The sequence below is a fragment of the Oceanobacillus sojae genome (genome assembly GCF_007991515.1).
GTDB classification, from domain to species: Bacteria; Bacillota; Bacilli; order Bacillales; family Amphibacillaceae; genus Oceanobacillus; species Oceanobacillus sojae.
In genome coordinates this window covers 1-57,671 of record NZ_BJYM01000024.1, presented here as the reverse complement: position 1 = coordinate 57,671, position 57,671 = coordinate 1, and the positions used below count along the sequence as shown (strand labels likewise).

The 57,671-nt window shown below is 38.9% G+C and carries 55 protein-coding genes, 1 pseudogene and 1 riboswitch; of the genes and pseudogenes, 6 read left to right on the top strand and 50 right to left on the bottom strand.

From position 1 onward, the window contains the following. Positions 1-9: 9 nt before the first annotated feature. From dppA to OSO01_RS21065, 19 genes are all read right to left on the bottom strand, one after another. Positions 10-834, bottom strand: a complete 825-nt coding sequence (dppA, locus tag OSO01_RS21155; RefSeq protein WP_147212447.1) for a D-aminopeptidase DppA — start codon at positions 832-834, stop codon at positions 10-12. A gap of 662 nt (positions 835-1,496) precedes the next feature. Then, on the bottom strand, positions 1,497-2,828 hold the full coding sequence (gene murA / locus OSO01_RS21150; RefSeq protein ID WP_147212446.1) for a UDP-N-acetylglucosamine 1-carboxyvinyltransferase: 1,332 nt from the start codon (positions 2,826-2,828) through the stop codon (positions 1,497-1,499). A gap of 36 nt (positions 2,829-2,864) precedes the next feature. After that, positions 2,865-3,662: a YwmB family TATA-box binding protein gene (locus OSO01_RS21145; protein ID WP_147212445.1), complete on the bottom strand. Its 798-nt coding sequence runs from the start codon at positions 3,660-3,662 to the stop codon at positions 2,865-2,867. A 53-nt stretch (positions 3,663-3,715) separates the two neighbouring features. Then, positions 3,716-3,964: a DUF1146 family protein gene (locus tag OSO01_RS21140; protein ID WP_147212444.1), complete on the bottom strand. Its 249-nt coding sequence runs from the start codon at positions 3,962-3,964 to the stop codon at positions 3,716-3,718. Between the two features lie 378 nt (positions 3,965-4,342). Then, positions 4,343-4,741: a F0F1 ATP synthase subunit epsilon gene (locus OSO01_RS21135; RefSeq protein WP_147212443.1), complete on the bottom strand. Its 399-nt coding sequence runs from the start codon at positions 4,739-4,741 to the stop codon at positions 4,343-4,345. 75 nt (positions 4,742-4,816) lie between these two features. Then, positions 4,817-6,214 carry a F0F1 ATP synthase subunit beta gene (gene atpD, locus OSO01_RS21130; RefSeq protein ID WP_147212442.1) on the bottom strand — a complete coding sequence of 466 codons (1,398 nt, stop codon included), beginning with the start codon at positions 6,212-6,214 and terminating at the stop codon, positions 4,817-4,819. Positions 6,215-6,247: 33 nt separating this feature from the next. Then, positions 6,248-7,108 (bottom strand): ATP synthase F1 subunit gamma, encoded by an 861-nt coding sequence (atpG, locus tag OSO01_RS21125; protein WP_147212441.1) that lies wholly within the window; start codon positions 7,106-7,108, stop codon positions 6,248-6,250. Between the two features lie 81 nt (positions 7,109-7,189). Next, complete coding sequence (gene atpA, locus OSO01_RS21120) at positions 7,190-8,701, bottom strand: F0F1 ATP synthase subunit alpha (RefSeq protein WP_147212440.1); 1,512 nt, start codon at positions 8,699-8,701, stop codon at positions 7,190-7,192. 18 nt (positions 8,702-8,719) lie between these two features. Beyond that, a complete protein-coding gene (locus OSO01_RS21115) occupies positions 8,720-9,265 on the bottom strand; it encodes a F0F1 ATP synthase subunit delta (RefSeq protein WP_147212439.1) in 546 nt (181 codons plus the stop codon). Further along, positions 9,262-9,789, bottom strand: coding sequence for a F0F1 ATP synthase subunit B (atpF, locus tag OSO01_RS21110; RefSeq protein ID WP_147212438.1), 528 nt, complete (start codon positions 9,787-9,789; stop codon positions 9,262-9,264). The genes OSO01_RS21115 and atpF overlap by 4 nt, the downstream gene beginning before the upstream one ends. A 173-nt stretch (positions 9,790-9,962) precedes the next feature. Further along, positions 9,963-10,175, bottom strand: coding sequence for a F0F1 ATP synthase subunit C (gene atpE / locus OSO01_RS21105; RefSeq protein WP_147212437.1), 213 nt, complete (start codon positions 10,173-10,175; stop codon positions 9,963-9,965). 47 nt (positions 10,176-10,222) lie between these two features. Continuing rightward, positions 10,223-10,945 (bottom strand): F0F1 ATP synthase subunit A, encoded by a 723-nt coding sequence (gene atpB / locus OSO01_RS21100; RefSeq protein ID WP_147212436.1) that lies wholly within the window; start codon positions 10,943-10,945, stop codon positions 10,223-10,225. A 54-nt stretch (positions 10,946-10,999) separates the two neighbouring features. Continuing rightward, entirely contained in the window at positions 11,000-11,392 is a 393-nt protein-coding gene (locus OSO01_RS21095; protein ID WP_307725864.1) for an ATP synthase subunit I, read from the bottom strand. 471 nt (positions 11,393-11,863) lie between these two features. After that, the gene (locus OSO01_RS21090; protein ID WP_246145269.1) at positions 11,864-14,062 is read right to left on the bottom strand and encodes a S8 family serine peptidase; all 2,199 of its coding nucleotides are present in this window, start codon (positions 14,060-14,062) and stop codon (positions 11,864-11,866) included. 190 nt (positions 14,063-14,252) lie between these two features. After that, positions 14,253-14,882 (bottom strand): uracil phosphoribosyltransferase, encoded by a 630-nt coding sequence (gene upp, locus OSO01_RS21085; RefSeq protein ID WP_147212435.1) that lies wholly within the window; start codon positions 14,880-14,882, stop codon positions 14,253-14,255. A gap of 429 nt (positions 14,883-15,311) precedes the next feature. Next, complete coding sequence (gene glyA / locus OSO01_RS21080) at positions 15,312-16,547, bottom strand: serine hydroxymethyltransferase (RefSeq protein ID WP_147212460.1); 1,236 nt, start codon at positions 16,545-16,547, stop codon at positions 15,312-15,314. A gap of 287 nt (positions 16,548-16,834) precedes the next feature. Continuing rightward, on the bottom strand, positions 16,835-17,380 hold the full coding sequence (locus tag OSO01_RS21075) for a TIGR01440 family protein (protein ID WP_147212434.1): 546 nt from the start codon (positions 17,378-17,380) through the stop codon (positions 16,835-16,837). 94 nt (positions 17,381-17,474) lie between these two features. Further along, entirely contained in the window at positions 17,475-18,857 is a 1,383-nt protein-coding gene (locus tag OSO01_RS21070) for a methyl-accepting chemotaxis protein (RefSeq protein ID WP_147212433.1), read from the bottom strand. Positions 18,858-19,125: 268 nt separating this feature from the next. Beyond that, positions 19,126-19,731 (bottom strand): low molecular weight protein arginine phosphatase, encoded by a 606-nt coding sequence (locus tag OSO01_RS21065; protein ID WP_147212432.1) that lies wholly within the window; start codon positions 19,729-19,731, stop codon positions 19,126-19,128. Positions 19,732-19,977: 246 nt separating this feature from the next. On the opposite strand from OSO01_RS21065, the gene OSO01_RS21060 reads away from it, so the two are divergent. From OSO01_RS21060 to OSO01_RS21050, 3 genes are all read left to right on the top strand, one after another. Then, a complete protein-coding gene (locus OSO01_RS21060; protein ID WP_147212431.1) occupies positions 19,978-20,484 on the top strand; it encodes an RNA polymerase sigma factor in 507 nt (168 codons plus the stop codon). After that, on the top strand, positions 20,471-21,307 hold the full coding sequence (locus tag OSO01_RS21055; protein WP_147212430.1) for a hypothetical protein: 837 nt from the start codon (positions 20,471-20,473) through the stop codon (positions 21,305-21,307). The genes OSO01_RS21060 and OSO01_RS21055 overlap by 14 nt, the downstream gene beginning before the upstream one ends. 365 nt (positions 21,308-21,672) lie before the next feature. Then, positions 21,673-23,142, top strand: a complete 1,470-nt coding sequence (locus OSO01_RS21050; RefSeq protein WP_147212429.1) for an alpha-amylase — start codon at positions 21,673-21,675, stop codon at positions 23,140-23,142. Positions 23,143-23,200: 58 nt separating this feature from the next. On the opposite strand, the gene OSO01_RS21045 is transcribed toward OSO01_RS21050, so the two are convergent. The 7 genes from OSO01_RS21045 to OSO01_RS21015 form a co-directional block, all read right to left on the bottom strand. After that, the gene (locus tag OSO01_RS21045) at positions 23,201-23,749 is read right to left on the bottom strand and encodes a manganese efflux pump MntP (RefSeq protein WP_147212428.1); all 549 of its coding nucleotides are present in this window, start codon (positions 23,747-23,749) and stop codon (positions 23,201-23,203) included. 124 nt (positions 23,750-23,873) lie between these two features. Next, entirely contained in the window at positions 23,874-24,902 is a 1,029-nt protein-coding gene (locus OSO01_RS21040) for an L-threonylcarbamoyladenylate synthase (protein ID WP_147212427.1), read from the bottom strand. Positions 24,903-25,138: 236 nt separating this feature from the next. Further along, a complete protein-coding gene (locus OSO01_RS21035) occupies positions 25,139-25,540 on the bottom strand; it encodes a GNAT family N-acetyltransferase (protein WP_147212426.1) in 402 nt (133 codons plus the stop codon). 80 nt (positions 25,541-25,620) lie between these two features. After that, the gene (gene spoIIR, locus OSO01_RS21030) at positions 25,621-26,214 is read right to left on the bottom strand and encodes a stage II sporulation protein R (RefSeq protein WP_147212425.1); all 594 of its coding nucleotides are present in this window, start codon (positions 26,212-26,214) and stop codon (positions 25,621-25,623) included. Positions 26,215-26,341: 127 nt separating this feature from the next. Then, entirely contained in the window at positions 26,342-27,208 is an 867-nt protein-coding gene (gene prmC, locus OSO01_RS21025) for a peptide chain release factor N(5)-glutamine methyltransferase (protein ID WP_147212424.1), read from the bottom strand. A 3-nt stretch (positions 27,209-27,211) separates the two neighbouring features. Then, positions 27,212-28,282, bottom strand: coding sequence for a peptide chain release factor 1 (prfA, locus tag OSO01_RS21020; protein WP_147212423.1), 1,071 nt, complete (start codon positions 28,280-28,282; stop codon positions 27,212-27,214). A gap of 180 nt (positions 28,283-28,462) precedes the next feature. Continuing rightward, positions 28,463-28,741, bottom strand: coding sequence for a GNAT family N-acetyltransferase (locus OSO01_RS21015; RefSeq protein ID WP_246145273.1), 279 nt, complete (start codon positions 28,739-28,741; stop codon positions 28,463-28,465). A gap of 1,018 nt (positions 28,742-29,759) precedes the next feature. On the opposite strand from OSO01_RS21015, the gene OSO01_RS21005 reads away from it, so the two are divergent. The 3 genes and pseudogenes from OSO01_RS21005 to OSO01_RS24110 all read left to right on the top strand — a co-directional run. Then, the gene (locus OSO01_RS21005; RefSeq protein ID WP_147212421.1) at positions 29,760-30,209 is read left to right on the top strand and encodes a transposase; all 450 of its coding nucleotides are present in this window, start codon (positions 29,760-29,762) and stop codon (positions 30,207-30,209) included. Next, the gene (locus tag OSO01_RS24115) at positions 30,139-30,357 is read left to right on the top strand and encodes a helix-turn-helix domain-containing protein (RefSeq protein WP_147212420.1); all 219 of its coding nucleotides are present in this window, start codon (positions 30,139-30,141) and stop codon (positions 30,355-30,357) included. The genes OSO01_RS21005 and OSO01_RS24115 overlap by 71 nt, the downstream gene beginning before the upstream one ends. Positions 30,358-30,577: 220 nt before the next feature. Next, positions 30,578-30,853: pseudogene (locus OSO01_RS24110) on the top strand (transposase); the annotation flags it as partial. Positions 30,854-31,384: 531 nt separating this feature from the next. Here OSO01_RS24110 and OSO01_RS20990 read toward each other — a convergent pair. The 24 genes from OSO01_RS20990 to rpoE form a co-directional block, all read right to left on the bottom strand. After that, positions 31,385-32,107 carry a hypothetical protein gene (locus OSO01_RS20990; RefSeq protein WP_147212418.1) on the bottom strand — a complete coding sequence of 241 codons (723 nt, stop codon included), beginning with the start codon at positions 32,105-32,107 and terminating at the stop codon, positions 31,385-31,387. Positions 32,108-32,569: 462 nt separating this feature from the next. Continuing rightward, on the bottom strand, positions 32,570-33,193 hold the full coding sequence (locus OSO01_RS20985; RefSeq protein WP_147212417.1) for a thymidine kinase: 624 nt from the start codon (positions 33,191-33,193) through the stop codon (positions 32,570-32,572). Between the two features lie 268 nt (positions 33,194-33,461). Continuing rightward, on the bottom strand, positions 33,462-33,707 hold the full coding sequence (locus OSO01_RS20980) for a type B 50S ribosomal protein L31 (protein WP_077602262.1): 246 nt from the start codon (positions 33,705-33,707) through the stop codon (positions 33,462-33,464). 189 nt (positions 33,708-33,896) lie between these two features. After that, positions 33,897-35,180 (bottom strand): transcription termination factor Rho, encoded by a 1,284-nt coding sequence (gene rho / locus OSO01_RS20975; RefSeq protein WP_147212416.1) that lies wholly within the window; start codon positions 35,178-35,180, stop codon positions 33,897-33,899. Positions 35,181-36,191: 1,011 nt separating this feature from the next. Next, complete coding sequence (gene murA, locus OSO01_RS20970) at positions 36,192-37,478, bottom strand: UDP-N-acetylglucosamine 1-carboxyvinyltransferase (RefSeq protein WP_147212415.1); 1,287 nt, start codon at positions 37,476-37,478, stop codon at positions 36,192-36,194. Between the two features lie 109 nt (positions 37,479-37,587). Then, entirely contained in the window at positions 37,588-38,229 is a 642-nt protein-coding gene (gene fsa, locus OSO01_RS20965) for a fructose-6-phosphate aldolase (protein WP_147212414.1), read from the bottom strand. A gap of 134 nt (positions 38,230-38,363) precedes the next feature. Then, positions 38,364-39,218 (bottom strand): class II fructose-1,6-bisphosphate aldolase, encoded by an 855-nt coding sequence (fba, locus tag OSO01_RS20960; protein WP_147212413.1) that lies wholly within the window; start codon positions 39,216-39,218, stop codon positions 38,364-38,366. A gap of 106 nt (positions 39,219-39,324) precedes the next feature. Continuing rightward, a complete protein-coding gene (locus tag OSO01_RS20955; RefSeq protein ID WP_147212412.1) occupies positions 39,325-39,690 on the bottom strand; it encodes a response regulator in 366 nt (121 codons plus the stop codon). 783 nt (positions 39,691-40,473) lie between these two features. Beyond that, positions 40,474-43,068, bottom strand: coding sequence for an AAA family ATPase (locus OSO01_RS20950; protein WP_147212411.1), 2,595 nt, complete (start codon positions 43,066-43,068; stop codon positions 40,474-40,476). A 9-nt stretch (positions 43,069-43,077) separates the two neighbouring features. Further along, the gene (locus OSO01_RS20945; protein ID WP_147212410.1) at positions 43,078-43,668 is read right to left on the bottom strand and encodes a hypothetical protein; all 591 of its coding nucleotides are present in this window, start codon (positions 43,666-43,668) and stop codon (positions 43,078-43,080) included. A 530-nt stretch (positions 43,669-44,198) separates the two neighbouring features. Further along, complete coding sequence (gene pyrG / locus OSO01_RS20940) at positions 44,199-45,803, bottom strand: CTP synthase (RefSeq protein ID WP_147212409.1); 1,605 nt, start codon at positions 45,801-45,803, stop codon at positions 44,199-44,201. 273 nt (positions 45,804-46,076) lie between these two features. Then, a complete protein-coding gene (locus OSO01_RS20935; protein WP_147212408.1) occupies positions 46,077-46,781 on the bottom strand; it encodes a hypothetical protein in 705 nt (234 codons plus the stop codon). 5 nt (positions 46,782-46,786) lie between these two features. Next, a complete protein-coding gene (locus tag OSO01_RS20930; RefSeq protein ID WP_147212407.1) occupies positions 46,787-47,371 on the bottom strand; it encodes a cob(I)yrinic acid a,c-diamide adenosyltransferase in 585 nt (194 codons plus the stop codon). Continuing rightward, the gene (locus OSO01_RS20925; protein ID WP_147212406.1) at positions 47,372-47,815 is read right to left on the bottom strand and encodes a bifunctional adenosylcobinamide kinase/adenosylcobinamide-phosphate guanylyltransferase; all 444 of its coding nucleotides are present in this window, start codon (positions 47,813-47,815) and stop codon (positions 47,372-47,374) included. Beyond that, entirely contained in the window at positions 47,767-48,393 is a 627-nt protein-coding gene (locus OSO01_RS20920; protein ID WP_147212405.1) for a histidine phosphatase family protein, read from the bottom strand. The genes OSO01_RS20925 and OSO01_RS20920 overlap by 49 nt, the downstream gene beginning before the upstream one ends. Next, a complete protein-coding gene (gene cobS / locus OSO01_RS20915) occupies positions 48,351-49,157 on the bottom strand; it encodes an adenosylcobinamide-GDP ribazoletransferase (RefSeq protein WP_147212404.1) in 807 nt (268 codons plus the stop codon). Before cobS ends, OSO01_RS20920 begins: the two co-directional genes overlap by 43 nt. Further along, on the bottom strand, positions 49,157-49,996 hold the full coding sequence (locus tag OSO01_RS20910) for a cobyric acid synthase (RefSeq protein ID WP_147212403.1): 840 nt from the start codon (positions 49,994-49,996) through the stop codon (positions 49,157-49,159). The genes cobS and OSO01_RS20910 overlap by 1 nt, the downstream gene beginning before the upstream one ends. Next, a complete protein-coding gene (locus tag OSO01_RS20905) occupies positions 49,993-50,553 on the bottom strand; it encodes a bifunctional adenosylcobinamide kinase/adenosylcobinamide-phosphate guanylyltransferase (protein ID WP_147212402.1) in 561 nt (186 codons plus the stop codon). Before OSO01_RS20905 ends, OSO01_RS20910 begins: the two co-directional genes overlap by 4 nt. Beyond that, positions 50,535-51,620, bottom strand: coding sequence for a threonine-phosphate decarboxylase CobD (gene cobD, locus OSO01_RS20900; protein WP_246145272.1), 1,086 nt, complete (start codon positions 51,618-51,620; stop codon positions 50,535-50,537). Before cobD ends, OSO01_RS20905 begins: the two co-directional genes overlap by 19 nt. Then, positions 51,586-52,551 (bottom strand): adenosylcobinamide-phosphate synthase CbiB, encoded by a 966-nt coding sequence (cbiB, locus tag OSO01_RS20895; RefSeq protein WP_147212401.1) that lies wholly within the window; start codon positions 52,549-52,551, stop codon positions 51,586-51,588. Before cbiB ends, cobD begins: the two co-directional genes overlap by 35 nt. Next, the gene (locus OSO01_RS20890) at positions 52,529-54,025 is read right to left on the bottom strand and encodes an adenosylcobinamide amidohydrolase (protein ID WP_147212400.1); all 1,497 of its coding nucleotides are present in this window, start codon (positions 54,023-54,025) and stop codon (positions 52,529-52,531) included. The genes cbiB and OSO01_RS20890 overlap by 23 nt, the downstream gene beginning before the upstream one ends. A gap of 6 nt (positions 54,026-54,031) precedes the next feature. Beyond that, positions 54,032-55,063: a FecCD family ABC transporter permease gene (locus OSO01_RS20885; RefSeq protein WP_246145267.1), complete on the bottom strand. Its 1,032-nt coding sequence runs from the start codon at positions 55,061-55,063 to the stop codon at positions 54,032-54,034. Continuing rightward, positions 55,053-56,051, bottom strand: a complete 999-nt coding sequence (locus tag OSO01_RS20880; RefSeq protein ID WP_147212399.1) for an ABC transporter substrate-binding protein — start codon at positions 56,049-56,051, stop codon at positions 55,053-55,055. Before OSO01_RS20880 ends, OSO01_RS20885 begins: the two co-directional genes overlap by 11 nt. Before the next feature lie 259 nt (positions 56,052-56,310). After that, positions 56,311-56,489: riboswitch (cobalamin riboswitch) on the bottom strand. A gap of 207 nt (positions 56,490-56,696) precedes the next feature. Next, positions 56,697-57,212, bottom strand: coding sequence for a DNA-directed RNA polymerase subunit delta (gene rpoE / locus OSO01_RS20875; protein WP_307725863.1), 516 nt, complete (start codon positions 57,210-57,212; stop codon positions 56,697-56,699). Positions 57,213-57,671: the final 459 nt, after the last annotated feature.

The window sequence follows — 57,671 nt, the reverse complement described above, 5'->3', positions numbered from 1 at the left end:
TCAAGAACTCTAAGAAAAAGTTGTCTGCATTGCTAATTCTGTCATTACCAGCATAGCTTGATAGGCTTCCTTTATATCTTTTGCCTGAAAACGGACTTTTGTTGTGCCTGGAATCCATATTGTTCCTGGCATTAAATTCGCCCATTCTGCCTGACCGCTATTATTAAACTCCATTGTCAGCTCCGGCTTTTCTGGAGGTATCAGCGGCTTTACAAGACCGCGTTGATCGAGGGCAAGCTTGACTTTTTCCTTAAGCAGCAGCCCGGCTTTTTTTGGTGTTAAACTTTTTACGGATGATCTGGAAATGGTCTCTTTCACAGCAGCAGTAGTCACATTAGGTATTAATTTCTCTGCTTCTGCTGCTGCCTGATCATCTCCTGCTACAAATAAAACAGGGACACCATAATATCCGGCAAGATAGGCATTCATCCCCATTTCACCAATACAATGATCATTAATATAGAAATTCCTGACAGCATGTATCATGGAATGTGACATCACTCCATACTGTCCAGCTCTTGCATGATAGCCTACAAAAAAAGCACCGCTATACGTATCATTTAAACCTTGCATCATTGAAAACGGTTTCACTTCTCCGGTTATTAAAAGTGCATCCGGATGAATTCGATCAATAAGCAAATTATTCATCTTAGAATGACTGTCATTAACTAAAACTTCTTCGGCTCCATAATCAAACGTAGCCTGAATGACATAATTCGCTTCCTCCGTCATGATTTTTCGGGCTCTTTCATAATTATGCTTTCTCCAGTCTACAAAGGTAGCATCTGGAAGACCAGTTATTCCTTCCATATCAACGGACATATAAATTTTCATTCTCATCATCCAATCGAAATATTAGTAATTTTCTCTAAATATAGCATGTTTTTGCCAAAGTGAGAAGAGATATATTGGAAAAAAGTGAATTGATATTCATTTTATTTTCTAACCATTTTTCAGAAAAACGAATAGACTGCTATTTAAGCATAACATATTACTAATCATATCTATTTAATACGAATTCAAAAATAATTCTTAATACCTATATACGCTGTATAGAAATATATACTGCTACCATTTAGGAGCATTCTAACAATCATTTGATCTTTAAAGTTTTGGTGTTCTTGCCAAGAAGATGTCCGCTCCGGGGAGCCGCTCCCATCTATGAATAAATATGCTTCATTTTGCTTTCTTACAAGAAATGAAACTAATGCAAGCGGACATTTTTTGGTGGAACGAATAATTGTAGTCCTAGTTCCGTTGAAAAGAGTAGCGCGGGAATAAATGCCCTTCTTTTTTACTAGGGGTATAAGCGACACTTTAGCTCTGGCTGCACCTATAGTTTAGGAGCCACAGAAAACGTAGTGTATTTCTGGGCCTAATAAGATTACTTGCCCAATCAAACCCGTTGGAGCTGCTATCTTTTATATAGATTGTAATAAATCAAAAAAAGATGTACCCGCATAAGGTACATCTTTTTTTGATTTATTCATAGTTAATTATTCAGTGATAAATTCATTTAATTCGACATTTTCTTCTACGCCCAACGGCTGAATCACGACACCATTTTCATCGATGCGTCTAATGTCTGCGCCAAGATTCGCTAATTTACCTACGATATCGACATATCCGCGATCTAAGTGTTTTAATTCTGTAACCCTTGTATAGCCTTCACTTACAAGTCCTGCAAGGATAAGTGCTGCCGCTGCACGTAAATCTGTAGCTGCTACTTCTGCACCTTGAAGTTCAGAAAGACCTTCGATAATCACACTGCGACCTTCAATTTTAATATTCGCATTCATACGGCGGAATTCTTCCACATGCATGAAACGATTCTCAAATACAGTTTCTGTTATTACGCTTGTTCCTTTAGCACACAACATCAATGCCATCATTTGTGATTGCATATCTGTTGGGAAACCGGGATGAGGTAAGGTTTTGATGTCTGTAGAGCGAATAGCATCGGAGCCAATAACCCGTAAGCCGCCATCTTCGTCTAAAACTTGAACGTTCATTTCCTCTAATTTTGAAACAACAGAACTTAAATGTTCACGTACAGCATTTTCTATTAATATGTTTCCATTTGTAATTGCTGCTGCAACCATAAATGTTCCTGCTTCAATACGATCTGGAATCATTGTATGTTCTGTACCATGAAGTTTCTCCACACCAATAATACGAATTGTTTCTGTACCAGCTCCAACAATTCTTGCTCCCATTTTATTCAGGTAGTTAGCTAAGTCAACAATTTCAGGTTCTTTCGCTGCATTTTCGATAACAGTTTTTCCATCTGCTAATGCAGCTGCCATCATAATGTTTTCTGTAGCTCCTACACTTGGCATATCTAAATAAATTTTCGCACCTTGAAGACGGCCGTTTGATTTTGCTTCTACAAAACCATTACCGACATGAATGTCAGCGCCCATTGCTTCAAAGCCTTTTAAGTGTAAATCAATTGGACGTGATCCAATTGCACATCCTCCCGGCATAGCTACCTTTGCGTGTCCATAGCGGGCTAATAACGGTCCCAGCACAAGCACGGATGCACGCATTTTTCTTACATATTCAAATGGGGCTTCTGTTTCCAACTTGTTAGAAGCGTCAATCATTACTGTATTTTCTGTTGAATCAAATTCCACATTGGCATTTAAGTTTCGAAGTACTTCATTAATTGTGTATACATCTGCTAATACTGGCACTTCTTTTATAATACTTTTTCCTTCACTAGCAATTAAGCTAGCAGCAAGTACAGGCAGGACTGCGTTTTTAGCACCTTCTACACGTACAGTGCCTTCTAACTTTCGTCCGCCACCAACGATGATTTTTTCCATGTCATAAATCCCCTTCAGAATCTAATTTCCCTATTATTAATATTCATTGATTAGGATAGGTGTTCCTACCATAAAACTTATTTCCCCTTGACGATCAGCAACAGCAGCAATTTGCACATTTTTTGGGTTATTTTCCATGTAATAAAACTGCTCCCATGTTTTTGTATACCCATATGTACTTTTTTCAATCCTTGAATTTTCTATATTGTCATATTTAGTCGATATATGCTTTATATTAAAATATATTTTTGCTTTATTTACAAATACATCGTGATTCATTATACCACTATCTTGTACAGATAGACAAGTATATAATTGTGACTCTTTTGTTAAATAATCCTTTAGTATAGCTGTTTTTTCTTTCTGATACTTTTGGCTTATTTGATTATCCCAATCAGTCCCGTGCAATACAATAATTACTTCTGCTGATTCATTCTTATCCAAAGGAAGAATCACATTATATATTACGTAGAAAGGATCATTTTTGTGACGACTTTCAAATGTATATTTTAAACGGTTTTCATCCTTATCCTCATATGATGTATACTTTGCTTCCAAGCTTTGAATAAGACCCTCTGCACGCTCTGTTTCCAGCTGTTCTTTCATTGTAACCTCCCAAAAGTTAATTGACAGATCATACTCTTCTGCAAAAGCCGCTAAGTCTTCCATTTCATCTGTCTGATGAGGCTGACTGAAGGCTTGATTCACAACAAAGCAAATAACAAGCAGTAAGCAAAAAGCCTGCTTTTTAAGCTGAACCGGATTTTGAAATGCATGAAAGAATCTTACGTTTGTAAAGGGGAAATTAGAACTGAAAAGAATTCTATGAAACATAAAAAACCCTCCTATCAAATCTATTAATCTTAGTTTTGACAGAAGTGTTTAGTTCAATACATATTTATGAAAGAAAACAGATAAATTAAATCACCTGACCATTTTAATATATCGAGGAAAAAATTGCTTACTCCTGTTCCGATAACAATCGTTATAAACAAAAGAAAAACTCTCGCTTCGGCAGATCTTCCTTTTTTAAATATTGTTTCAATCCGAATCGCTGTAATAACTTTCCAGGTCAGATAAATAAACATGAGATGTGAAAAGATACTGATTAAAGCCAATTGGCCTGCTGAAAACATGGAAATCTCCTTTCTTTCAATGGTGGATTAAAAATTACCTCATAGGAATATATGATGACAATTTCATTAGAGATTATATGGTGAGTACTCACACCCCGCAAAATGGATGGCAATTTTAAAATTTTTACTCTAATTCATCCGCATTGAAAAAGTAAGTAAATAAATATCTAATCCAACTTTTATATTTTGTCTTATAATGCAAAATCATATTTGCATCAAATCATTTCCCGGGAAATTATAACATATTTCGCTTTTTTTTCGGTAATCACTACTTTAAGAATGAATTACAGTGTCAATTTATGATGATTTTTTCTACTGCTTATAAAATAAACTCCCTGCCTAAATAAATGGACAAGGAGTTTATTTCAAAATATTCTCTTATGAATTTGCGATTTCCAGACGATTAATTGCCCGTTTTAATGCAAGTTCAGCACGATATCTATCTATTGTATCGCTTTTATCCTGAAGACGTTTCTCCGCACGTTCTTTTGCCTCTTTTGCACGCAGAATATCAATATGATCAGCGGTTTCAGCAGACTGTGCCAGGATAGTAACCTTATCAGGCTGTACTTCCATAAAACCTCCACTGATTGCAACCTGCCGCGTATCGCCTGCTTTTTTCAAGCGGGCAATACTAATCTGTAATGGAGCGACAAGCGGAATATGTTTTGGCAGGATACCAATTTCACCGGTTTCCGCTTTACAGACGACCATATCAAAGCTATCTTCCAGAATCGGACCTTCAGGAGTGACGACACTTACTGTTAATGTACTCACTGTTTACCCCTCCTAACAGCTGGCTGGAAGGCCTTAAAGGATGATACACTTTTATGAATTATCCTCAGCTGTCTATTATTCCGAAGCTTTTGCTTTTTCAACAACTTCTTCAATTCTTCCAACAAGACGGAAGGCATCCTCAGGAAGATCGTCGTACTTTCCTGCGAGAATTTCTTTAAAGCCTTGAACCGTTTCTTTTACCGGAACATACGAACCAGGCTGGCCAGTAAACTGCTCAGCAACGTGGAAGTTTTGCGATAAGAAGAACTGAATACGACGTGCACGGGAAACAACTAACTTGTCCTCTTCACTTAACTCATCCATACCAAGGATTGCAATAATATCCTGCAATTCACGATATTTTTGAAGTGTACGTTGTACTTCTACTGCTACTTCATAATGCTCCTGACCAACTACTTCCGGGTCAAGCGCACGGGAAGTTGATGCTAATGGATCCACGGCAGGATAAATACCTTGCTCAGAAAGCTTACGATCTAAGTTAGTCGTTGCGTCTAAGTGTGCAAAAGTAGTTGCCGGTGCCGGATCAGTATAGTCATCGGCAGGAACATAGATTGCTTGAATAGAGGTTACAGAACCTTTATCCGTTGAAGTGATACGTTCCTGTAATTGTCCCATTTCGGTAGCAAGTGTCGGCTGGTAACCAACGGCTGACGGCATACGCCCAAGAAGTGCGGATACCTCAGAACCTGCTTGTGTGAAACGGAAAATGTTATCAATGAACAATAATACGTCCTGACCTTGTTCATCACGGAAATATTCTGCCATTGTAAGACCAGTTAATGCTACACGCATACGTGCACCAGGCGGCTCGTTCATCTGACCGAATACCATTGCTGTTTTTGCAATAACACCAGAGTCACTCATTTCATAGTAAAGGTCATTTCCTTCACGAGTACGTTCACCTACACCCGCAAATACGGAAATACCACCATGCTCCTGAGCGATATTGTTGATTAACTCCTGAATTAATACGGTTTTACCTACGCCGGCTCCACCAAACAGACCAATCTTACCACCTTTGATATATGGTGCAAGTAAGTCTACAACCTTAATACCAGTTTCCAAAATTTCAGTTTCTGTAGACAGATTTTCAAATTTTGGAGCTTCACGGTGAATTGGCTCTAAGCGTACATCATTCGGCAGCGGCTCATCTAAGTCAATTTTTTCACCTAAAACGTTAAATACTCGTCCTAATGTAACATCTCCAACCGGTACAGAAATTGGTCGACCTAAATCTTCTACTTCTGCTCCACGCTGGAAACCATCTGTTGAGGACATAGCAATTGTACGAACACTATTATCCCCAAGATGAAGTGCTACTTCCAGCGTTAAATCTTCACCTGGTCTTTCACTGCGTACTATCAGTGCATTGTTTACAGCCGGGAGCTGTCCATCTTCAAATCGTACATCAACGACCGGCCCCATCAGCTGTGTTACGCGTCCTTTCGTCATCTGTTTCCCTCCTGACTTAACTTACCTGAGTGACTATTCAAGTGCTGCTACACCGCCGACAATCTCGGTAATTTCTTGTGTAATAGCTGCTTGACGTGCACGGTTATATGAAAGTTCTAAATCACCAATCAGTTCATTTGCATTATCAGTAGCACTTCGCATTGCTGTCATACTTGCAGCATGCTCACTTGCTTTTCCATCAAGTAATGCACCAAAAATCAAGCTTTCAGCATATTGAGGTAAAAGTACTTCCAGAATTTCTTCCTGATTCGGATCAAATTCATAATCAGACGCAGGAGCTTCCTGTTCACCTAAATCAGCAATTGGTAAAAGCTGTTTGTTTGTAACTACTTGAGAGATTGCACTTACATAATGATTATAAATAATGTGAAGCTCATCAACTTCCTGATCAGCATACATTTGCACTGCTTCTGAAGCAAGGTTTTTCACATCCGCAAATGTTGGATGGTCCGGCATTCCCAATATACTTTGAGAAACTGGAAGTCCGCGCTTACGGCAGAAATCATAACCTTTTCTTCCAATAACAATAATTGTATATTCATCCTTGCTGGAATGTTTTTTCTCAATGTTATTTACAAGACTTTTTAAAATATGACTGTTGTAAGCTCCAACCAAACCACGGTCAGAAGTAATAATTAAATAACCAGTTTTCTTCACTTCCCGTTTAATAAGCATTGGATGCTGTGCATCCGTACTGGAATTCGCAATACTGCTCACGACTTCCTGCAATTTATCCGCATAAGGAACAAATCCACGTGCATTCTGTTCTGCCTTGGACATTTTCGATGCTGATACAAGCTCCATTGCTCCGGTGATTTGTTTTGTTTTTTTCGTAGAGTCAATTCTTCCTTTTAAATCTCTAAGTGATGCCAAGCTTTTCACCACACTTTCCTATAAGGAATGCGGACCGAAGATTTTCGTTTCGGTCCTTTTTACTTCTCTATTATAGACATCTTATTGATTAGATGGTAAGAATGTTTTCTTGAAGCTTTCGATTGCTCCGCTGAATTCTTTTTCATCCGGCAGGTTGCCTGTTTCACGAATTGTTGTGAAAATATCATTTTGATTATGCTCAATCCAGATATTCATTTCTTCTTCAAAGCGTAAAATATCTTCAACAGGAATATCATCTAAGAATCCTCTTGTTAATGCATAAATAATTGCAACCTGTTTTTCAACGCTCATTGGTTTATGAAGACCCTGCTTCAATACTTCAACAGTACGTTGACCACGATTAAGCTTTGCCTGAGTAGCTTTATCCAAATCAGAACCGAATTGCGAGAATGCCTCCAATTCACGGAAGGAAGCTAAGTCAAGACGTAATGTCCCGGCAACTTTTTTCATGGCTTTAATTTGTGCGGATCCACCTACACGAGATACGGATAAACCTGCGTTAATCGCCGGACGTACCCCTGAGAAGAATAAGTCGGATTGTAAGAAAATCTGACCATCTGTAATAGAGATAACGTTTGTAGGGATATACGCTGCGATATCGCCAGCCTGTGTTTCAACAAAAGGTAATGCAGTTAAAGAACCGCCGCCTCTTGCATCACTCAGCTTAGCTGCACGCTCTAATAAGCGTGAATGCAGATAGAATACGTCTCCCGGGAATGCTTCACGGCCTGGCGGGCGGCGTAATAGCAAGGAAAGTTCACGATAAGCTACTGCCTGCTTAGATAAATCATCATATACAACAAGAACATGCTTCCCGTTATACATGAACTCCTCACCCATCGCTACACCTGCATAAGGTGATAAGTATAGTAATGGAGCCGGATCAGATGCACCTGCAGTTACAACAATCGTGTAATCTAACGCACCATGTTTACGGAATGTTTCTACTGTAGCACGGACGGTAGATTCTTTTTGGCCAATTGCCACATAAATACAAATCATATCCTGGTCAGCCTGATTCAAAATGGTGTCAACGGCAACAGTTGTTTTACCTGTTTGACGGTCACCAATAATCAACTCACGCTGTCCACGTCCAATTGGCACGAGTGCATCAATTGCTTTAATACCTGTCTGTAATGGCTCATCAACGGATTTACGATCCATTACACCTGGCGCCTGCGCTTCGATTGGGCGGGTTTTGGATGTTTCAATTGCTCCTCTTCCGTCAATTGGCTGACCAAGAGGGTTGACTACACGTCCTAAAAGCTCCTCCCCAACCGGTACTTGCATAATACGACCTGTGCGACGAACTTCGTCACCTTCTTTAATATCCTGGTAAGGCCCAAGAATAACGATACCAACATTGCTTTCCTCTAAGTTCTGAGCTAAGCCCATTACTCCATTAGAAAACTCCAGCAGCTCTCCGGCCATTGCATTATCAAGTCCGTGTGCACGTGCAATACCGTCTCCAACTTCAATAACTGTTCCAACATCAGTAACTTCTATGTCTGAATCAAAATTTTCAATTTGCTTTTTTATCAGCGTACTAATTTCTTCAGCATTAATGCTCATACCATTTCACCCCTATCATCAATTATTAGCAGACACAATACTACGGGAGATTCGATTTAGCTTACCCTTAACTGTACCATCATAAATCGTATTTCCAACTCTGATTTTTACTCCGCCAAGAATGGACGGGTCGACGATATTGTTAAGTTGAACTGCGCTTTTTCCCAAACGGACAGCAAAAGAGCGTTCTAATTGACTCTTTTCTTCATCCGATAAACTTCTTGTCGAATAAACTGTAGCATCTGCCATTCCTTTTGCATCATTTACTAAAGAAATGTATTCGTCGATAATGGTTGGAATGATCGATGTTCTATGGCGATCCACCAGTAATTGAAGTGTATTCAAAACGGTCTTGTCCAACCCTTGGAATGCTTCAACTACAAGCTGTTTCTTTTTTGCATTATCAATCTTTGGATGCGTCAGGAATTTAGCTAATTTCTTATCATTTTGAAAAACAGGCTTTACAACTTTTAAATCTGCTGCAAACTGTTCTAATTTTTGCTGTTCTACTCCAAGTCTGAAAAGAGCATCTGCGTATCGTTTTGCAACTACTGCACTACTCATCGCTCTTCTCCTACCTCTTTAATGTATTCGTTGATTAACTTCTCCTGATCCTGCTCGCTTAGTTCTTTCTCAATAACTTTGCTTGCAATTAATACAGATAGAGAGGCCACTTTATCTTGTAATGCTTGAATAGCTCTTTCTTTCTCATTTTGAATATCTGCCTGAGCTGCTTCTTTAATACGCTCTGCTTCTTTTCTTGCAGATTCAATAATTTGTTCTTCCTGCTTGATACCGGCTGATTTTGCATCTTCAATCATTTTTTGAGCTTCTGCTCTTACCTGATTTAATTGCTCAGCTGCATCTTTAGAAGCTTTTTCTGCATCTGCTCTGCTTTTTTCAGCTTCTTCGATTTCATTCGCCACGTATTGCTCACGTTCTTCCATTTTATTCATTAATGGACCCCAGGCGAATTTCTTCACCAATGCAAGGAGTACAATAAAGAAAAATAGCTGAACCAGCATATCCGGCCAACGTAATCCGCCGACACTTGCACCAACTGTTAATAAATCAATATATGAATGCACGAACTCCACTCCTTCCGCTAAGACATCATCATAGAATAGAACTGGTTCTATTCTGTATGTTACACACGAAAACTTGTACTAGTTGTTTTTTGTAAAATGTTTATCCTGCATAAAGGAATGGCGAAGATTCTCCCCTAAGATGAACTTCGCCATTATATTTTAGAAAATGCGGTTTATTGGAAAATTGCCATAAACGCGATAACCGCTGCGATAATTGGAATCGCCTCAACTAGTGCTACCCCGATAAACATAGTACCTTGTAGCGGACCTCTTAATTCTGGCTGACGTGCAATTCCCTCTACTGTTTTACTTACGATCATACCGTTACCAAGACCAGCACCTAATGCTGCTAATCCTATTGCGATTGCTGCTGCTAAAGCTCCCATGAATAATTTCCTCCTTTTTATGTGTAAAAAATAAATTATTGCTTTATTTAATGGTCTGAGCTCACTTTATGAGACATGTACACCATTGTTAACATGACGAATACATATGACTGAATACCGCCGATAAACACACTGAATCCTTGCCATGCCAGCATTGGAATGGCAGCTCCAAAAAATCCGAATATACTTGATGTTGCTAAACCTACCAGGAGTCCTAATAAAATTTCTCCAGCGTAAATGTTACCGAATAGACGAAGACCCAACGTTAATGTATTTGTGAATTCTTCGACAATTTTAAATGGCAACATAAGCGGTACTGGACTTACATATGTTTTAAAGTAAGCTTTTGTACCCTGAACTTTTATACCGTAGTAATGTGTCAACACGATGATCATTGCTGACAGCGTTAATGTCATAACAGCATCTGCTGTCGGTGACTTCCACCACAGGGTATGCCCGACTGTTCCAACAGTGGCTACCCCAATAAGGTTACTTACTAAGATATAAAAGATAAGTGTTAATCCAAGTGGAAGAAATACTCTTCCTGTTTTCCAATCCATATTGTCTTTTATAATGCCTCGTACAAACTCTACTGCCCACTCCATAAAGTTTTGCATCCCTTTAGGCTTCATTTGTAATTTTCTGCTTCCCCATACACAAAAAACAAATACAATAAGTGACACAATAAAAGTCATTAATAGATTTGAAAGATTTAAATCCGCACCTGGTATCCCAAAAATATCATGAACTATTGGATTATCGTGATCCAAAATTATCACCCCTTTACCAAGAACTATTTGTAAGTAAAATGGAATACTGGAGGATTAGTCTTCTTTCTGGTTACGCATAGTAATCTGATAGACAATAAAATCTATCATCATAATCAAGTAAGAAGAAACAATCCCAATAATTACAGCATATAGATGAAAATACTCCTCAAAACGCATGGCGATGACAACTGCCAAAACTGCCGCAGCCATTCTGGAGAATGTACCTAGCCCACTCCTCGATTTCCTGCCTGCCGAAATCGTTTCGCCGAGTTTTTCCGACTTGTATTGCAGTAACCACAAGTTATAAAGACTAATACTACTACCTAAGATTAATCCGAGAAAAATTCGGGTATAGGGTAGAAATCCAGCGCAAAGTACCAAGATTGCTAACCAGTAAAGCATCCATTTTCGTTGACGTGTAACCATACTATCAAAATTAGACATCATTGCTGTTTCACTCCTAATGCTGCCCGTCAACTAGATACACTACTGCGATAGAACATAGGTTTGCATCCGTTTTCAATCAAGTTGGGGAATTTCTTGCTAGGCAATACTACTTGTAGTCTTAGATGCGGAGGTGTTACATACTATTTGCATCTATGTATAGAAGGCAGAGAAATGCTGTTTAGCATCCTTTAGAAAGCGTCTTAATTTCACATGGGCTCTACCTGCTCTCCCTTTTTCTCCACACTAAATAAGTTTACAATACGCCTGTAACAGTTGTCAATGTGTATAACGCAATATACGAGGTATTTCTTAAACCGTAATAAATTGCTTCAAATCAACCTTTATACTTATTAAAATAAGCACTTGTGAACCCCATTTCCGGCAAATGGATTCACAAATGCTTTTTGTTCAATTTGACAGTTTTGTGAACATGTCTTTTCAACTATAAAAAATGTCGAATTCTGGTTTATTTTATTGTATAAAAATGAGGGTCTCTACCTGTTCAAATTCTCCGTTCTCAAGCTCAGCAGTAATTAATGCGAGGTAATATCCGGGTGCTCCGGCCTCTTCTTTACTGAGAACTCCTTCATGCATCCCTTTTTCAAGCTCTGCTTCCTTCAGCAGCTTCCGTTCAAATACGAAAGTCTCCGGCTGGTACAGGTTGATTTCCAGGCTCTTCACCGGTTCAGTTAAATAATATTGATATTTATAGTTTTCTTGTTCGAAGGGTTCCAGGTAAAATTCAAAGCCTGCTGTCTTTGGCTGATCGGCCTCCTGGTTTACAATAATGTATGGCAGATCATAGTTTTTCTCAGCCTCTCTGAGTGTCAGCCATCCTTCATGAACACCTTCTTCTAAACGGTCCCGATTCATTGACAGCTTCAATGTTATTTCTTTTTGCTCCTTAGGCTGGACGGTGAAGCTCTGTGGAAGACTCCACACTAAACCGTCTTTTCGTTCCGGCGTCTCAAAATAATATGTTTGTTCTTTCTCCGTTTTGTTTTCTATTGTTATTGTTTCCGTAAACTCTTCCTGATAGCGGCTCAACTTGCCAAACTCCAATTGCGGGTCATAGATAATTGCAGAAGTATCTATCGCAGCTTCAAGCTGCAGCAACCCCATTCCCTGAGTTGTTGCATTTAATCGGTGTTCTTTTTCTTCAAAAGGCTGTGCTGTTGTTTTTAGAGCACCAATCAGCTGCTTGTCGGTCCAGTTTGGATGTGCTTCTTTCAAAACAGCAAAGGCTCCTGCCACGTGAGGAGCGGCCATGCTGGTTCCATCCATTGCCTGGTATCCTCCTGGAACGGTACTCCAAACAGCAGCCCCGGGCGCTGAGATATCCGGTTTAATAGCCCATTGGACGGCAACCGGCCCCCTGGAGCTAAAAGGAGCAATCGTTAGTAAATTGTCTTTTTGAGCAGCATCGATAAAATAAGTACTTTGATTGATTTGCGACTGCAGCCATTCCCCTTCTTCCTTTTGAATAGATCCAACCGGAATGTTTACAGGCTGCCGGTTATTCTGAACAGATGCCTGGAGCGGTCCAGGCTCCGAATTATAAATAATTAAAGCCTCTGCTCCCATACTTTCGGCTTGAAGAGCCAATTCAAAGAAGGGTATTTCCTTACGTCTGGTAAGAGCAATTTTTCCGTGCATGGATTGTCCCTGTTCCATATTATCCATATCTTCCAGCTGGTAAGAACGATTCAGCTCCCACGCAGGGGCTCCTACCGCTTCTACTAAGGAAATTTCCTTTTTTTCAAATGTATCAATAAGTACAGGATTTTTCTGTGGTGTGGTGGATGCTCCTACAGATACAGACCGGTCTGCTGTTGCCGGTGATCCGACTGTCCATGCATCTGGACCGCTGTTTCCATTGGCAATCACAACAATAATCCCAAGCTCACTGGCACGATTAACAGCAATACTTGTCGGGTAATCAGGAACATTTACGTCATTTCCTAATGAAAGGTTTATAATATCAACCTCATCTTCTATCGCTTTTTCCATAGCAGCTAATACTTGAACCGTAGAGCCTGTTCCCCCTGGTCCCAATGCACGATATGCGTAGATTTCTGCATCTGGAGCTACACCTTTCATATCCCCATCACCCGCAATAATCCCTGCAACATGCGTTCCGTGTGAGGTGGCAGGGCCTTCCTCCGGTGTCGTTTCCATCGGCTCATCATCAAAATCAACAAGATCATAGCCGCCCTGATAATTTTTCTCTAAATCCGGATGATTATAATCAATTCCTGTATCAATAATGCCAACCTTAACTCCCTTACCAGTGTAAGATGTTTCATTCAAATCATAGGCTTTAGATTTGGAAGGATCCATCTTTTCAATCACATCAGCATTATCAGCTTGGAAAGGCAGGGCTTGATAAGTTTGATTCTGATGAAATGCCTTAATCTGTTCTATCGAACCCAGTCCGGCTAATTGTTCTGCTTTCCCTTCCACGGCCAGCCCCTTAAAAACAATATCGTAAACAGCTACCACTTCCACAAATGGATGATAAGCTTCTATTTCTTCTTTTACTTTATTAGGGTCGCCTTCCACTTCTATAATGAGTGTTTGCTTGAGCTCTTCGGCATGCGTATCATTATCAATCTGCATCTGCGTTAAAATCAAGCAGACAGCAAAAAAGCATATCATCTTATTCCACATAACATCTCCACCTCTGTAGAGTAGTTTTCGTGAATAGATGTTATTTTATGCAAATTTTTAAACCTTTAAAGTTATACACAACGTGCTTAGAGGATATTTTCTAATGTTTATCCACAGGAACTGAAGCTGTGATTTTCTGCTGGATATAAAAACAGACTGAATACTATTATCCAGTCTGTTTTTCGTTCTGTTATTTAGTTCCAAATAAACGGTCTCCCGCATCTCCAAGACCAGGAATAATATAACCATGGTCATCAAGCCGTTCATCTAATGCTGCTAAGTAAATATCCACGTCCGGATGTTCTTCCTGTACTGCTTTCACGCCTTCTGGAGCGGCAATCAGGCACATCAAACGAATATTTTTGGCACCGCGTTTTTTCAAAGCACCAATTGCATCATTTGCTGATCCGCCTGTTGCGAGCATTGGATCAATTACGATAAGCTCACGTTCTTCAATATCATTCGGTAATTTGACGTAGTATTCTACCGGTTTCAACGTTTCTGGATCACGGTATAAGCCTACATGTCCAACTTTTGCTGCCGGGATCAATTTCCGCACACCATCTACCATTCCTAAGCCTGCACGAAGAATAGGTACCAGTCCAAGCTTTTTACCAGCCAATACTTTTGATTTTGATGTAGTTACAGGTGTTTCCACTTCTACATCAGATGTTGGTAAGTCTCTTGTAATTTCAAATGCCATTAGCATTGCAACTTCATCCACAAGCTCGCGAAATTCTTTTGTTCCTGTATTTTTATCACGAATATACGTTAATTTATGTTGAATTAACGGATGATCAAATACAAATACATTACTCATGCCGATCACTCCCTAAAATTATATATCGTTCAAATTGTACTGAAAATCATGTATGCTTTCAAGTAATCTTTATGGTTATATTAATAATAGTTTATTTCAAAAATTTTAATTTCCTTTTTATTATCGCTTTGATTTGTTGAGAAATCAAGTTGGTTTTATATTTATTCTTTTATATGTAATGGGTACTAATGGAAGTCTAGCAGCGGCCGCTCCAGAAAAACACTACGCTTTCCGTGTTTTTCTGGAGCTAGTTAGAATTTCTTATGAAAAATTAAAAATATAATTTAACCACTCAATTTATATAGTCAGACTCAAAAAGAGCAAAAATTTAAATATAGAAATAAAAAATCCGCGGAGTAGTTGTGGACTACTCTGCAGATTTTTGAGTTTTATTTAAAATAGTAATCTATTATCCACATTGGGGATAATTTATTTATAGAGTGGGAATTTTTCTGTTAGTGCTTGTACGCGTTGTTTGACTTCTTTTAGTTTTGCTTCGTCTTCGTAATTTTTTAATGTAAGTGAGATGATTTCTGCTATTTCTTTCATTTCTTCAATGCCGAATCCGCGTGTTGTTACTGCTGCGGTTCCGATGCGGACCCCGCTTGTTACAAATGGGCTTTCGGTATCAAATGGAATTGTATTTTTGTTTGTTGTTACGCCAACATCATCTAGAGCTTTTTCTGCTACTTTTCCTGTAAGGTTCAATGGTGTAACGTCTAATAATAACAAATGGTTGTCTGTTCCGCCTGAAACAATGCGGATGCCTTCTTTTTGCAATGCTTCGCCAAGTGCTTTTGCATTGTCGATAATGTTTCCGGAATATGCTTTAAAATCATCAGATAAGACTTCCTTAAAGGAAACAGCTTTTGCTGCAATGATATGCATTAAAGGCCCGCCCTGAATTCCCGGGAAGATCGCTTTATCAATTTTTTTCGCATATTCTTCTTTACAAAGAATCATACCTCCACGTGGTCCACGCAATGTTTTATGCGTTGTTGTTGTGACAAAATCAGCATGCGGAACCGGATTTTCATGATGACCTGTAGCAACCAACCCGGCAATGTGTGCCATGTCAACCATCAGATAAGCACCGACAGCATCTGCAATTTCCCTAAACTTTTTAAAATCGATGCTTCGTGAATAGGCACTTGCACCGGCAACAATCAATTTCGGTTTTACTTCTTTTGCTTTTTCCAAAACAGCGTCATAATCCAGCTGTTCTGTCTCTTTATCCACACCATAGTCAACAAAATTGTACAAACCGCCACTGAAGTTAACCGGGCTTCCATGTGTTAAATGTCCGCCGTGGTTCAAATTCATTCCCAATACCGTATCTCCCGGCTCAAGAAAAGTAAAATAAACTGCCATATTCGCCTGAGAACCGGAATGAGGCTGTACATTGGCATGATCTGCGCCGAATATTTCCTTGGCACGTTCTCTTGCAAGGTCCTCTACAATATCAACATACTCACAACCGCCATAATAGCGCTTATCCGGGTAACCTTCAGCATATTTATTTGTAAGTATGGAGCCCATTGCATCCATAACTGCTCTGGATACAAAGTTTTCTGAAGCAATCAGCTCAATTTTATCCTGCTGACGCTCTTTCTCCTGTAACATTGCCTGAAAAACTTCATTATCTGCTTGTTTTACATATTCCATCATTAGTGTACAGCCTCCTATGTAAGGTAAAGTGTGAAAGAATTATTATTTGTTGTCCAAACTGAGGGGAAAGGAATAAAGAATCCAATCTGTTAATACACGTTCAAAAAGTCCGATAAATAGGACCAAGAAGTTTAAGGCGACAAGCTTTTTCTGAACGGAGCGTATGCTTTTAAATACGTGAGTAACGCTTTTGGTGGGACGAGTAATCGCAGTCCCATCAGAAAAAGCTTGTCAACGCAGAAATTCGCCGTGTCATTTTTATTGGACTTTTTGAACACCCTCTATTATCTCGATGGATTCTCTCCGTAAAATGCCCGGTGCCCGCCAATCAGCTTCGGACGAGTCCTTGCAGCGCGGACTCTGGCATGGCCAATCGTACGCTGCTTTAGCTTGAGCGGAACGGCTACCGGTTTCAAGTGCATTCCAATCATTGTTTCACCAATGTCTATTCCGGCATGTGCGCTTATATTTTCAACAACAGCAGGATTTTCCATTTGCTGATAAGCATAGCTCGCCATCGAACCTCCTGCTTTTGGAACAGGCACGACGGCTACCTCCTCTAAACCATACTGTACTGCTGTCCGTCTCTCTACGACAAGAGACCGATTTAAGTGCTCACAGCATTGAAAAGCAAGATGGACACCTGTTTGTTTTTGAAGCTTTGTCATCTGCTCATAAATTGTTTTTGCAATTTCTGAACTTCCGCTTGTTCCAATGGGCTCGCCGGCCACTTCACTTGTCGAACAGCCGATAACAACAATTTCATCTTCCCGCAGGCAGTCCAGCGCCAGCCACTCCTCAATAACCAGCTTCAGGTCTTTGATTATCATAAATGACACACACCTTTACAGTCATTCATTCCATTCCTCCGTTTGACACAGCAAATAATAGAATCATTTATAGCATACCATGATTTTTTAAAAATTACGATACATCTTGATGACTGGTTTCTTCTAAAGATTCCTTATTGGTATTTAAAGGCTGTATAGGGGTAACACTGGCAGATTCAGCCACCTGCTTCACTTTAAATTGTTTAATCTGTTCTCTCAAAGCTCCTGCATGCTCCTCCATTTCACGAGCCAATTGATCTACTTGTTCCATTGTTACAACCTGCTCCTGAATTGCGGCATTAACCTCTTGTGTTCCAGCAGATGTCTCTTCGGCAATCGCCGCTACTTCCTGAGACTGGTTTGCTGTATTTTGAATCGACTGCAGCTGCTGTTCCACTAATCTATAAATTGTATCAATCTGTGTAGCTGTTTCCGTTACAGTACTGCCCATTTTAGCAATGGTACGGTTTGTATTTTCTCCACGGTCCACTTCCTCGCGAGCAGACTTCACATTCGTATTAATTTTTGTTGCCACCTGCTTTACATCATCCTGGATAGAAAGCAAGAGTGTTGAGATATCGTTAACTGCTTTCCCGCTTTGATCAGCCAGTTTTCTTACTTCTTCAGCAACAACAGCAAAGCCTTTTCCGTGTTCACCTGCCCGGGCAGCTTCAATAGAGGCATTTAAAGCTAATAAGTTGGTCTGTTCTGCAATTTCGCCAACTAAGTTAATAATTCCTTCAATCTCCATCGTACTCTTGCGTAAGTGATTCACATCTTCTAATGATACTTCCTGTTCCACTGCGATACGCTGAATTCCGTCAACCAGCTGTTTTACGACATTCTGCCCCTCTTCCAGCATATTGATCATGGAGTTAGACTGCTGTTTGGAAACCTCTGCTTTATTCTGTACCTCTTTGGCTAATCCCGTTGCTATTTCAATAGAACCCACCGTTTCCTGCGTGGCACGTGATGAATTCTCTGCTCCATCTGAAATTTCGGTGATAGATTCACCAATCGCTGCGGAATGCTGTGTAGCCCTGTTTGAAGCCTCTTTCAACTGAGTCACTGTCTCATTTGTTTCCTCAAAATGCTGGTCAATATTTGTCACCATTTTATTTAAGCTTTGCAGCATACTGTTTACAGCAACAGACAAGGATTTAATCTCATCATCAGATTTTGGTATTTCTACCTGCAGTTCCAGGTTTCCTTTTGCTGCCTCTCCCGTAATCTGCTCTAATTTCTGCAAAGGCTTCGTAATCCATCTAGCTGCAAAAAACGCAAGGATTCCTGACCAGATTACACCTAACAGTAATGTTACAATAACAAAAAACTGCTGTGATACATTAATCCATGACTGTATATAGTCAAATAAAATATAAATAAAAACTGCACTTGTTGAATACGTGATAAGCGCTAAAAAGGTTGTAAACACAACAAGCTTTAACCTTAAACTAAACCGATATTTATTCCCCATTAAACCTTCCACTCCCCCGATTAAACTTTCTTTCGCTGCCGGTATTTATCATTGATAGTTGTCCGTAAAACTCCACGAAATGAAGTTTCATTTCATAAGCTTAAGCTTCCAGCTCTAAACAGAAAGGAAATATGAATAAAAAGCATCAGCAGAGCATTCAAAACTCCCAGTATAAGGTTTTTCCTGAAAATACGCCAGTGCCATTATCCTCTTTGAATTACAAAGATTTCACGGATTACCATACTTCGAATGTGTCACTCAAAGGTATTTACTCTTCAGGAGACAGCCATTGATTCAGACACGTTTCAATCTCCTGCTTCGTTTCCAGGTAATACGCTGCCGGACCGCCAAATGGGTCAGCAATATCCGAATGAACCAGCTGGCTTTTTAAGCAGTGAATCGTTTCAAGCTCTTCATGGCACGCTTCATACAGGAGCTGATTCTGTTTTATCGGATCTACTTCTGCATCCAATTGTTCTAAACAGCGCTTTCTTTTTTCTTCCAATTCTGTATAGACTTTTTCTAATTCATTCCATATTTGTATATCGGCATGTAGTGCAAATTCTTTAAGTGTATATATCTTTTTTCTTTCTTCCGGGTATTTAGCCCAGACCATTTCCTTATGTGAAGCAGTCATTGTCAGGATAAGATCTGCCCACTGAACCAATTCCTGGCTGATCGGGGAAGCTTGATGATTTATTTCAATGCCCTGTCTCCTTAAAACTTCTGTTGTCTGTCTGCTTGCAGGGGCACCGGGCATGGCTGTAATCCCACAGGATTTCACATGCATTTCTGCCGGTGCACGCTGCTTTAATAATGCTTCTGCCATAGGACTGCGACATGTATTCCCTGTACATACGAAGAGTACATTCATAGGTAAATCCTCCTATCTATTATCATAATTGTTATATAAATAGTAGTTTTCTTTATCATACCATGATTAATTGAAAAAAGCAGAGCACCCTTTTTTACATCCATTGGGCAGAACAGCGTGTTTAAAATAAATTCATTAAGATAACCAACTAAACAAGATTACAAATTTTTTGTAACATTTCTCCTTTCATATCGTCTAATATAAAAATAAGACAAACGATGTCAGAATCCCCGGGGAGGTTTTAGTATGGATAAGGAATTGATTTCGGACTGGTTTGATTATTATGCGGATGACGTTTACCGTTTTTTAATTTATTATATGTCCACGCCAGATGTAGAAGACCTCGTCCAGGAAGTGTTTATGCGGGCGATTGACCGGTATCCATCCTTTAAGGGTGAGTCCAGTCCGAAAACCTGGCTTATCTCTATCGCACGTCATCTGGCAATAGATGAAACGCGCAGGCAAAATCGAAAAGACTGGCGTAAGCTGATTAAGACGCATTCATTTCATACAGAAATATCTCCAGAAGATCAACAAATATCAGAAGAAAGAAAAATTGTTCTGCATCAGGCAATCGAAAAATTAAAAGATGATTACCGATCTGTTGTTATTTTAAGAGGAATTGAGGAATTATCCGTCACAGAAACGGCTCAGGTATTAAAATGGACGGAGTCAAAAGTACGAGTAACGTTTCACAGAGCTTTAAAGGTGCTGAAGTCGGAAGTCAAGGAGGTTCGTTATGAATCATCATGATAAAGATTTTACAAAGGAGTTAACTAAATTGAAAATAAACCGTTCTTTAGATACGGAGAAAAAGGAGAGCATGAAAATGGCTTTAAACAAACACGCTGAGAAAAAGCGGGCACAGCAGCAGCGCAAGTCCAAGGTAAAGCACGCATTCATCTGGTTATCCACAGCAGCCGTTATCGTCCTTTGCGGCGTATTTATTTTCCAGATTATTAATAATGATTCTGTTACCGCTCCTGATAAAGAACAGGAGGATATGTATTCAGATCCCGATATACAACATGATATCGCCCCCGTAGAGCCGAAAGATACGGGAATCGTGGAATCAGAAAAAAGATCGGATAAGGAAGATAGTACTTCCGTTTTTTCTATTAAAGAGAACGGAACGGAAACAGATACTATTCTGCTTGAAGGTATGGAGGAAGAGGTAACTGTTTATAACTTCACTATTGAACCATACAATATTCAGTTTCAAATGGAGGAATTTCTTTCTAACTATGAAACAACAGAAGAGGAAGTTCGCTTTTACAGCGGCGCAGAAAATGCAGAAGTTCGTATCCAAGTAGCAGAATCCACTACGATAGAGGATACAATTGCCGATGTACAGGAATCTTACGATCATAAATTTAACAATGCGGAGGACCCCCATGCATTACCAGCAGACGATAATGTTTATGAAGGAGTTACCCAGCATGTTTCTGATCCGCCTGAGGGATACTACTTGTATCAAATAGACGATAATGTACTGATCATTCAATACGAGTATGATATAGAAGCAGCAGATGGCGTACCGCCGCGCTTGGAATTGCTGCGGAAGTCCATACAATAATAAAGAGCAGCTGACTAAGCCTGTTTCCATTAAAAGGGAACAGGCTCTTTATATTAGAACTCCAAAATACATATAAATACGGAGTATAAGCCTACTTGTACTATTAACCAGTTATCGCTCCGTCCCTCTTTTTATTTATTTCAAAAATAATAGGTTTGGTTTTCATAAATAAAGTGAATCTACATCTTAGTGGCAAAAATAAATCCGAGAAGAATTACCTCCGCTATAAATAGACACTTTTCAATATGCACACTATTCGATGAGGCAGAATCAGGATTTACTTCTCATCAAAGGAAGCAATACATTAAAAATATTGCAGAATGCGATTAAATACGGCATCTGCTCATTAAACAAGGAGACATAATATGAAACGAAATCATACGATGATTCAATTTTTTGAGTGGCATGTAGAGGCTGATGGACTCCACTGGAATCGCCTGAAGGAAGCAGCTCCTGAATTAAAAAACAGAGGGATTGATGCGGTTTGGATCCCGCCTGCTACAAAAGGGATGTCTGCTGAAGATACAGGATACGCCCCTTATGATTTATACGACTTGGGAGAATTTGAACAAAAAGGCAGTGCCGCTACAAAATATGGCACTAAAAAGGAATTACTGGATGCAATAAAGGTATGTCATGATCACGACATTCACGTTTATGCCGATGCCGTTATGAATCATAAAGCTGGAGCAGATGATACGGAAATTTTTCAAGTAATTGAAGTCGATCCAAATGACAGAACAAAAGAAGTTTCCGAGTCTTTTGATATTGAGGGGTGGACAAAATTTACATTCCCGAATCGGAATGATAAGTATTCTTCTTTTAAATGGGGATTCGAATATTTTAACGGGACGGATTTTGATGCAATGGAGGATAGAACCGGTGTCTTTCGAATTATCGGTGATAATAAAACCTGGAGTGATGAGGTAGACGATGAATTTAGTAATTATGATTATTTAATGTTTGCTAATATCGATTACAACCATCCGAAAGTGCGGGAAGAAATGATTCACTGGGGCAAATGGCTTGCAGATACGTTACATTGCAATGGTTTCCGTTTGGATGCAATCAAACACATTAATCATGATTTTATTAAAATATTCACAGAACAGATTGCCCAGCATTGTGGAGATGATTTTTATTTCGTTGGTGAGTTCTGGAAGCACGACTTAGAAGCATGTCAGCAATTTTTGGAACAGGTTGATTACAAGATCGATTTATTTGATGTAGCTCTGCATGATAAGCTGCATGCAGCTTCTAAATCTGGTAATGATTTTGATCTTACTACGATTTTTGATGATACATTGGTTCAATCATATCCGCTTCAAGCTGTAACCTTTGTCGATAATCATGATACACAGCCTGGTGAGGCGCTTGAATCCTGGGTGGAGGATTGGTTTAAACAAAGTGCGTATGCCCTTATTTTACTGCGTAAAGACGGCTATCCCTGCCTTTTTTACGGCGATTATTTTGGCATCGGCGGAGAAAATCCAATTGATCCGAAACAAGAAGCCATCAATCCTATTCTCTATGCCCGTTACCATAAAGCATATGGTGAACAAGAGGACTATTTTGATCATCCTAATACGATTGGCTGGGTCCGTCTCGGCATACTGGAAATAGAGCGCTCGGGCTGCGCCATCGTCATTTCCAATGGAGATGATGGTGAAAAAAGAATGCGTGTAGGAGATAATCGCACAGGGGAAATTTGGGTTGACTTGACCGGCACAAGAGACGAGCATATTTATATTGAGGAAGATGGATTTGCTACTTTTCCTGTCAATGGAGGCAGTGTGTCAGTATGGGCACTTCCACAGGAGGACGTTGAATCATAAGTAACGCAGACCAATATGTAAGTCAGGTAAAAGCTTACACCTGAATAAATGCTGTTTCTCAGCTGAACAGCATATAAATCCCAAAGCTGCAAAGTATGATACCTCCAAAAATTTCGCTATATGTTCCCAGAAAGCCTTGCAGCCGTCTGCCTAGGAACAGACCAAGCCATGTTAGAATACAGCTTACTATTCCAAAAATCACAAGGGTGATAATGATAGTTACCCCGGAGATACCCAAGCTGAACCCTACTGTAAAGCTGTCGAGGCTGACACTGAATGCGAGCATCCATAATCCCAGGCCAACTGGCTGCCATCTATATTCATCTGATGTATGGAAAGCGGAGAAAAACATATGTGCACCGATAAAGAATAATAGTATTCCCGATGCCACTGCTGTCCATTGTCCAACCTGTTCTGATAAAGCATGTCCAAGCAGCATCCCTACCATCGGAAAAATCATATGAAAGCTGCCAATTACCAGTCCAATAACAGCAATCCGCTTTAACCGCATTTTATTCATCCCTAAGCCTAAGCTGATGGAGAATGCATCCATGCTTAAACCAATTGCAAGTAAAGCTAGTGAAAGTAATTCGGTAGAAAAAAACATCCATACATCCCCCTTTGAAGCATGCTTGTACAATTTATGCTTCACTTGTAGAGAATATGAATGTTTTAGATATATAAGTTGAATTGCAGCTTAGATAATTCACTTTTTATATTACACTGGCTTTTTATTCCTTTATTACACTATCTGCTGCTTTTCGCAAGCGGTTCATTACTGCCTCACCAATTCCTATTTCCGTAAAAGTTTCACAAATAATTTTATCCACATTCGCCTGCTTAAAGAATCTTAATCCATCATATAAAGAAGAAGCAATTTCCTCTATTGTTCCTCCAAGTCTGTGAATATGCGTATCCTTTGTGAATATTTCAGCTGTTTGATCAGATAAGAGAACGCCGACTCTGCTGCCTGCCTGCTTTTCTTTATCTACGAAATCTTTGAGTTCCCGGCCTGAGCCTGGAAATAGATAGAGCGGGACCTCTGGTGCATAATGCTTGTATTTCATTCCTGGAGCTTTCGGGCGGTCCACAGATGATGATGCAAGACCTGGATCTATCATGACAGCACCGGCCTCCAGCTCTAATTGTTCTTTAGTAACTCCTCCGGGGCGTAAAATAATCGGTATCTCCCCTGTACAGTCAATAACAGTCGATTCTAGGCCGACACCAGTTTGTCCGCCATCAATCAGGCCGCCAATCCGTCCATTTAAATCATCATACACATGACTTGCAGCTGTTGGGCTCGGTTTTCCAGATACATTTGCACTTGGGGCCGCAACCGGTTTTCCTGCTGCCTGGAGTAATGCAAGTGCAACAGGGTGACTGGGAATCCGGACACCGATTGTTGATAAACCCGCTTTTACATTTTGTGCACAGTACTCGTTCGCCGGTAAAATATATGTTAAAGGACCAGGTGAAAAAGCATCAATTAATTTATACACGTAGTCCGGAATAAATGTGACAAGCTCTTTTAATTGCTCTACAGAGGCAACATGAGCGATCAGTGGATTATCCTGCGGCCGCCCTTTCGCTTCAAATATTTTACGGACAGCTGATTCACTGGTAGCATCTGCTCCAAGTCCATATACCGTCTCTGTAGGAAAGGCAACAACATCTCCTGCTCTCAGCATCTCAGCCGCCTCATGGATATCCTTGTCTAATATATTTGTTGAATTTATTTTCCATACTTTCGTGTGCATAACGCTCCCTCTTTTCTACGTATCTATTTTAGTCGATTCATGACTGAAACGCAAAGGAGGGAATATTTTATCATACTTATGCACATTATTCACAGTTTTTTTCCACAGAATAATCTTTGTTCACATATTGCTACTATTTATACACAACCACCTGTGAATAGTGTGTATAATTTTCTCTTGACAAATAGAAAAGTAGTTCATTGTAGTTATATCAATCATTTTTTATTTTTACCATACTAGGAAACTTGATATGCCCACCAATTCCCTGTTTTTTCTGAATTTATATTCTTAATTCTGACATCGCTTTCTCTTTTGAACTGTAAAGACTCTAAAAGGATATCCACAACTGGGCTTTGATTATGCACATATACACATTTTATGCCGTTTTTTCGGGAAATTACGAGAACGGACTCGAAAACAATGAATAATTTCTGTACATGCTCCTTATTTAAATATAATTGCTTCAGCCAATAAGTTGATTCATCTACCATCTCCAGATTAAAACAGCCTTCAATACTCCCATCTACTTCTACAACATAGCTTTCTTCCGTTAATTTTTTGCCAAAAAGCCTTTCATTCTTATGAATAAATTCCTCAATCAACTCTATTTTTGCTTCTTTGACTTGGTAGATTTGCATTTTTCCCATCCTCCATTCTTTTAATGTTGAAGAATTAATAGCGATTTACTTACTATATGAATATGCCTCTATCAAATAAACTATGACAACCCCAGCCATTTAAATAAAAAGAATTCTACTTTTACTTCTTCGTCCTCTTCTACCTCTGCTGCATCTTCACTTGCTACAGATGTGCCGTTAAAGAAATCCAGAAAGCATAACGGGGGGAATAATACACACCACCAGTTAGCACCGGAGCCTTCCCCAAGAGTTACTAAAATTGCTTCATATTCGCCTGCCGGATAAAGATAGTTTCCATATAATTTCGCCGGAAAAGATACATTCTCCCCATATTCCAATTCAAAATCCTGATCACTATTTTCTTGTTCCAGTGTATCTCTGACTACTTCTTCCAGTTCCGGAAGCCGATTGTTGATTAATTCTCTGGCTTCTTCAATATCTTCAATATTCTCCACCCATTCCGTAATAACTTTATTCACCTCATCACGGACTTTATGTTTTATATCCTGATCTTTCTCGCTGTCACTATTTGCAAGAATACGTAATCTGATTGCTTCATCCGGGATGACCTGATAGTCGAGCTCTTTACTCTGCAGCTCTTTTGCTGCACTAATTACAGGAATAATCGATAATAATATAAATAAAAGTCCTACTGCCGCCCATAATTTCTTCATTTAAAAAATCTCCCTTCCGCCTATCTATGAGATAGTGTGGACAAGGAGATTTATGCTTATACAAGTTTTATAGAAATATATATTTAAAATCAGGGTATATTTTTATGTCATTTTGGATATGAAAAGATCAGTTTAAATGGGTTGCCAATACAATCCTGTCTTTTCCGTTAATGTCCTGTCTGATTTTCACATGACTGTCAGGGAATACCTGCTGAATGTATTCTTTAACAAGCTCGCCTTGTGTATAACCAATTTCAAATGCCAGTAATGTATCTTCTTTTAAAGGCATCTGCTTCACTTGTTCAATTATTCTGTAGTATGCTTCCATTCCATCCTCTTCAGCAAAAAGAGCTAGTTCCGGGTCAAAATTCCGGACTGTATCACTAAGCTCAGAGGCTTCTGATTTTGCAATATAAGGAGGGTTGGAAACAATCACATCAAATGATGTTGTTTCCTTCATAAGCGGAGATAAGAAATTCCCCTGCCAGAAAGAAATTTTAGCATGCAATTGAGCAGCATTCTGCTCAGCAACCTTTAATGCTCTCTCTGAAATATCCATGGCAAACACCTCTGCATTATCTAATTCCAATGCCAGTGTAACAGCAATAATTCCGCTGCCGGTTCCTATATCAACAATCCGCACAGGCTCTCCCCGCTTAGAAGCAAGATATTCCTTTACTGCCAGGACCAGTTCCTCTGTTTCCGGTCTTGGAATTAATACATCCCTGTTCACTTGAAAGGAGCGGCCGTAAAATTCTTCATATCCAGTCAGATGCTGTACAGGAATTCCTGTTTCCGCATGTTTTTTTATATCTGTTTTAATCTGTATAAGTTTATCTTCCGGAATCGGCTCACGTAAAGAAAGCAGCCATTCCTGTCTGGATAATCCTAAATGGTGCCTGATTAAAATCTCGGCAACCTTTGATTCTCTATTCGCTTCTTCTAAAAAAAGAGAAGCCCAGTTAAGGACTTCATAAATTTTCATTTGGGTCATAGGTTATTCACCAATCTGTTCCAGTTTTTTCGCCTGCTCTTCCATAACAAGCGCATCGATAAATTCATCCAGCTTGCCCTGCATAATCTGGTCCAGCTTTTGAATAGTTAAGCCGATACGATGATCAGTAACACGGTTTTGCGGGTAGTTGTACGTACGGATACGCTCCGAACGGTCTCCTGTCCCAACCGCTGATTTACGGTTTTCATCATATTCTGCCTGCGCCTCCTGCTGGAATTTATCATAAATACGGGCGCGTAAGACCTTCATCGCTTTTTCTTTATTTTTAATCTGTGATTTTTCATCTTGAATCGATACGACAATCCCGGTAGGTTCATGCGTTAAACGCACCGCTGACATGGTTGTATTTACACTTTGACCGCCTGGTCCGCTGGAAGCAAATGTATCCACACGGATATCCTTATCATGAACGTCTATCTCCACTTCTTCCGCTTCAGGCAGCACAGCAACCGTTGCAGTCGAGGTATGAATACGTCCGCCAGATTCTGTTTCGGGAACACGCTGGACACGATGTGCACCATTCTCATATTTAAGCTTAGAGAAAACGTCTGAACCATTAATCATAAAGATAACCTCTTTATAACCGCCCACACCGGTTGAGCTTGCTTCCATCACGTCAATTTTCCAGCCTTGATTCTCTGCATAACGGGAATACATCCGGTATAAATCACCGGCAAATAAAGCAGCTTCATCTCCACCTGCAGCGCCGCGAATCTCCATAATAACGTTCTTATCATCGTTTGGATCCTTGGGAAGCAGAAGAATCTTCATTTTATCTTCTAATTCTTCTTTTCTGGATGATAATTCAGATACTTCCATTTTTGCCATTTCCAGCATTTCATCATCTGAATCGTCTTCCAGCATTTCTTTCGCGTCTATCAGCTGTGATGTTACTTCTTTATACTCACGGTAAGCCTGGACAACGTCTTCCAGTCCAGACTGCTCTTTCGAATATTCACGTAATTTTTTTGTATCACTGATTACTTCCGGGTCACTTAACATTTCATTTAATTTATTATACCGATCTTCCAGTGTCTGTAAACGATCTAACACAAGAATACACCTCTTTCTCTATAACAGTCTTATTATATTATAAGGGAGCACCCGGGTCAATTGCACGTCTGATTGAATGAGATTATATTACTGCCGGTGAAAGCAAAAATACCTATAGACTCAGGGACCCGTATTATAGGTGGCATGTCTATAGGTATTCTCTCTTCATTTCTTCTCTATTTAGTATGTAGCGATAGTGCAATTGACCTTCCAATTCAACCTCCTCGCAAAAAGCAAAACCGCATTGATATGCTCAATACTCGTATTTTCAAACAAATATCTTACCAGCCCTTGAACTGCTTGTGTTGTATATCCCCTATTTCTATAGTGTTTTGAAACAGCATAAGCAATTTCGCGATTCGGTTCATTAAGCCCCTCTTTTGTTCCAGTATTACAAAATTCTATGAATTCATTTGTTTCTTTTAAAATCATTCCAAGCTTTAAAAATTCATTCGTTATATTGGGAATCGCTTCGATAAACTTTTTATTATCAGGAATCTCATATAATTCTTTGAATGCTCTTTGCTGACAAATAGTATCTTTTAGCTAAATCAAAAGTATCCATTCCTGATAGGTAATCATTATAAATATCAGTATTTCTTAACTTCAATTCTTTCCTCGTAGAAGTACTTGCACCCCAGCATTTTTTATTATCTTGTTTTATAGGGAATATAAGTATATTCACCATCAATATACTCCTGTATCAGTTCTATCAACTCAGACGGTAATATATCTTTTATTTTTTTATAGCTCATTTTTGCACTCCTAATTTATTTTTTCTAATAGGAAACACTAAGGCTATATGTCATTAAGAAGCAAAAGTAAATACTATTCAGACTTTTCTTATATGGTGTATATATTTTACTTCAATAAAAAAGTAACTATTTTATAAGTGAAATTTTATATTAACTACTTAATTTTATTATACAAATCAGTAACTAGTTAACAAGTGTAACTGCTAAACTAAAGTGGTTCTTACGCATTTTTGGTGATTAGAAAAGTTACATTTTGAGGTATAGTTTAGTAAAATAATAAGGAGCTGATAAAAGTGAGTACTTCTATCCTTATTCCAGTTTTGTGTTTGGATGAAAATGCACAGATTATTTATGAAAAACAAACTGAAAACGAACTTTTTTTATCATCCAGATTGATTCAACTTCAGCTAAATGCCCCTCGCTCAACTCGCTCTCACAGTCGATACTGCAGGAATGTTGATGACTTACCGATATCGGGTCACCATGTTCATTTTCAAATTCTTACTCATAAGTGGTTTTGTGATGTTTCTGATTGTCCGAAATCTATCTTTACGGAACGCTTGTCATGGTTTCAGCCCTATAAACAGACAGATTGGAAAAGGTAATTGAGAAAATAGCCTTTTCAACGAATTGCCTTCCTGCAGAGAAAGTCTGTAAAGCACTTCAAATCCCTGTTAGTCACGATACATTACTTCGTAAAATTAAGACGATTTCATTCAAAAATGAAACCTCTCCCTTTTGTCGGTATAGATGATTTTGCTTTCAAAAAAAGAATGACTTATGGAACAATCTTTATTGATTTAATAAGGAAAAAGCCGATTGATCTTTTAGAAACACGCAAGCAAGAAGAGGTGACAGAGTGGTTGAAGTCACATTCGAATATCGCACTCATTACCCGAGATGGATCTAAGTCTTATGCGAAAGCCATTACGGAAGCATCTTCATCTATTGTTCGAGTAGGTGATTGTTGGCATATTCTGCATCAGCTTTTTGAAGCAGTAAAAAACTCCATTAGTAATATGGTACCTTTGAAATGGAAGGCTCCTAATTCGGAACAGCAGGTTTCTGAGAAAGTCGTCCGAACATTTCCCGCTCGAAAGAATGAAGCTCGTCGAATCCGAAAACGAGAAAAAGAGATGGGAAAGGATTCAACTTGTTCATCGTTTGCATAAACAAGGATATTCTGTAAGAGCCATTCAGAAAAAGTGCCAGATTTCACGCGGAACGGTCTATAAAGATTTGAGACAAAAAGGTAAGTCGGACCATAAGCGTTCATCTCCATACCAAATTTATCGTCCGCTCATTCACTCGCTCATTTAAAAAAGCAGTCAACCAATCAAATTGAAGAAGTTTGTCGTTCAAAATGGTATACAGGATAGCTCTCTACCTTAAACGCAATGATTGCGGAAGAACGTAGGAACGCAAAAATTATTGAACCAAAAACATACTACTTCCGCCAAAAAATCATTAAGATAATATGGGATTTTGAAAAGGATAATCATATAGAACCTCCCATCAATTACATCCAAGACTACTTGAGGCATTTCCTGATATAAAAGTTATTGATGAACTTGTTGGTTCTTTCCGTAACTTATTTTCAGAAAAGAGTGTTGAATCTCTAGAACATTGGATGAACCAGTATAGCGAATTTGATTTTATGCATATTCAATCCTTTATAAATGGACTCAAACAAGATCTGCAGACAGTTAAATTAAGCATCCGAGAAGATTGGAATAATGGGATTACGGAAGGTCATGTAAACCGTTTGAAAATGATTAAACGAATAATGTACGGCAGAGCCAGCTTTTCCACTTAAAAAACAGAGTCTTATATCAATTTTAAAAACACAAGACTATTATTCAGATTCTATTGAGTTACTTCCTTTATCGCCTAAAATGCGTAAGAACCATTTCTACTTGACGCTCACAACAAGTTACTTGTAACAAATAGTTTAGTTACTTTAAATTTCAATGATATTGTGCTATTAAAATGAATTTCGTAAAATAAATAATAGTAATAAACAAGCGAAAACCTTCATTAAGATAAATGTAAATTTTCGCTTTCTTATATTTCTTAGTCTACACAGTTAAAAGTCTGCCCCGGTGTTTTTGAAGGCAGACTTTTAATCAACTTTGTTAATCATTTTTTAAAATTAAAAAGATCGGTTAACTAATCCATAAATCCCCCAATAGATTATGGGGAACAATACTATAAAGTAAAATCGAATTGGATCTGGCAAAAAAAATGCCCCTATAATACATAATAGAAATACTAAAAAAAACCAACGATAGTTTTTCTTCTTATTCTTCATTCTAAAACACCTTTCTAATAAGTACATCTAATAACTTTAAATACCTATCCATTTTTTTACAGGAGATGATGTGCTAGTTTTTAATAGAGTTTTTCTAGAAGATTCTTTATAGAGCTTAGTTTGTGTTCTTTGCCATAAATAATTACTATTAGTATCTCTTCTAACATCTACTCTTTTTGTAAAATATCCAGTCTTTACATTGTATTGAATCATTACATTTGCAAATGTAGAAGCAGCAACTCCATAAATCCCTAACGTACTTCCAACTGCAGATATTATAGCTTGAGCTGTAAATTTACCATTTGGTGTAACCGTTACATTAGAAGGTCTACCATTCATCCATTTCCCTGTTTGTGCGAAAGGCATTATTTCTATTTGATCTTCATCGGCTTCTTCAATAGTTACCATAGATTGCAGATCATTCTCTAAAGTAGTTATTTCATTATTAGTAAGAAAATCACTTTCAACGTTTGTATGGTTTGATCCCTCTAAAGTAGTAAAGGTAATTGTTCCATTACTATCTGTCACATGAATAGTTGTAGTCTCATTTTCTATAATCGTCTCAATAAAATACATTTCTCCCTCAATTTCCACATCAACATAATCATAAAAATCCTTCTCTGTATAATCTACCTGATTATCCTGTGAAACCGATAAATTATTTAGTGCTTCTTTAGCATATATCGCCTCTGATAATAATGGTGTTGAAACAAGAGAGCTAGCTAGTATAGCGCTTACAATTACCTTCGTCTTCTTCATAGGAACGTCTCCCTCTATTCTTTATTTATAAAGCCTTCTACACTATTATAGCACGATTTCAGTAATAAAAAATACAATTATTACTCTATTTTTAAAAATTTGTTATTTTTTGAGTAGGATGTTCCCCATTGTTATTTTTCGATATTATTTTCAAGTATAACCATCTCCTAAATTACTTAATACCTTATTAGTAATAACTATAAATTTTCATTAAAAATTAAAATGCTAACGATAAGTATGCCTAAAATATGAACCTCCTTCAAGAAAATTTATACTTAGGACAGTTTCCTAGAATCCTTGTTTTATTATTTTTTTAGGAAAAGATAACTTATTCCTATTGTTAGCTTTTGATTTGTTCTTCTTCTCTCAAATTGTTCTAATTAGTTTTATTGTAAATAATATTATCTTCTTTCTTATTCTTCAAAAAAACTGCCGAAACATATAAATTCGGCAGTTATTGTCTTAAATATTTGTTTGTGTTACTGTCTTGTTTTTTAAATTTACTTCCGGTCGGTTAGGTACTTCATGATGATGACGGCAGCGAGGTTCATAAGATTCCGATGCCCCCACCAAAATAACAGGGTCATCATAGGACGCCGGTTTGCCATCAATCAGCCGCTGCGTTCTGCTTGCGGGTGATCCGCAGATTGGACAGATTGCGTTTAATTTTGTAACGGATTCAGATAAAGCCATTAGCTGTGGTACAGGCTCAAAAGGTACTCCCCTGAAATCCATATCCAGTCCTGCTACAATAACGCGAATATCTCTGTGGACGAGCTCCTCAATCACATCAATGACATTACTATCAAAAAATTGCACCTCATCAATAGCTACAATATCTGCATCGGTCTCTATTTCCTCTAAAATTTCTGCTGCATCCTGGATAGATTTTGCAATTGTCGTTCTCCCATCATGAGAAACAACTGCTGTTTCATCATAACGATTATCTATCGCCGGTTTAAATACACATACATTTAAATGCGCATACGTTGCTCTTCTGACACGTCGTATTAATTCTTCTGATTTTCCGGAAAACATACTTCCGCAAATTAGCTCTACCCAGCCGTTTCTCTTCATCACATGCATTTGGAGAAGCTCCTCTCGCGAATAAATAGGATATATAAGTATATTCAGATTGAAACGCTTTTTAATAAACAGCATCAAAGCAGCTCATTAAAAAGGATATAAATATGTTTTACTCTGTTACTTTATCAAAAATGAAAAATCTTATTTTTCATACTATACCTCAATAAAAAGTAAAAAAACAGGCAAAATTAGACATTTTGCCTGTCCTTTAACATTCAATTCCTTACAAAATCTGCGTTACCCGGCGTATTTCCGGCCAATCAGATAATTAGTTAAGGTTATATTTTTTCTTAAAGCGATCCACACGGCCGCCGACTTTGTCAGCTTTTTGCTTACCAGTGTAGAATGGATGCGAATCAGAGCTGATTTCAACTTTTAGTAGAGGGTATGTGTTACCATCTTCCCACTCAATTGTTTCATCTGATCCTTTAGTTGATCCGCTTAAGAACTTGTAATTCGTGCTAGTATCTAGAAAAACTACTTTTCTGTACTCTGGATGAATATCCTTTTTCATGTTCTTCCACTCCTTTTTGCCCTGAATCCCTTGGAAACAGAGTTATTCTAAGAGCCGTCAGAGATGCAGATGCATCTTATCTAAACTCACATAGAAAGATTATAACAGTCTGCAGGATGAAATGCAATAGCAGTTAGTAACAAAAGATAAATAAGTCGAGTTAAATAACTTTACTTATCAAATTGACTTTTATTGACGATTCATACCTTTTCGCTTCATTTCCTCGTCCATCAGCTGTAAGAATTCCTCGTTATTCTTAGAATGCTTCAGACGTTTTAAGAAGCGGTCTAAGAAATCATTGGAATCCTGCATTGTTTTACGCAGGAGCCACATCTTATCTAGATGTGCTTTGTCTACCAGAAGCTCTTCCTTCCGGGTTCCTGAACGCAGGATATCGATCGCAGGGAAAATCCGGCGGTCTGCAAGATGACGATTTAAATGCAGCTCCATATTTCCCGTCCCTTTAAATTCTTCATAAATCACATCATCCATACGTGAGCCTGTATCTACTAAGGCCGTAGCTAAGATGGTAAAGCTGCCACCCTCTTCAATATTTCTCGCCGCTCCAAAAAAGCGCTTCGGACGGTGGAAGGCTGCCGGATCAATACCCCCGGATAATGTACGGCCGCTTGGAGGAATAACCAAGTTATACGCACGGGCTAAACGTGTAATACTATCCATTAAAACGATGACATCACGTTTATGTTCTACCAGACGCATCGCGCGCTCCAAAACAAGCTCAGACACTTTAATATGACTTTCAGGAACTTCATCAAATGTAGAAGAAACGACATCTACATCCGGGCCTACAGAACGTTCAATATCCGTTACTTCCTCCGGCCGTTCATCCACCAGTAAAATAATCAGCTTAGCATGCGGATGGTTTTGAGAAATGCTGTTTGCGATTTCTTTAATTAACATCGTCTTACCGGCTTTTGGCGGCGCAACAATTAAACCACGCTGACCGAAGCCGACTGGTGTCATTAAATCCATAATACGTGTCGATAATTGATTTGTTTCTGTTTCTAATTTAATCGGTCTGTTTGGATAAAGTGCAGTCAACGCAGGAAAATGCACGCGTTCTTTGGATGAATCCGGATCTGCATCATTCACCGCATCTACATGTAACAGACCATAATAGCGTTCATTTTCTTTCGGTGGACGCACTTTTCCGGAAACCTTATCTCCATTTCTTAAATCAAAACGCCGGATTTGCGAAGCAGAGATATAGATATCCTCTGCACTTGGAGAATAATTAATTGGGCGCAGGAATCCAAATCCCTCAGAAGGAATAATCTCTAAAATTCCATCCATAAATAAAAATCCATCTTTTTCTGCTTGTGCTTTCAATATTGCAAATATTAACTCTTTCTTTGTCAATTTTGCGTAATAAGAAATCTTATAATCTTTTGCAAGTGTGTAAATCTCTTTTAACGTCATTGTCTCTAAACTAGAGATTGTCAGTGTTGCCATTAAATCACCACGCCTGTTCTAGGTTCTTTTAAATATTTCTAATGGGACAAACAGCCCCTTGTCCGATTGCTCTTGTATTTCTGTAAAACTTTTTGATTTTTTTCTGAAGTCAAGTCTTATTCGGCAGAATGCGGACGGATACTATTAAACTCAGTCCTGTTTCACGGGATATAATAATCCTCTCACGAAACAGTCTTCTATTTTAAAAAAATAAATAGTTTGTTTACATATCACTATCATACCCTAACTGCAGTAATCATTATATTTTGTATACGCTTCATTAAATTCAACCTCTAAAGGATTTAGTTAAAGAAAATAATTCACATTATCTATCTCTATTTGGGAAATGATATGTACCTGGTTTCAAAATCTTGCTGACTTCTTTAATTACATCTACCAAATCCTTAAATTTAGAAGCACTATTTTTTATAACTGTATTCAGAACTGATTGCCTTGTATACGGAAGGAAATACTAAGAAGAGTCACCTTGTTCAACAGAAGCAATTTAGAAGCTGTTAACTTTATTTATACAACTGACAACGTATTTTATATCATGAAGACTTGAAGCTCCTTTTTATAACTTGCTGTCAGCCATCTGATCAAATCGCTTATCTTTATTAAACATCTATTATCATACTCTTTTACGAAAAAAGATTCAATAGACTTTTTTGTCAAAAACAGAGGAATTTTATCTCATGTTGTAAAAATCTTTTAAACATCGTCTGAGGCTTTAAAAATTTTATTAAAATATAAAATTTCCCGGGAATTATTTGAAGTTACTTGAGGATAGGGCGTGTTTTATTTTAGTAAGAGGTTTTAAAAAGATGCAGGAAAATGATACACCTATATCAAAGAATCTGCCAAGCCATCCATATACCCTCAAAAATGCTATATAATAAAAGAGAAGGAGTAATCTTCTCTTTTATTATATACATGTACTCTTAAGAGGATGCTTAAAAAGTACAACAAAAGTATATTCTGATCTTTTGCCTGTCTTTTTAAACATGCTCTTTAAGTATGCTGGTCCTGATAAATTTCTGATTCAGACATTTCTTCTCTCCAGATAGTAGCTCCCAGAGAGGAAAGCTTATCCGTTAAATTTTCATAACCGCGGTCAATATGATCCAAACCAGTAATTTCGGTTACTCCATTTGCAAGTAAACCGGCTATTACAAGTGCTGCACCGGCACGGAGATCACTTGCTTTCACTTTTGCGCCTTCTAAATGTACCGGTCCAGAAACTATCACAGAGCCGCCCTCAACTTTAATTTCAGCATTCATCCGGCGGAGTTCATCGATATGCTTTAGACGTGCAGAATAAATGGTATCGATAATAACACCAGAATGGTTTGCCTGTGTTAATAATGTCGTTAGCGGCTGCTGTAAATCTGTCGGAAAGCCGGGATAAACCAGTGTCTTAATATCCACACTATTTAAAGATTTTGTTTTGGCAACATACAATTGATCATTGTGAGATTCAATATTAACATTCATTTCCCGTAATTTTGCAATTAAAGACTCCATATGCTGCGGAATAACATTGTCAATGACAATTTCTTTCCCCACTGCAGCTGCTGCAATAGCATAGGTGCCTGCTTCAATACGGTCAGGAATAATGGTATGCGTACAGCCGTGTAAAGAAGGAACACCATCAATGCGGATGACATCAGTTCCGACACCTTTAATCTTTGCACCCATATTTGTTAATAATGTTGCAACATCAATAATCTCAGGTTCTTTTGCAGCATTTTCAATAATTGTTTGTCCTTTTGCTTTTACCGCTGCAAGCATAATATTGATGGTAGCACCAACACTGACAACATCCAGATAAATACGTGCACCGCGAAGCTCCTTCGCACGCAAATAGATAGCTCCCTGCTCATTTGTTACTTCTGCACCAAGCGCTTCAAAGCCTTTAATATGCTGGTCGATTGGACGCGGGCCTAAATAACATCCTCCAGGTAAACCAATGACTGCTTTATTAAATTTTCCAAGCATGGCACCCATGAAATAATAGGATGCACGTAACTTTTTGACTCTTCCGTTTGGTAACGGCATGGCAATCATCTTTTCTGGATGAATCGTCATATTCTGACCATCCCGGTATACTGTTCCACCAATTTCTTCTAATAGAGCACCTAATGTGTCTACATCAGAAATATCCGGCAATCCTTCAATTGTCACCGTGGAATCTGCAAGAATAGCTGCAGGCAATAAAGCCACTGCGCTATTTTTCGCACCGCTGATGTGAACTTCTCCAGACAGTTCATGCCCACCCTCAATTAATAACTTTTGCATGTAAAAACCTCGTTCCTATGGAAGTATACTCCACAAACTGTTTTGTTCAGCTGCATGTTCTTTCTCTAAACCTTGTCTTATTGTCTGCCGTTTTTCCTGCTCTATACAATTATTTTTGTTTATTCCAATCTGCCAAGAATTTTTCAATTCCCTGATCAGTTAATGGATGTTTTACCAGTGATGATAGAACGTTAAATGGAATTGTTGCAATATGCGCACCATTCAATGCAGCGTCCGTTACATGAACTGGATGGCGGATAGAAGCAGCAATAATCTCCGTCTGGATAGAATGACGGTCAAAGATTGCAGCTACATTTGCGATTAGTTCCATGCCATCTTGTCCAATGTCATCTAGTCTTCCTAAGAATGGAGATACGTATGTCGCTCCAGCTCTTGCTGCCAGTAGAGCCTGATTAGCATTAAAAATTAATGTTACGTTTGTTTTAATGTTTAAATCATTAAATGCCTTAACCGCTTTCAAACCCTCAAGGGTCATAGGAACCTTTACAGTAATATTCGGTGCAATTGCTGCAAGCTCTTTCCCTTCTTCAATCATACCTTCTGCGTCTTCAGAAATAACCTCTGCACTAACAGACCCGGAAACTTCTTCTGTGATTTCACGGAGGCGGTCATGGAAAGAAACGCCTTCTTTAGCCACCAGACTTGGATTGGTTGTAACACCTGCCAAAATTCCCAGCTTATTAGCTTCTTTAATATCTTCAATATTAGCTGTATCGATAAAAAATTTCATTAAGATTACCTCCCCGAGATTTTGTAGCAAAAGCTGTACCAATGGTACAGCTTTTGCTGAATATATCTTTTTTAGATGAAGTTAAAAAGTTCTTCTCTTCAGCCCTTTTTAACATACATTTTTAATAAAATCAATTACGCATTATTGGAAGAACCAAATTCACGCATTTTACCAATTACTGTTTCTTTAATAGCTGCAGTTCCTGGTCCTAAATATTTACGTGGATCATATAAATCAGGTTTTGCTGCCAATGTTTCACGAATCGCTTTTGTTTGTGAAATTTGATTTTCTGTATTTACGTTGATTTTAGCAGTTCCTAAAGAGATTGCTTTTTGAATATCTTTTGTAGGAATACCAGTTCCGCCGTGAAGCACTAATGGTACATTTACTAAATCTAAGATTTCTTTCATTTCAGTGAACCCTAAGTTCGGCTCTCCCTGATATGGACCGTGAACAGAACCTAAAGCCGGAGCTAAACAATCAACTTCTGCTTCTTTAACAAGACGTGCACATTCTTCTTTGTCTGCATAGTTGATGCCGCCGATAACACCATCTTCTTCTCCACCTACAGTACCAACTTCTGCTTCAACAGATACACCATGAATATGAGCAAGTTCAACCACTTTCTGTGTTACAGCGATATTCTCTTCAATCGGTGAATGAGATCCGTCAATCATAACAGAAGTAAATCCTGCATGGATTGCTTCTGCACAGCTTTTAAAGCTTGACCCGTGGTCCAAGTGGATTGCGACAGGAACAGTTGTCCCATAAGAATCCATTAAAGATTTAACCATAGCAACTACAACATTATAGCCGCCCATATATTTTCCAGCACCTTCAGAAACACCAAGAATTACTGGTGATTTTTCTTCTTGAGCTGCTTGGAGAATAGCTTGGATATATTCAAGGTTGTTAATATTAAACTGACCTACTGCATATCCATTCTCTTTTCCTTTTTCAAGCATTTCCTTCATTGATACTAAAGGCATACCAAGTTCCTCCTTCAAATTCATCCGCATGATGAATCACTGACAATATTCATTACACTATAAGAATACCAATTTCATGACTTTATCGCAACAAAGTAGCAGCGATTCATTCTTTTTTCTTCAAAATTTCTTCTACAATGTGACGTAATTTTGCAACATTAAAAGGTTTAGAAATAATTTTTTCAGGTAACTCTTCTCCTATTTCCTGTTTTGCAACTTCCGGCAAACCGCTAATGACGACAATTTTTGTTTTTATCTTCATCTGTTTGATTTTTTGTATAACAATATTTCCGTTATAAACAGGAATATGATAATCCAGAATTACTAAATCGCAAGGAGATTTTGATAAATATTCTATCGCTTCTTTTCCGTTCTCTGCAAGAGAAGTACAATATCCGGCTGACTGAAAAACTTCCTGAAGCAACATACGAATTCCTATTTGGTCATCCACAATAAGGATTGATTGGCTCATACTTACCCTCCTCCGATATATTTAATTTTTTGTTTAATTTTAAATTTCGATAGTATTAATTTAAATTCCTGCTTATTCATTTGGAATCGTTATTTTTGCCTTCATTTCAGCTTGAAGCTCTTACGACTAAAGTCGCAAGGTCCTAAGTTTTTATTCTTACTTCACTCCTGAAAATTTTGAAGGCTGACCACTCTCAGATTTCCCAGACTTTTGCAGGCAGGACAGCTGAATTCACTATTATTCTCCCGTCTTTTCACTGCTTCCCTCTTTCTTTTTCAACAGATTCAACAGAGCAGGCCAGTTTCGCAAGTATTTGTTAAAAGTTTTGATTTTAATCTGTGCCGATGAAACTGCTGTTTTCCTGATACACCTCAACCATAACTTTAGCATATGTGGCATGCATTGTTCATCTATTTTTGGGTTTGGTAATTTTTCAAGAACCCTTTATTCATTTCCAAAAACAATAGATACCGCTCTCCTATCAAACATTGCTTCTTTTGCATGTTTCTAATCAGCTGACGACATAAAGCATCCATGCTGTAAATTGTTGAATGTCCACCAATATATTCAAATTATTACCCTAATATGGGCATTCATAGTTCCAACCCTGTGACGGCTTCTTCTTCATACACTCCTCACTCATTCAAAATTCTATTGTGTCTGCCCTTTAAAATTACAAAAAGAGACAGCTTGTTTTCCACTGCCTCTTCAAGTATTTCCTTATATTAAATTTATCTGGAATATTCCCGAAGTCCTTCTATTCCCCTCCTCCACGCATATATTTTATCCCATACTATTTTGATAAGAAGCATACGTCTTATTCAGCAGCTCTGTGCTGATTTGTTTCATCTCGGTTCCAGAAAGCTGGTTGTCGCTGATCCAGATTTTATGATTTTGAATTAGCTTCTCACTAAAATTACGTGCCCATCTGGCATTAGCTTTTTCTGCTTCCGGAAGATGGCGATAAATGTCACTTACCACCGAACGAAGATAAGCTGAATCTACCTGCCAATGCTTCGTAATATTTTTTTCAACGACAGTAGCAATATCATCCGGATGGTAATCTGGGAAAATAATTTTCTCTGGTATCCGTGAACGCAGTCCCGGGTTCATATCCAGGAATTTTTCCATTTCCTTTGTATAACCTGCTAAAATTACTACAAATTTATCTCTGTAATTTTCTAAATAAGTAAGTAAGGTTTCCACAGCCTGCTTTCCAAAGTCATTTTCGCTGTTATTAGTCAGTTGATAAGCTTCATCAATAAACAGAACACCGCCCATTGCCTGATTAATAATTCTTTTTGTATTTTTTTCTGTATGGCCGATATAGGAGCCGACTAAATCAGCACGGTCAACAACCTTTACATTTTTACTCGGAAGGATATCTAAGTAGTAGAATAAAGAAGCAAGTATATTTGCTACCGTTGTTTTTCCGGTACCGGGATTGCCTTCAAAAATCATATGATATGTCGGGTTAAAGGACAGTTCCCCTTGTTCCGCAAGCATTTTATCAATTTTTACCTGCTTCACTAAGCGCTGTACATAGTCTTTTATTTCTTCCAGCCCAATTAGGTCATTTAATTGGGACAATAATTCGGTTATTTTCTCTTCTTTATTTTCACCGCTATTTCCTATTAAAGCATCTATATCCTCACTTAATATAGTCTGTGTATCCTCGGAACCCATTTCAATAACGCGGTTCGCCATGGTAATGATTAATTTCTGATTGAAATTACGGACCCATCTTGCATTACTTTCATCAACACTGCGGCCATATTGATTCATCACCACTTCTTTATACTTTTCTTCATTCACTATATAGTCCTGATCCAGTATATCCAAATAACCAATTTCAGCAATTTCAAAGCTGGAATAGTCATCAAAAACAAATTCATTCGGAATCCGTGAAGCTAAACCGCTGTTCATCGTCAGGAAATTTTGCATATCGTCAAAATATCCGGCAAAGATAATCATAATTTCATCACGATTATCCTCCATGAATTTTAAAATGGTCTCTACAGCCTCTGCTCCAAAATCATTATCTGAAGCGCTGTGCAATGCGTATGCTTCATCAATAAATAAAATGCCGCCACGGGCACGGTCTAACACAGCCTGCGTTTTTGGAGCTGTCTCACCAATATGGAGACCGACCAGGTCCTTTCGCGTAACCTCTACAAAATTATCTGCTGGAATTACTCCTTCTTGATACAATACTTTTCCCAGCAATCTGGCGACGGTTGTTTTCCCTGTTCCTGGATTTCCAAGAAATATGGAATGTAAATTTAACGGCGCTGCTTTGAGTCCCTTCTGTTTTCTAGATTGATTAAACTTAATTGTATTAATAAATTGCTTAATCTGCTTCTTTAATTCTGTTAAACCATACATTTCGTTTAATTGCTCTAGAGCAGATTTTTCTTCTTCCTGTAAAGGCTCCTTCTTCTCCAAGGTCTGTTCATCTATTTCTTCGTCCAACTGATCTGCTTCTCCGTTACCAGATTCTGTTTCTTCGGCAAACTGTTCCTCTGAATTTGTCTCTTGAAGAACAGCATTTTGACTGGCGCTCCCCTCAGCAGTCTGTTCATCTATATTCTGAACAAATACACGTTCACCACTTGCTTCCACGGTTGACTGGTCATTATGATAAATATCAAAAATATTGCTTTCTCCGAGTTCTATTGTATTAATAATTAATAAACCGTTATCTACATTTGCTTCAATATGGTCTTCATCTCCATTGACAAGCGCTAAATTAGCACGGGAGCCTGAATAAACTGTAAGCACATATTTATTTGGATTTTGCCGTGGAAAGTCCAGAACTCCGGCAGACTCAGCATTCGATTCATTTTCTAAGTATAGGATCACCTGCATTTGTACATTATTCAAGTATACCTTGGATTGGCTTGCATAAATGGAATCAGCCACCGTAGAGGTGATTTCAAGCTTCGAGCTCTCTTGTATATAGATTCCATACGGCGAATCCTGATTAAAATAGATTTCTGATGCAGAGATATTCAGATATGAATTCACACACCAGATGGTGGGATATCGCCCGGTTTCTTCACCGTTTACAATAACATTTTTTAAAAACAAGCTTGAGTTGCCGCTGACATGAAGTGCATTCATCTCCCGTGGTGCAGACAGCATCAGATTGGACAAATTCAGCTTCGCATTATTCTGCAATGAAAAGAAACCGTTGAGTACTACATCATTTGGCTGATTTCCTGCTCCTTTAATCTCCAATTCATTTATATTATAGCCTTTCGGAAAATGATATGTACCCGGTTCAATAAGAAGCGTATCTCCTTTAGAAGAACTTTTGATAGCATCCTCAAAGCTTTTCTTCCCAAACCCTTTGCCAACCTTCCATATATGTCTCATTCCTTACACCTACTTTTCTATTTTTCTAGCATTTAGTGCTGCTAATAATATTCCGAGAACTCCCCATAAAAATGAAGTAGTCCAAATAAAATAATAGAACATCACTTTCACCACGTACCAGATCAGCAAAAATAACATGGAATTTATATTAGGGCTCTTCCTGTATGTCGGGTAGAGCCAATAATATACTCCAGGCATAAAATTTCTAAAACGTATTGCTATGCTCCCCATAACAATTACCGAAAAGGGAAAGAGAATGGCATTGATTAAATGAAATATAGATGGAAAATTAAAATTGGATAAGCTCCCATTACTTAAAATTAAAAAGATAATCGCCAAAAGATAAGAGTTAACCCAAAATAATTTATTTTGAAGCGAAAATACCATTTTTATATTTGCCAATTTCCCCTGCTTATTTTCATCAGCTGCTGTGTGCTGCGCACCAAAAGCAGCCTTTTTTTCTCTTACAGCTTCTTCCTGTACATGACTGCCAAACGCATTTTCTTTCTTGTTGGCCGGCTTGAACGGCTGCTGATTCAATTCTGTATTACTTTCCTCCAGTTCGCTGCCTACCCCAAAAAGCTTCTTTTTATCACTCACTTGTCCGTCACCTGCTTTACTTAAAATTCCTATCAAAAATTTTTAAAGAGTTCGACAATAAAATCATAGTTATTCTGTTATTTTATTTCTCCAAATACCTGCTTATGTACTTTCCAAAATGCGTCGCTAAAGCATAACAAGCTTATACTCTTTTCGACTTTTAAAAACATTCTTTTTATTTCCATATTTGTATGTTATATTAGCATAATTATTTATATAAGTGAACGGAGAGACTTATAAAAGTGGATGTTTAATCGAGTGAACAGATGAAAAATCTTCTAATATGGTTCCCTTGTTTCCCTAATATGTCCCTTGCATATATGAAAAACCAAGAAAATCACTTGGTCTTTAAAATACTGGTGTTCTTGCCAAGGAGATGTCCACTGCGACAGTTTTCAATGGGACGAGTAATCGCAAGTCCCAGGAAGTCGCTTTTCGCGGGCTGCGTTCAGCATTTTTTGCTCTCTTATTCTAAAAAAATGGAGATACGCATCAATTACAGATGAATATCTCCATTTTACTTTCATTTATTATTTTTGATTTTCCACGGCTGCACCGATAAATCCTTTAAATAATCCTTGCGATCTTGTTGGACGAGATGTGAACTCAGGATGGAATTGACATGCAATAAACCAAGGATGATCTTCCAGCTCAATGGTTTCGACAAGACGTCCATCCGGGCTTGTACCTGAGAAGATAAGCCCTTTTTCTGCCATTTGCTCACGATACACATTATTGAATTCATAACGATGGCGATGTCTTTCTTCTACTACATCTGCTCCATCATAAGCTTCTTTTGTTTTCGTTCCTTCTGTTAAATGACATGGATACAGTCCAAGACGCAATGTACCGCCCAGGTCTTCAATATCCTTTTGTTCTGGCAGTAAATCAATAATTGGATATGGTGTTCCTGAATTAATTTCTGCAGAGTGTGCACCCTCTAAGCCTACTACATTCCTTGCAAATTCAACAGTAGCTAATTGCATCCCTAAGCAAATACCAAAGAATGGAATCTTGTTCTCACGTGCATAACGGATAGCACTTATTTTCCCGTCAATGCCCCGATTCCCAAATCCGCCGGGAACAATAATCCCGTCTACTTTGGATAATTCAGCCTCAATTTCTTCTTCTGATAGCAGTTCAGAATTAATCCAATGAATGTTTACATTGGCATCATAATCATAGCCGGCATGTTTTAAAGATTCTACAACTGAAAGGTAAGCATCCGGAAGTTCTACGTATTTACCAACTAATCCGATTTCTACTTTTTTAGATAAGTTACGAACTTTATTGATCAGCTTTGTCCAGTCCTCCATATCAGCATCTTGGCAATCTAATCCAAAATGATCACAAACAATTTGGTCCATATTTTGCTCCTGTAGAGCAATTGGAACCTGGTAAAGTGTGTCTGCATCCATCATTTCAATAACTGATTTTTCGTTAATGTCACAGAATAAAGCAATCTTTTCTTTCATTTCTTTTGTAATTGCCATTTCAGTACGTAAAACAATCACATCCGGCTGGATTCCCAAAGAACGTAATTCTTTTACACTGTGCTGTGTCGGCTTTGTTTTCACTTCTCCTGCAGCTTTAATGTAAGGAACAAGTGTACAATGTACGTACATTACGCTATCGCGGCCAACATCACTTTTAATTTGACGAATAGCTTCCAGGAATGGTAATGATTCAATATCACCGACAGTTCCGCCAATTTCTGTAATTACAACATCTGCGCCAGTAGCTTCTCCTGCGCGGAAGACCTGATCTTTAATTTCGTTTGTAATGTGCGGGATGACCTGTACAGTTCCGCCAAGATAATCTCCGTGACGTTCTTTGCGGATAACGCTGGAATATACTTTCCCTGTCGTAATATTGCTGTATTTATTCAAGTTAATATCGATAAAGCGTTCGTAGTGTCCCAGGTCTAAATCCGTTTCTGCACCGTCTTCTGTCACAAATACTTCACCGTGCTGATAAGGACTCATTGTTCCTGGGTCTACGTTGATATATGGATCAAATTTTTGAATGGTTACTTTTAATCCGCGATTTTTTAATAAACGTCCTAATGATGCTGCTGTAATCCCTTTTCCGAGCGATGATACTACGCCACCAGTTACAAAAATATACTTTGTCACTTGTCCTCATCCTTCTTTCTTTATTTTTATGCTGTGTGCTGAACAATATATTTGGTCGTTCTTTGGAATGATTGTCCTGTCATTATCTTTTACATAGTCAGTAAAAGTTATCATGTCAGAACGGTTTTACTTTTATTTCTCTATCTAACAAGAAAAGCGTTTCCCCCTCTCATCTCTCAGGGGAAACGCTTTGTAATTATATTCAAAGAGCCCAATAAAGATTCTACTGTTAGTCCATGTAAATGTCAAGCACTGAATTTAATCTGTTGTATTTCAACAATTGGACACCTTTAGCGGGTGGAAAAGCCTTCCCGCAAGCTGTTCAGCTTCTGTCTTACTTCCCTGTTCAAAAGCAATAAGAAAGCATGTTGAAGGACCTGCAGATGCTTGTAAATCAAGTACTGATTCAAGCTCCGTCCTCAGGCCTGTCCATTGTTGAAAGGTCGCTGCAATTCCTTTGGAGCCTACTGGCATGATTGATTTAATTCCTGCTGTATCAGCAATTTTTTTTAATAGAGCAGCACTTGGAATTTTCCCGCCGTTCTCAAGAACAGCCTGACCCGTAAAAGGAGCTCCGATAACCGCAAAGCTCTCCCTGCCTGTCCATTGATACCTGTTTCTTTTTCCCCTTTTCCCAATCAGGGTTAAGCCAAGTCCGGACTGGAGAGTTTGAAAATTACTTTCCGTGCTTCCAGTAATGGGCAGCCCGGCAAACCCAGCTCCATTAAGTTCTTCGTACACCCCTGCTTTATAAGCCTGCCAGGCTTCTTCATTCGTAAAGTTTTGCATAATAACAGCAGCAGGCTCTGCATATTCTGCCAGACACTCCATTAACACTACACGGCAGGCAAATTTCCCGACTATCTGATTAGAGGTTTTCACCAGATCGGCTTCCTTTTCACCGATAGCCCCGCTGTTATCTGTCGCAATCACCAATTCCTTATCTGTTTCCAACGGTAAAATAATAGCATTTGTCATCCGTCTTATTTATTTTTCTTGTGGCTGCCGCGAAATACTCTGGCGCTCCGCTCATATTCTACATCAGCAACTTCAAGTCGTGCATTTACAACACGGGCAGCAGCAAAAAAGTAATCGGAAAGACGATTGATATATTTTAATGGAATTGGATTGAGTTCTTCGGCTTCGTGATAAAGTGTTACCATTTGTCTCTCTGCTCTTCTTGTTACTGTTCTCGCAACATGAAGTGCAGAAGCTGCCTGAGAGCCGCCCGGCAAAATAAATTTCTCAAGCTCCGGTGCTTCCTCAATTAAACTGTCCATGCGTTCTTCTAAATAGGTAACTATATCCTCCGTCAGCTCATAAGGTCTTTCCTTCTTAGAAACGTTCGAAAGCTCCGTACCACAATCGAATAATTCATGCTGGATTTTCACCAGGTCCTGAATAATATCCTCAAATATATTCTGATTCAGATACGCAATTGCCAATCCGGTAAAAGAATTTATTTCATCGATCGAACCATATGCCTCCACACGCACATCATCCTTGCTTGCTTTTCCGCCAATTAACGCTGTCTGTCCTTTATCCCCTGTTCTTGTGTAAAGTCTCATTTAAATCTCTCCCTTCCTTTTTAATGTTTGTGAAATTCCGTACCAAACCAGATCAACTCGTTCTGCACGTGCAGCTAATCTTTGGTAGAGCCAGCCGGTAATATCACGATGCAGCCGATTTTCTTTTTCCATTGGTACAATTCCCTTTGAAATATCCGTTCCAATCAATACAAGCCTTTGGTTTTCCTCATTTTGTTCCCATTCCATCCATTTTTTAATCTTTTTGATATTCTTATCTAAGATTAAATCAGGAGATAATTCCACATTTATTTCTTTTTTCACCCATAATTCCAAACCTTCTAAAATCACAACGGAACGCAAATTTCCATTTGGAATGGGCCAGTCAGGATATGTTGATGCTGAAAACCATGTTGTATCTTCAGGGTAATGCTGCTTCACCCATTTCCCTTTGCCGTTAAAAGCACCTCCTGTAACGAAATGCATTTTCGCGCCTCCTTCCAATCATCTATTTTCCAAGTTAAGCGGACTCCTGCGTCATGTGATACTTTCCAATTAAAAAAAGATTTCTCTTCTTCCGATAATTTCATTAATAAGTAACGAATGACTCCTCCATGTGCAACAAGTAATATATTTTTACTTTGCCGCCTGCATACCTCCTGTCTTAATTGCTGAAAGCCTGCATTAATACGCTGTTGCATCTCCTGAAAACTCTCTCCGCCTGGCGGTACAGTGCTCTCTGGGGCATCAATCCAGGAGCGGTAGCCTACATTTCTTTTTAAATCCTCGTAGGTTTTCATTTCCCATGCACCAAAATGCATTTCCCTAAATTCTTTTATTTCTATTCGTTCCAGCTTCGGGCAAAGCAGACCAGCCGTTTGACAGGATCGTAATAAATCGCTTGTTATACAAAGATCAAACTGTTCTCCAAAGCCTTGAGCAGCACTTAATCTTTCCACTTCTTCCGGCACAAGCGGCACATCTGTCCAGCCAAGGTATCTTTTATCCTGATTCGCCTTTGTTATACCATGGCGAAGTAATGTAAGAGTAATAAGGTCAGCCATAGTAATAATTCCATCCCTTCTGAGCTTGCACCTAATGTATCCCCCGTAATTCCATTGAAATTCTTCATGATACTTCTGGCGATGAATAAACCTGCAATAATAGTCACTGTAATAAAAAGCAAATAAGCAAATAACAGGTCCATCTGAAGCCAGGCAATAAAGCTGCCGATAATCACGAGGTAAATAGCATACATTCCGAAGAGGCTGCTGCTTTTTCCGCGCTGAAAAAAGCTTGCCATTCCATCTTTTCTGGCCGAAGGCAGTATTTGCAGAAATACACCAAGCAGCATTTTACCAAGGAACGGAATAAGTATAATAAAAAGAAGGGCAGCAGTATGTTCAGCCTGGATTAATTCATAAAGGACAATAAATCTTGTAAATAAAAGAACAATTACCGACAACACACCAAATGCGCCTGTTCTCGGGTCCTTCATAACCTCTAATCTCTTTTCAGGCTCTTTATAAGAGAAATAAGCATCGCTGGCATCTATCCAGCCGTCCAGATGAATACCGCCCGAGAGAATAATTAGCAAAAGCCAAAGAAATAGCGTCATCAGTAAATTTGTAAACGGCGTAAAGCTTTGCAGGATATAGATAAAAGCTGCGTAGATGCTGCCTTGAAGCAGCCCCAATACCGGAAACGTCCGGAGCATATATTTTAACTGATGTTGATCAAGGGAAAATCGGGATTTTATCGGGATACTTGTAAAAAACTGCAGGTTTATAAGTATCCCTGTAAAAAATAAGCGGGTCTTGTATAGCATCAGGATGCTCCTTCCATCATTTCCATCAATTTCTCTAAATTTATGTTTGCCTCCAAATGGTCTGCAAGCCTTTCATAATCCGCTTCTTTACTTGTTAAATTGGGCTGGAAAGAGGATACTGTTCCATGCAGGCTATCCTCTTCGTCAAGCTGATGCTGAATATAAGGAATGATACCGAGTACAGGAAGATTTGTATAGTTTTCCAGCCACTCTACACCATCTGTAAAAAGAGATGGATTACCGGAAAATTTATTAATAATGATTCCTTTTACACGTGAGCGTTCTTTTTCCGTAAGTAAGGCAAGTGTACCGGCAATACTTGCAAAAACACCGCCTCTTTCAATATCAGCTACTAAAAGAACAGGAACCTCTGCAAGCTCGGCAATTGCCATATTTGCCAAATCACGTTCCTTTAAATTCATTTCTACAGGACTTCCAGCTCCTTCAATAATTACAAAATCACTGCTGTTGTCAGCTTGTGCCAGACCTTCTTTAATTTCTAGAAGCGCTCTTTGGTAATAAAGGTCCTTAAAGCTTGCACCTGTAATCACACCCTGTGATTCCCCTGTTAAAAATACTTCCGTATGCATTCTTTTCAAAGGCTTCAGCAGAATCGGATTCATCCAGGGCTCCGCTCTGCGCCCTGCAGCTTCTGCCTGCTCATATTGTGAAATGGCAATCTCTCTTCCAGTTTCAAGTGCAACACTATGACTCGACATATTCTGTGCTTTGAAAGGGGAAATTTGAAATCCGTGTCTTGTCAGCATCCGGCAAATTGCTGTCGTAAGAATACTTTTTCCAACATGAGAAGCAGTTCCCTGCAGCATAACTCCCTTCATTTCCATTCCCCTTTCTTCACAAGCGGTATTCCGCTCTCTACTAAAATTGCCAAGTCCGCATTCTCTACTATCTGCTGGTGCACATTTCCTAATAATGCCTGATAATTCCTTGTGAGCTCATTCTTATAAGGGATATCCTGCAGCACTTCATTGGAAACAATAATGACCTTGCCTGCATGATTACAAAGCTCTGTAATATCCTCTCTTACATACTCTAAAACTGTATTTGTATCATCTACTCCTTCATGAAACAGATAGTTATTTAAAAGCGTAGTCATACAGTCTAATAAAATCACATCTTGCCCTGTAAACTGGTTGGCGATATGTGATAAATGAATCGGCTGTTCCCAGGTTCTCCACGTAAAATCAGATTGCCCCCGGTCTTGTTGATGGCGTTTAATGCGCTCCTGCATTTCCACATCGGTGGGAATACCGCATGCAATATAATGAAGATTGTTTTCTGTTTTCAGAGCATGCTTTATAGCTAAGCGTTCAGCAAAAGCACTTTTACCGCTGCGTACTCCTCCAGTAATAAATATCAATTTCTCTGTTTCCATGCAGCTAACGCCTCCAGCAGTATTTTATTAGCACCAGGCTGTTTCACGGCAACACGAAGCCATTTCCCCTCTATTCCCGGAAAGTTTTCTGTATGCCGCAGTACAAGCCCTTGTTTCAGCAGGTAATGAAACAGCTGCTCCTGTGTTGATAAGGAAGGATCCCTTAATAAATAGAAATTCAGCTGTGATGAGCTATGTTCAAATCCAAGCATCTTCAGCTCCTGAAAAATTGCTGTTCGTTCAGTTGCAATAAATCTTCTTGTTTCCACAGTATGAGATTCATCCTGTAAACAGGCAACACCTGCCTTCATTGCCAAGGCGTTCACACTCCAATGCGGCTTTGTCCTGCCAATCTTTTGAAGCAATTCAGGATCACCGGCAAGGAAGCCGAGCCGCAGGCCGGCGATACTATACATTTTTGTCAGCGAACGGATAATGAGCACATGCTGCTGGTGCAGAACTTTTTCTATATAAGTAACTGGCTCTGCTAAAAAATCATAAAAAGCTTCATCGATAATACAAAGTGTATCTGTGCTTTTACATACTTCTATCAGTGCTTCTACCGTCTCTCTGCTGTAATGAATACCTGTAGGATTATTGGGATTACACAGAAATACTGCCTTTACTCCGTGAAGTTTATCTGCTAGTGCAGACACCTCTAAATTCCATTCCGGTGCAGCAAGTACAATTTCCACAACCTCACAACCTTCATTCCTGCAGGCAGCTGCATATTCCGAAAAAGCTGGATGAACTACAGCCACCTTACTTCCAGCTAAATATCTGGCAACCAAAGTGATTATCTCGGCAGCCCCATTTCCTGCAAGTAAATGTTCAGCAGAAATATTCTCCTGCTCTGCAAGCTCCTCCATAAGCGTTTTGGCATAGGGATCTGGATAATCATTAATCGCCGTGAACCACTCTCCCCATTTTTCCTGTAATACTTTCGGTGCGCCTAATGGATTAATATTCACACTGAAATCAATCACCTTTTCAGGCTGTTTCATCTTTAGTGAGTCATAGACATATTTTGTGTTAGAACCATGCTCCGGCAGCTGCAATGACGCCACCTCCAATCCATAAGATAATAACAAAAGCAAAAACGGCGCGCTGCATTATTTTAATGGTATGTAAAATATCTCTTTTTTCTAATTCCCGTCTGTTGATACCCATATGAGCCCGCTCTGATTTGATACCCTTATAATAATTCACTCCACCAAGCTGAACACCGAGGAATAACGCAACAGCTGCTTCAAAAAAACCACTGTTCGGGCTCGGATGCTTTTTGGCATCTGTATACCACCTTTTAAAGGCTTCTTTTCTGTTAAGATACGGAGTACGATTTGTTAACATCATCAAAAAGGTCGTTATTCTGCCGGGAATCCAGTTTAAAACATCGTCAAGCTTAGCTGCTGCCCAGCCGAAATCCCGGTAACGTTCATTTTTATGACCAATCATGGAATCGCATGTATTTACTGCACGATACACAATTGCCAGCGGGGCACCACCAATAAACGCCCAAAAAAGTGGAGAAGTAATTCCATCACCAATACTTTCAGCAACTGTTTCGACAGCAGCACGTGTTACTTCTTTTTCATCCAGATTTTCCGTATCTCTGCCGACGATCATTGATACCTGATAACGGGCGCTCTCTATATCACCGGCAGCCAGCGGCTCATAAACACGCAAGGCAGCAGCTCCTAAATCCTTTTGTGCAATCGTTACTGCAATCAGGCCTGCCTCTACAATAATTCCTGCAACAGGATGAAGCTGATAAGCTCCCCAGCTTATCAGTAAGCTAATGAATAAAACTGTTATTGTTACCAGTAAAAGGAGGACGATGCCTTTCCTTTTTTTATGTTTCCCATGATTCAAACGCCTGTCAAGCAGGGAAATAAAATTCCCCATCCAGCGTACCGGATGCGGCCAATGCGGCGGATCACCGATGGCACGATCGATGATTAATGCGAGCGTGATACTAATTAAACGATAGATGATCATGCATTTTTTTCCTCTTAAAATAATGTTGGATGGACTGCTTCATTTCCTGATAAACACCACGTCCAATTATAGCCCCGAGTTCAGTAGCTGTCCCCGCATAATCTATTTCTTTGCCCTGCTGTGTTGCAGCAACTAGTATACTGTCTGTCGAGGTACCGGTAGCCTGCTTTTTTGTATGGGCGTCAAGAATATGACAATCACGGAGTACCTGTGCCTTCGCTTCTGTTGCAGTAATAATTGACTGAATATAGGCTTCATCCGTTAATTTCCCATTTACAAAAATCCACGTGTTAATTGTACCAGGCTTGACTGGCGCGGCTACAGGCGAATTCTCGCGTGTACTGTCTACAGCATTTCCTACACCGGCAGTCACAACAATCATGACAGAGAATCCATCTCCTTCATATACACGATAACTGTTATCCTCTAAGGTAACAGCCGTCATCATCCCGACTGTTTGAGAAACTGGAAAACCATGATTGGTTAAATATTCACGCATTTCTTCCCGATGGTTCGTACAATTATAAGTCGCATCTACATGTCTGTTCACGAAATTACTGTACCAGCCGGCTCCGGCTCCGACAACACCAGAAGACACTGTTTTCAAGGGCTGCTTTGACTGTAATACAATCCGCTCCGGACTAATTGACAGCATATTTTCATCAATTTTCACCTGTTCTCCCTCTCTCTCGCTCTTTTTACCCGGCAATAAATGCAGCTGCGGTTTTGCAATTTTGGAATGCGGTTGTTTGACGACTTCTGTTTGATAGACATGATTAATCAGCTCTTCTGAAAACACATCATCAGGATCCGCAACCGCCCTCGTCTCTCCGTTATCCATTAATAAAATTTTGTCACAATAAAGGCTTGCCAGGTTTAAATCATGTAAAATAGCAACGACCGTCAGACCTTCTTCCCTGGCACGCGTTCTCAAAAGATCCAGTAGCTCCTTTTGATAGGCCAAATCTAAATGGTTTGTCGGTTCATCCAGTAATAAAATATCCGGCTTCTGGACCAGTGCCTGTGCCAGGAATATCCTTTGCTGCTCTCCGCCAGAATGCTCCATCACAGAATTATCTTGAAAGTGGCTGATATTTGTCTGTTTCATTACCTTTTGCACAATGTTCTCATCTTCATCCGTCCACGTCTGGAAAAAGCCGCGATGATGTGCATACCTGCCAAGAGAAACGGTTTCCTTCACTGTATACGGAAAAACCTGCGGTGATAGTTGTGGCAAGACAGCCATCTTTTTCGCGAGCTGTTTTTTAGTTAAATCAGAGATGCTTCTATCGTCGATTTTGACCTCTCCCTGCTCAAGCTCTAATAAACCGCTCATCATCTTGAGCAATGTGGTTTTTCCGCTGCCATTCGGACCCAGAATACCGAAGAACTCCCCTTTGCCAACAGAAAAATGAATATCCTTTACGATTGTTTCACCATCATAACCGCCTGATACGTTTTCTACTTTGAGCATCTTTTTTTACCTTCCTTTTGCTTTTTTCTGTTTCAGTAGAATCATTGCGAATACAGGTGCACCTACTAACGCTGTGATGACTCCCACAGGCAGAACCTGGGGCGATATAATCGTCCTTGACAATAAGTCCGTTAAGATAAGAAATCCTGCCCCAGTAATAATAGATAATGGCAGAAGATGAATATGATCCGGTCCCCACAGCTTTCTCGTTAAATGAGGGATAACCAGGCCGACAAAGCCGATTGTACCTGAAACAGCTACTGCTGCACCTGTTAAAATAGAGCCCGCAGCCAGAATAAGCATTTTGCGTTTTTCTACATCGACTCCTAAATGCTGTGCCCGATCTTCTCCAAATGACATAGCATTTAATTCCCTTGTGTTCATCAGCAATAATAAACCGCCGATAATTAAAAACGGTAAAATAATTCCGACGTATTTCCAGCCGCGCATTGATACACTTCCCAAGAGCCAGCCGATTATTTGCTGCAGCTCTTCTCCTGTCAATGCAATAATCAAAGAAATAATGGATCCTAAAAAGGAGCTGAAAATAATCCCGGTCAGAATAATTGATTCGACACGCATTGTTTTATCAATTTTTTTCGCAAAAAAGAGCACAGTCATAATGGTTGCCAGTGCAGAAAGGATACTTAAGAATGGCAACGTATACATTCCCAAAAACGGGATGGAGATATTAAAAAATAAGGTTGATACCGCCCCGACAGATGCACCGGATGAAACACCGAGAATGTAGGGATCAGCTAAAGGATTCCGCAATAAACCTTGAAAGGCCGCTCCTGCAATCGCAAGAGAGGCCCCCACAAGTCCCGCCAGGATAACCCGTGGCAAGCGTATATCATATACAATGCTGATGGACTTTGGATCGACATCATTACCTATAGGAAGATGAAATACCTCTGAACCGATAATTTTAACAATTTCAGGTATCGGGACAGAGACACTGCCAACCGAAATTGCTATCAGCATGGTACTGATTAAAAACGCTAATGAAAGCGTATATTTCAATAAATTACTCTTCATCAAAAAGCTCCGGATACACTGACTCAGCGATTTCTCTTGCTCCATCAACGAGACGAGGCCCCGGTCGGGACACTGTATCCGAATCAACATCATAAATTCTTTCATTTACCACGGCATCTACAGCATCAAAACCATCTCTTGAAGTCACTTCACCGATTGGATCTTCTACATAAGAACCATATGTTGAAATAATCACCTCTGGATTCAGCTCTATAATTGCTTCCGGGTCCATCTCAACCCAGCCTTCCTGATCACCGGCGGCATTATCTGCATGGATAATCTGCAGCAGCTCATCAAGGAATGTGTTCTGTCCGGCTGTATAGATATCTGGTGATGGAGAAATCTCAAAGAACACAGATTGACGATCTTCCTCTGCTACTTCTGAGGTTATTTCCTCTAATTCTGCAAAGTCAGCCTGCATATCTGTAACTAATTGTTCTGCCTCTTCTTCAGCACCGACAACCTGTCCAATATTGTCAATTGTTTCATAGGTGGTATCAACATCTGTTGCGTCTGCAACGGTGAACACTTCAATATCAGCGCCTTCCAGTTGATCTAATGCTTCCTGTGATGAAGCCACTAAAGATTCATGTGCTAAAACAACATCCGGGTCCAGGCTGATAATCACTTCAACATTAAATTCCATGCCGCCAACCTTATCAATATCAAAAACCTCTTCCGGGTATGTATCGTTATCAGAAACACCGACCACCTTATCTCCTTGTCCTAAAGCAAATGTAATTTCTGTGTTACTCGGCATCAACGAGACAATTCGCTCTGGTTCTTCCTCCAGTGTCACTTCATTATCTATTGCATCTGTTACCGTTAACGGATAAGCAGAATCATCTCCATCTGTTCCCTCTGCAGCAGATTCTTCATTTGTCGTATTTTCATTCGGTGCAGCTTCATTTCCGCTGTCATTATTACTGCATCCGATTAAGAAACCCGCTAATAAAGCCAGCAGCAGAACCTGTAAAAACTTTTTCATTTTAACTTCCCCCTTGATTTTAATGTATTTTTACATGTTCAGCCGTTTTTTATCATTGAGGAAGCACAGATGTGAAATGGCTTTCAAAAATTATTCTTTCTGCTAAGTATCCTGAATCAAATAGCTTGTATAGTTAGCAGATATCCAATTTTCACACTGGATTAAAATGAGCTATACTACGTTAAAAAACATCTCCACGGCAAATGAAGATGTTAGAAAGATTCAGAAAAACGCTTCACCTTACTATCCTCGTAGAATTGGCTGGAACTAAAAATAGGCAGGTATCCTGGCTCTTGGTCATCACTCCCAGACTCCTTCCCATACATGTTTGTACAGTGGCTCGTTCTGTTCGCTCGCAATTACAGTGGCGGGACCGCGTTGGAATTGCACCAACTTCCCTTTATGATTTTAAAAATCACCTATTTTTATTTTATGTAATTGTTTTCTAAGTCTATTTTACAATGTTTTACTATGAAAGACTATAGAAAGAAGTGAGAGTTTATAAAAAGTTCACTTATAAGATATTATTCCTGCTAAAATAGAGTTTTATCAAAGCTTCCTTCCGCTATAAAAAAAGCTGGAACAAACTGAGTTCTAACTCAACTTGTTCCAGCTTTTTTATTCATTCCTTTTATATGAAACAGATTAGCGGTCGTCCTCATCATCATAATCTAATTCATCCAAATCGTCTTTACCGATGACATCATCTACTTCATCTTCAATTTCCTCCAGGTCTTCATCTTCTTCTACATCATCGAAATCATCCAGCATATCATCGATGTCTTCATCTGTTACATCTAAATCATCATCAATTTCTTCTGTTTCTACTACTGCTGCTGCTTTTTTCTTCTTTTTCTTACGTTTTTTCGTCGGCTCATCTGTAATTTCTTCTTCTGCCTGCTCTACTGGATACCAGCTTTTTAATCCCCACATACCAGATCCTAATGTTAAGTAGCGTCCGTCAACATTCATATCTGTGTAGAATTGTGCAATCATATTTTCCTTATCTTCTTCTGAAAAGTTTTTTAAATCTGCTATTTTAGAGAATAAATTTTGAAATGAGACTGCTTTATTTTCTTCCTTTAAAATAATGGAACCTAATTCAATCATGGACAAATTGCTGATTTCTTCTTGTGTCAATTCTTTCACGCTCACGTTCATGCACTCCTTTAAATATATAATTAAGGCTAAAGATAGCTATCTATGCTGCAAATAATTATTATATATGCGATTTTGTCACAATAAATCTATTTTACATTATAAACATATTTGAATGCAATTATCCAGTGAAAGTTTACGGTTCTGTATTCTTAAATAAGCTGAATAGTGATCACTCCGGAAAAACACTGCGCTTTCCCGCAGGAGTCTCCGTGTTTTTCCTACGTTAGATAGTTTCATGTCCATCTATCTTAAATTTTTACTAACCCGACAATATTGCTACAGTTACTCGTTTCTATCGAAAACCATCGCTAGTCACTACTCTACATAATCATCTTTATTATGATAAACTCAAATTTCGCACTTTAAAAAGTAACTTCCTATCCATAGGAACAGGGGGTTGATCATTTTCTCCATATATCTGTTGACAAATATAAAAGGTAAAGTGTATAGCAACCGCTA

Excerpts from the sequence above, each read along its gene's own strand:
- OSO01_RS21035 (WP_147212426.1), bottom strand. The coding sequence starts at position 25,540 with ATGCAAATCTACCAAGTCAAAGAAGCAAAAATAGAGTTGATTGAGGAA.
- OSO01_RS20880 (WP_147212399.1), bottom strand. The coding sequence starts at position 56,051 with ATGAAAAAGTTTTTACAGGTTCTGCTGCTGGCTTTATTAGCGGGTTTC.
- rho (WP_147212416.1), bottom strand. The coding sequence starts at position 35,180 with ATGGCAACACTGACAATCTCTAGTTTAGAGACAATGACGTTAAAAGAG.
- atpD (WP_147212442.1), bottom strand. The coding sequence starts at position 6,214 with ATGACGAAAGGACGCGTAACACAGCTGATGGGGCCGGTCGTTGATGTA.
- OSO01_RS20985 (WP_147212417.1), bottom strand. The coding sequence starts at position 33,193 with ATGCATGTGATGAAGAGAAACGGCTGGGTAGAGCTAATTTGCGGAAGT.
- OSO01_RS20950 (WP_147212411.1), bottom strand. The coding sequence starts at position 43,068 with ATGAGACATATATGGAAGGTTGGCAAAGGGTTTGGGAAGAAAAGCTTT.
- fsa (WP_147212414.1), bottom strand. The coding sequence starts at position 38,229 with ATGAAATTTTTTATCGATACAGCTAATATTGAAGATATTAAAGAAGCT.
- OSO01_RS20990 (WP_147212418.1), bottom strand. The coding sequence starts at position 32,107 with ATGAAGAAGACGAAGGTAATTGTAAGCGCTATACTAGCTAGCTCTCTT.
- OSO01_RS20930 (WP_147212407.1), bottom strand. The coding sequence starts at position 47,371 with ATGAGACTTTACACAAGAACAGGGGATAAAGGACAGACAGCGTTAATT.
- spoIIR (WP_147212425.1), bottom strand. The coding sequence starts at position 26,214 with ATGAAGAAATTATGGGCGGCAGTAGGACTTTTATTTATATTATTATCG.
- OSO01_RS21115 (WP_147212439.1), bottom strand. The coding sequence starts at position 9,265 with ATGAGTAGTGCAGTAGTTGCAAAACGATACGCAGATGCTCTTTTCAGA.
- OSO01_RS24115 (WP_147212420.1), top strand. The coding sequence starts at position 30,139 with ATGAAGCTCGTCGAATCCGAAAACGAGAAAAAGAGATGGGAAAGGATT.
- OSO01_RS21140 (WP_147212444.1), bottom strand. The coding sequence starts at position 3,964 with ATGTTTTCAGCAGGCCAATTGGCTTTAATCAGTATCTTTTCACATCTC.
- OSO01_RS21075 (WP_147212434.1), bottom strand. The coding sequence starts at position 17,380 with ATGATAATCAAAGACCTGAAGCTGGTTATTGAGGAGTGGCTGGCGCTG.
- OSO01_RS20890 (WP_147212400.1), bottom strand. The coding sequence starts at position 54,025 with ATGCTCAAAGTAGAAAACGTATCAGGCGGTTATGATGGTGAAACAATC.
- OSO01_RS20905 (WP_147212402.1), bottom strand. The coding sequence starts at position 50,553 with ATGGAAACAGAGAAATTGATATTTATTACTGGAGGAGTACGCAGCGGT.
- prmC (WP_147212424.1), bottom strand. The coding sequence starts at position 27,208 with ATGACCCAAATGAAAATTTATGAAGTCCTTAACTGGGCTTCTCTTTTT.
- dppA (WP_147212447.1), bottom strand. The coding sequence starts at position 834 with ATGAAAATTTATATGTCCGTTGATATGGAAGGAATAACTGGTCTTCCA.
- fba (WP_147212413.1), bottom strand. The coding sequence starts at position 39,218 with ATGCCTTTAGTATCAATGAAGGAAATGCTTGAAAAAGGAAAAGAGAAT.
- OSO01_RS21040 (WP_147212427.1), bottom strand. The coding sequence starts at position 24,902 with ATGCACACGAAAGTATGGAAAATAAATTCAACAAATATATTAGACAAG.
- glyA (WP_147212460.1), bottom strand. The coding sequence starts at position 16,547 with ATGGAATATGTAAAACAAGCAGATAATGAAGTTTTTCAGGCAATGTTA.
- atpA (WP_147212440.1), bottom strand. The coding sequence starts at position 8,701 with ATGAGCATTAATGCTGAAGAAATTAGTACGCTGATAAAAAAGCAAATT.
- OSO01_RS21055 (WP_147212430.1), top strand. The coding sequence starts at position 20,471 with ATGAATCATCATGATAAAGATTTTACAAAGGAGTTAACTAAATTGAAA.
- atpE (WP_147212437.1), bottom strand. The coding sequence starts at position 10,175 with ATGGGAGCTTTAGCAGCAGCAATCGCAATAGGATTAGCAGCATTAGGT.
- OSO01_RS20935 (WP_147212408.1), bottom strand. The coding sequence starts at position 46,781 with ATGACAAATGCTATTATTTTACCGTTGGAAACAGATAAGGAATTGGTG.
- OSO01_RS21145 (WP_147212445.1), bottom strand. The coding sequence starts at position 3,662 with ATGTTTCATAGAATTCTTTTCAGTTCTAATTTCCCCTTTACAAACGTA.
- OSO01_RS20910 (WP_147212403.1), bottom strand. The coding sequence starts at position 49,996 with ATGAAGGGAGTTATGCTGCAGGGAACTGCTTCTCATGTTGGAAAAAGT.
- OSO01_RS20955 (WP_147212412.1), bottom strand. The coding sequence starts at position 39,690 with ATGAGCCAATCAATCCTTATTGTGGATGACCAAATAGGAATTCGTATG.
- OSO01_RS21050 (WP_147212429.1), top strand. The coding sequence starts at position 21,673 with ATGAAACGAAATCATACGATGATTCAATTTTTTGAGTGGCATGTAGAG.
- OSO01_RS21090 (WP_246145269.1), bottom strand. The coding sequence starts at position 14,062 with ATGTGGAATAAGATGATATGCTTTTTTGCTGTCTGCTTGATTTTAACG.
- OSO01_RS21005 (WP_147212421.1), top strand. The coding sequence starts at position 29,760 with ATGAAACCTCTCCCTTTTGTCGGTATAGATGATTTTGCTTTCAAAAAA.
- OSO01_RS20980 (WP_077602262.1), bottom strand. The coding sequence starts at position 33,707 with ATGAAAAAGGATATTCATCCAGAGTACAGAAAAGTAGTTTTTCTAGAT.
- OSO01_RS20885 (WP_246145267.1), bottom strand. The coding sequence starts at position 55,063 with ATGAAGAGTAATTTATTGAAATATACGCTTTCATTAGCGTTTTTAATC.
- murA (WP_147212415.1), bottom strand. The coding sequence starts at position 37,478 with ATGCAAAAGTTATTAATTGAGGGTGGGCATGAACTGTCTGGAGAAGTT.
- OSO01_RS21060 (WP_147212431.1), top strand. The coding sequence starts at position 19,978 with ATGGATAAGGAATTGATTTCGGACTGGTTTGATTATTATGCGGATGAC.
- upp (WP_147212435.1), bottom strand. The coding sequence starts at position 14,882 with ATGAGTAATGTATTTGTATTTGATCATCCGTTAATTCAACATAAATTA.
- OSO01_RS21095 (WP_307725864.1), bottom strand. The coding sequence starts at position 11,392 with ATGATGTCTAATTTTGATAGTATGGTTACACGTCAACGAAAATGGATG.
- rpoE (WP_307725863.1), bottom strand. The coding sequence starts at position 57,212 with ATGAACGTGAGCGTGAAAGAATTGACACAAGAAGAAATCAGCAATTTG.
- OSO01_RS21045 (WP_147212428.1), bottom strand. The coding sequence starts at position 23,749 with ATGTTTTTTTCTACCGAATTACTTTCACTAGCTTTACTTGCAATTGGT.
- OSO01_RS20920 (WP_147212405.1), bottom strand. The coding sequence starts at position 48,393 with ATGGCTGACCTTATTACTCTTACATTACTTCGCCATGGTATAACAAAG.
- OSO01_RS20925 (WP_147212406.1), bottom strand. The coding sequence starts at position 47,815 with ATGCATTTCGTTACAGGAGGTGCTTTTAACGGCAAAGGGAAATGGGTG.
- cbiB (WP_147212401.1), bottom strand. The coding sequence starts at position 52,551 with ATGATCATCTATCGTTTAATTAGTATCACGCTCGCATTAATCATCGAT.
- OSO01_RS21065 (WP_147212432.1), bottom strand. The coding sequence starts at position 19,731 with ATGAATGTACTCTTCGTATGTACAGGGAATACATGTCGCAGTCCTATG.
- cobS (WP_147212404.1), bottom strand. The coding sequence starts at position 49,157 with ATGCTATACAAGACCCGCTTATTTTTTACAGGGATACTTATAAACCTG.
- OSO01_RS21070 (WP_147212433.1), bottom strand. The coding sequence starts at position 18,857 with ATGGGGAATAAATATCGGTTTAGTTTAAGGTTAAAGCTTGTTGTGTTT.
- murA (WP_147212446.1), bottom strand. The coding sequence starts at position 2,828 with ATGGAAAAAATCATCGTTGGTGGCGGACGAAAGTTAGAAGGCACTGTA.